49 protein-coding genes (1 of these 49 running past the window's edge) are annotated in these 57,671 nt (G+C 65.5%); 20 read left to right on the forward strand and 29 right to left on the reverse strand.

From position 1 onward, the window contains the following. Positions 1-216: 216 nt before the first annotated feature. From H3H36_RS14685 to H3H36_RS14710, 6 genes are all read right to left on the reverse strand, one after another. Positions 217-963 (reverse strand): peptidylprolyl isomerase, encoded by a 747-nt coding sequence (locus tag H3H36_RS14685; RefSeq protein WP_182218843.1) that lies wholly within the window; start codon positions 961-963, stop codon positions 217-219. A gap of 18 nt (positions 964-981) precedes the next feature. Then, positions 982-1,665: a respiratory nitrate reductase subunit gamma gene (narI, locus tag H3H36_RS14690; protein WP_182218844.1), complete on the reverse strand. Its 684-nt coding sequence runs from the start codon at positions 1,663-1,665 to the stop codon at positions 982-984. An 11-nt stretch (positions 1,666-1,676) separates the two neighbouring features. Continuing rightward, on the reverse strand, positions 1,677-2,336 hold the full coding sequence (gene narJ, locus H3H36_RS14695) for a nitrate reductase molybdenum cofactor assembly chaperone (protein ID WP_182218845.1): 660 nt from the start codon (positions 2,334-2,336) through the stop codon (positions 1,677-1,679). 34 nt (positions 2,337-2,370) lie between these two features. Beyond that, positions 2,371-3,927, reverse strand: a complete 1,557-nt coding sequence (gene narH / locus H3H36_RS14700) for a nitrate reductase subunit beta (protein WP_182218846.1) — start codon at positions 3,925-3,927, stop codon at positions 2,371-2,373. 29 nt (positions 3,928-3,956) lie between these two features. Beyond that, entirely contained in the window at positions 3,957-7,652 is a 3,696-nt protein-coding gene (locus H3H36_RS14705) for a nitrate reductase subunit alpha (protein ID WP_182218847.1), read from the reverse strand. A gap of 155 nt (positions 7,653-7,807) precedes the next feature. After that, positions 7,808-8,335 (reverse strand): nitrous oxide reductase accessory protein NosL, encoded by a 528-nt coding sequence (locus tag H3H36_RS14710; protein ID WP_182218848.1) that lies wholly within the window; start codon positions 8,333-8,335, stop codon positions 7,808-7,810. A 238-nt stretch (positions 8,336-8,573) separates the two neighbouring features. Here H3H36_RS14710 and H3H36_RS14715 point away from each other — a divergent pair, with 238 nt between their 5' ends. After that, positions 8,574-8,966, forward strand: coding sequence for a hypothetical protein (locus H3H36_RS14715; RefSeq protein ID WP_182218849.1), 393 nt, complete (start codon positions 8,574-8,576; stop codon positions 8,964-8,966). Between the two features lie 17 nt (positions 8,967-8,983). Here H3H36_RS14715 and H3H36_RS14720 read toward each other — a convergent pair whose 3' ends face one another. The 10 genes from H3H36_RS14720 to H3H36_RS14765 all read right to left on the reverse strand — a co-directional run bounded on the left by H3H36_RS14720 (position 8,984) and on the right by H3H36_RS14765 (position 20,234). Continuing rightward, positions 8,984-10,702: a putative bifunctional diguanylate cyclase/phosphodiesterase gene (locus tag H3H36_RS14720; RefSeq protein WP_182218850.1), complete on the reverse strand. Its 1,719-nt coding sequence runs from the start codon at positions 10,700-10,702 to the stop codon at positions 8,984-8,986. Between the two features lie 145 nt (positions 10,703-10,847). Beyond that, positions 10,848-11,996 (reverse strand): cupin domain-containing protein, encoded by a 1,149-nt coding sequence (locus H3H36_RS14725; protein WP_182218851.1) that lies wholly within the window; start codon positions 11,994-11,996, stop codon positions 10,848-10,850. Positions 11,997-12,102: 106 nt separating this feature from the next. After that, on the reverse strand, positions 12,103-12,345 hold the full coding sequence (locus H3H36_RS14730; RefSeq protein ID WP_182218852.1) for a DUF3079 domain-containing protein: 243 nt from the start codon (positions 12,343-12,345) through the stop codon (positions 12,103-12,105). Between the two features lie 20 nt (positions 12,346-12,365). Further along, positions 12,366-13,016 (reverse strand): carbonic anhydrase, encoded by a 651-nt coding sequence (locus H3H36_RS14735; RefSeq protein ID WP_182218853.1) that lies wholly within the window; start codon positions 13,014-13,016, stop codon positions 12,366-12,368. A 14-nt stretch (positions 13,017-13,030) separates the two neighbouring features. Further along, positions 13,031-14,701 (reverse strand): methyl-accepting chemotaxis protein, encoded by a 1,671-nt coding sequence (locus H3H36_RS14740; protein ID WP_182218854.1) that lies wholly within the window; start codon positions 14,699-14,701, stop codon positions 13,031-13,033. Positions 14,702-14,744: 43 nt separating this feature from the next. Continuing rightward, positions 14,745-15,425: a Crp/Fnr family transcriptional regulator gene (locus tag H3H36_RS14745; protein WP_182218994.1), complete on the reverse strand. Its 681-nt coding sequence runs from the start codon at positions 15,423-15,425 to the stop codon at positions 14,745-14,747. A 7-nt stretch (positions 15,426-15,432) separates the two neighbouring features. Continuing rightward, a complete protein-coding gene (hemN, locus tag H3H36_RS14750; RefSeq protein ID WP_182218855.1) occupies positions 15,433-16,860 on the reverse strand; it encodes an oxygen-independent coproporphyrinogen III oxidase in 1,428 nt (475 codons plus the stop codon). An 87-nt stretch (positions 16,861-16,947) separates the two neighbouring features. Next, complete coding sequence (locus tag H3H36_RS14755) at positions 16,948-18,333, reverse strand: NarK family nitrate/nitrite MFS transporter (protein ID WP_182218856.1); 1,386 nt, start codon at positions 18,331-18,333, stop codon at positions 16,948-16,950. A gap of 43 nt (positions 18,334-18,376) precedes the next feature. Beyond that, entirely contained in the window at positions 18,377-19,633 is a 1,257-nt protein-coding gene (locus H3H36_RS14760; RefSeq protein ID WP_311196637.1) for an MFS transporter, read from the reverse strand. A 106-nt stretch (positions 19,634-19,739) separates the two neighbouring features. Beyond that, complete coding sequence (locus H3H36_RS14765) at positions 19,740-20,234, reverse strand: RrF2 family transcriptional regulator (protein ID WP_182218857.1); 495 nt, start codon at positions 20,232-20,234, stop codon at positions 19,740-19,742. 220 nt (positions 20,235-20,454) lie between these two features. Here H3H36_RS14765 and H3H36_RS14770 point away from each other — a divergent pair, with 220 nt between their 5' ends. The 9 genes from H3H36_RS14770 (at position 20,455) to H3H36_RS14810 (ending at position 29,570) form a co-directional block, all read left to right on the forward strand. After that, positions 20,455-22,734 carry a nitric-oxide reductase large subunit gene (locus tag H3H36_RS14770; protein WP_182218858.1) on the forward strand — a complete coding sequence of 760 codons (2,280 nt, stop codon included), beginning with the start codon at positions 20,455-20,457 and terminating at the stop codon, positions 22,732-22,734. A 95-nt stretch (positions 22,735-22,829) separates the two neighbouring features. Beyond that, positions 22,830-23,093 (forward strand): DUF2249 domain-containing protein, encoded by a 264-nt coding sequence (locus H3H36_RS14775; protein ID WP_182218859.1) that lies wholly within the window; start codon positions 22,830-22,832, stop codon positions 23,091-23,093. A 9-nt stretch (positions 23,094-23,102) separates the two neighbouring features. After that, positions 23,103-23,480 carry a SirB2 family protein gene (locus H3H36_RS14780; RefSeq protein WP_182218860.1) on the forward strand — a complete coding sequence of 126 codons (378 nt, stop codon included), beginning with the start codon at positions 23,103-23,105 and terminating at the stop codon, positions 23,478-23,480. 164 nt (positions 23,481-23,644) lie between these two features. Further along, a complete protein-coding gene (gene nirK, locus H3H36_RS14785; protein ID WP_182218861.1) occupies positions 23,645-25,078 on the forward strand; it encodes a copper-containing nitrite reductase in 1,434 nt (477 codons plus the stop codon). A gap of 2 nt (positions 25,079-25,080) precedes the next feature. Then, positions 25,081-25,863, forward strand: coding sequence for a formylglycine-generating enzyme family protein (locus tag H3H36_RS14790; protein ID WP_182218862.1), 783 nt, complete (start codon positions 25,081-25,083; stop codon positions 25,861-25,863). 16 nt (positions 25,864-25,879) lie between these two features. Beyond that, positions 25,880-26,500, forward strand: a complete 621-nt coding sequence (locus tag H3H36_RS14795) for an SCO family protein (protein WP_182218863.1) — start codon at positions 25,880-25,882, stop codon at positions 26,498-26,500. Positions 26,501-26,647: 147 nt separating this feature from the next. Then, entirely contained in the window at positions 26,648-28,651 is a 2,004-nt protein-coding gene (locus H3H36_RS14800; RefSeq protein ID WP_182218864.1) for a ribonucleoside triphosphate reductase, read from the forward strand. Positions 28,652-28,675: 24 nt separating this feature from the next. Beyond that, positions 28,676-28,861 (forward strand): anaerobic ribonucleoside-triphosphate reductase, encoded by a 186-nt coding sequence (gene nrdD / locus H3H36_RS27925; RefSeq protein ID WP_182218996.1) that lies wholly within the window; start codon positions 28,676-28,678, stop codon positions 28,859-28,861. 1 nt (position 28,862) lies between these two features. Next, a complete protein-coding gene (locus H3H36_RS14810; RefSeq protein ID WP_182218865.1) occupies positions 28,863-29,570 on the forward strand; it encodes an anaerobic ribonucleoside-triphosphate reductase activating protein in 708 nt (235 codons plus the stop codon). 113 nt (positions 29,571-29,683) lie between these two features. Here the strand turns inward: H3H36_RS14810 and ipdC are convergent, their stop codons facing one another. The 6 genes from ipdC to H3H36_RS14840 form a co-directional block, all read right to left on the reverse strand. Then, a complete protein-coding gene (gene ipdC, locus H3H36_RS14815) occupies positions 29,684-31,321 on the reverse strand; it encodes an indolepyruvate/phenylpyruvate decarboxylase (RefSeq protein ID WP_182218866.1) in 1,638 nt (545 codons plus the stop codon). Further along, the gene (locus tag H3H36_RS14820; protein WP_182218867.1) at positions 31,318-31,737 is read right to left on the reverse strand and encodes a putative zinc-binding protein; all 420 of its coding nucleotides are present in this window, start codon (positions 31,735-31,737) and stop codon (positions 31,318-31,320) included. The genes ipdC and H3H36_RS14820 overlap by 4 nt, the downstream gene beginning before the upstream one ends. Before the next feature lie 26 nt (positions 31,738-31,763). Further along, complete coding sequence (ubiT, locus tag H3H36_RS14825; protein ID WP_229219923.1) at positions 31,764-32,264, reverse strand: ubiquinone anaerobic biosynthesis accessory factor UbiT; 501 nt, start codon at positions 32,262-32,264, stop codon at positions 31,764-31,766. Continuing rightward, the gene (ubiV, locus tag H3H36_RS14830) at positions 32,261-33,163 is read right to left on the reverse strand and encodes a ubiquinone anaerobic biosynthesis protein UbiV (protein ID WP_182218868.1); all 903 of its coding nucleotides are present in this window, start codon (positions 33,161-33,163) and stop codon (positions 32,261-32,263) included. Before ubiV ends, ubiT begins: the two co-directional genes overlap by 4 nt. A gap of 17 nt (positions 33,164-33,180) precedes the next feature. After that, on the reverse strand, positions 33,181-34,224 hold the full coding sequence (gene ubiU / locus H3H36_RS14835; protein ID WP_182218869.1) for a ubiquinone anaerobic biosynthesis protein UbiU: 1,044 nt from the start codon (positions 34,222-34,224) through the stop codon (positions 33,181-33,183). 75 nt (positions 34,225-34,299) lie between these two features. Next, entirely contained in the window at positions 34,300-35,463 is a 1,164-nt protein-coding gene (locus H3H36_RS14840; protein WP_182218870.1) for an NAD(P)H-dependent flavin oxidoreductase, read from the reverse strand. A 128-nt stretch (positions 35,464-35,591) separates the two neighbouring features. Here H3H36_RS14840 and H3H36_RS14845 point away from each other — a divergent pair, with 128 nt between their 5' ends. From H3H36_RS14845 to H3H36_RS14860, 4 genes are read left to right on the forward strand one after another with little or no spacing between them, the layout of a single operon-like run. Next, entirely contained in the window at positions 35,592-36,050 is a 459-nt protein-coding gene (locus tag H3H36_RS14845) for a hemerythrin domain-containing protein (RefSeq protein WP_182218871.1), read from the forward strand. Positions 36,051-36,052: 2 nt separating this feature from the next. Continuing rightward, positions 36,053-36,304: a DUF2249 domain-containing protein gene (locus H3H36_RS14850; protein ID WP_229219924.1), complete on the forward strand. Its 252-nt coding sequence runs from the start codon at positions 36,053-36,055 to the stop codon at positions 36,302-36,304. A gap of 21 nt (positions 36,305-36,325) precedes the next feature. After that, on the forward strand, positions 36,326-37,633 hold the full coding sequence (locus tag H3H36_RS14855) for a permease (protein WP_182218872.1): 1,308 nt from the start codon (positions 36,326-36,328) through the stop codon (positions 37,631-37,633). Between the two features lie 26 nt (positions 37,634-37,659). Continuing rightward, positions 37,660-38,568 carry a PaaX family transcriptional regulator gene (locus tag H3H36_RS14860; protein WP_182218873.1) on the forward strand — a complete coding sequence of 303 codons (909 nt, stop codon included), beginning with the start codon at positions 37,660-37,662 and terminating at the stop codon, positions 38,566-38,568. A gap of 78 nt (positions 38,569-38,646) precedes the next feature. On the opposite strand, the gene H3H36_RS14865 is transcribed toward H3H36_RS14860, so the two are convergent. Then, positions 38,647-39,033, reverse strand: a complete 387-nt coding sequence (locus H3H36_RS14865; protein ID WP_182218874.1) for a hypothetical protein — start codon at positions 39,031-39,033, stop codon at positions 38,647-38,649. Between the two features lie 300 nt (positions 39,034-39,333). On the opposite strand from H3H36_RS14865, the gene H3H36_RS14870 reads away from it, so the two are divergent. Further along, positions 39,334-40,596, forward strand: a complete 1,263-nt coding sequence (locus tag H3H36_RS14870; RefSeq protein WP_182218875.1) for a glycerate kinase type-2 family protein — start codon at positions 39,334-39,336, stop codon at positions 40,594-40,596. Positions 40,597-40,654: 58 nt separating this feature from the next. On the opposite strand, the gene H3H36_RS14875 is transcribed toward H3H36_RS14870, so the two are convergent. From H3H36_RS14875 to H3H36_RS14885, 3 genes are all read right to left on the reverse strand, one after another. Further along, positions 40,655-41,500, reverse strand: a complete 846-nt coding sequence (locus tag H3H36_RS14875) for a transposase (RefSeq protein ID WP_229219925.1) — start codon at positions 41,498-41,500, stop codon at positions 40,655-40,657. A gap of 104 nt (positions 41,501-41,604) precedes the next feature. After that, a complete protein-coding gene (locus tag H3H36_RS14880; protein WP_182218876.1) occupies positions 41,605-44,034 on the reverse strand; it encodes a heavy metal translocating P-type ATPase in 2,430 nt (809 codons plus the stop codon). Positions 44,035-44,111: 77 nt separating this feature from the next. Then, positions 44,112-44,837 carry a cytochrome b/b6 domain-containing protein gene (locus H3H36_RS14885; protein ID WP_182218877.1) on the reverse strand — a complete coding sequence of 242 codons (726 nt, stop codon included), beginning with the start codon at positions 44,835-44,837 and terminating at the stop codon, positions 44,112-44,114. Positions 44,838-44,993: 156 nt separating this feature from the next. Here H3H36_RS14885 and H3H36_RS14890 point away from each other — a divergent pair, with 156 nt between their 5' ends. Next, positions 44,994-47,600 carry a cation-translocating P-type ATPase gene (locus H3H36_RS14890; protein ID WP_182218878.1) on the forward strand — a complete coding sequence of 869 codons (2,607 nt, stop codon included), beginning with the start codon at positions 44,994-44,996 and terminating at the stop codon, positions 47,598-47,600. On the opposite strand, the gene H3H36_RS14895 is transcribed toward H3H36_RS14890, so the two are convergent. Further along, positions 47,576-49,582 carry a bifunctional 2',3'-cyclic-nucleotide 2'-phosphodiesterase/3'-nucleotidase gene (locus H3H36_RS14895; RefSeq protein ID WP_182218879.1) on the reverse strand — a complete coding sequence of 669 codons (2,007 nt, stop codon included), beginning with the start codon at positions 49,580-49,582 and terminating at the stop codon, positions 47,576-47,578. The genes H3H36_RS14890 and H3H36_RS14895 overlap by 25 nt on opposite strands. Before the next feature lie 150 nt (positions 49,583-49,732). Here H3H36_RS14895 and prfB point away from each other — a divergent pair. The 3 genes from prfB to lysS all read left to right on the forward strand — a co-directional run bounded on the left by prfB (position 49,733) and on the right by lysS (position 53,080). Continuing rightward, a protein-coding gene (prfB, locus tag H3H36_RS14900) for a peptide chain release factor 2 (protein ID WP_182218880.1) occupies positions 49,733-50,837 on the forward strand; the annotation gives its coding sequence in 2 pieces (ribosomal slippage) (positions 49,733-49,813 and positions 49,815-50,837; 1,104 coding nt in all). 3 nt (positions 50,838-50,840) lie between these two features. Continuing rightward, the gene (locus H3H36_RS14905) at positions 50,841-51,527 is read left to right on the forward strand and encodes an HAD family hydrolase (protein WP_182218881.1); all 687 of its coding nucleotides are present in this window, start codon (positions 50,841-50,843) and stop codon (positions 51,525-51,527) included. A 23-nt stretch (positions 51,528-51,550) separates the two neighbouring features. Continuing rightward, the gene (lysS, locus tag H3H36_RS14910) at positions 51,551-53,080 is read left to right on the forward strand and encodes a lysine--tRNA ligase (RefSeq protein WP_182218882.1); all 1,530 of its coding nucleotides are present in this window, start codon (positions 51,551-51,553) and stop codon (positions 53,078-53,080) included. 146 nt (positions 53,081-53,226) lie between these two features. Here lysS and ppnN read toward each other — a convergent pair whose 3' ends face one another. Then, positions 53,227-54,597, reverse strand: a complete 1,371-nt coding sequence (ppnN, locus tag H3H36_RS14915; protein WP_182218883.1) for a nucleotide 5'-monophosphate nucleosidase PpnN — start codon at positions 54,595-54,597, stop codon at positions 53,227-53,229. Positions 54,598-54,957: 360 nt separating this feature from the next. On the opposite strand from ppnN, the gene H3H36_RS14920 reads away from it, so the two are divergent. Then, positions 54,958-56,406 carry a peptide MFS transporter gene (locus tag H3H36_RS14920; RefSeq protein ID WP_446033178.1) on the forward strand — a complete coding sequence of 483 codons (1,449 nt, stop codon included), beginning with the start codon at positions 54,958-54,960 and terminating at the stop codon, positions 56,404-56,406. A gap of 66 nt (positions 56,407-56,472) precedes the next feature. Here the strand turns inward: H3H36_RS14920 and glpD are convergent, their stop codons facing one another. Further along, a protein-coding gene (gene glpD, locus H3H36_RS14925) for a glycerol-3-phosphate dehydrogenase (protein ID WP_182218885.1) crosses the window boundary here: on the reverse strand, positions 56,473-57,671 show its 3' portion. 340 nt of this gene lie beyond the right edge of the window; 1,199 of the gene's 1,539 nt are visible here — the last part of the coding sequence; its start codon lies beyond the right edge, outside the window — the gene reads right to left on this strand; the stop codon is at positions 56,473-56,475.

Below are 57,671 nucleotides of genomic sequence, written 5' to 3' on the forward strand. Positions count from 1 at the left end.
CATTTCAATGTCGAGCGGATGGCCAAAGCCACCGCTGACCCCGTGAGCCACACCCCCGTCATCGGCTAGATTACACCTCCAACGTCAGGGATGTCGCCCCCTTACAAATCCGATGATAGACCCCGCCTCTCGGACCTGACCCCGCCTCTCAAAAAAACGGCGTCCGCGCGAACGCGGACGCCGTAGCGTCTCCCCCACTCTCTTTATTTGGTCCGCTTATTGCACCAACGGCGAATCCGCGCCTTCCAGTTCCACGCCTTCGATGTCGGCCTGGCCCACCAGGATGTGCAAATACTGGTGCAGCGCGCGCTGCCAGGACTGGCGTTGCAGCTCGTCGGCGATCTGCGCCTGCACGGCGTCGAACGGCAGCGCTTCGCCTTCGATGCGGCGCATCGCTTGCACGATGTGCAGGCCAAAGCGCGTTTCCAGCAGGCGCCCGGCCAGTTCACCGGGCGCCATCCGGAACAGCAGCTGTTCGAATTCGGGCACGCACTGGCCCCGCGCCAGCTGGCCCAGGTTGCCGCCCACGGCGCCGGACGGGCAGTTCGAATACTGGCGCGCCAGCTCGTCGAAACGGTCCGGGTTCGCTTGCAGCTCGGCCAAAATCAGTTCGGCCGTGCTGCGCACCAGATCCAGTTGCACGGACGGGGTGACCTGGAACAGGATGTGGCGCGCTTCCACCAGCGCGCCGCTGGAGAAGCGTTCGATCTGGCTCTGGTAGTAGCGGCGGCACGCGGCCTCGTCCACTTCCGGCACCTTCACTTCACGCTCGAACAGCGCTTCCACACGGGCGTCGTCCGTCTCGCCCGTGATGCCCAGGCGGTCGGCCTCCTGCAGCAGCACCTGGCGCAACACCACTTCGTGCACGGCCTGTTTCAGGGGATTGGCCGCGTCCTCGTGGTGCGGCAGTTCCTGCTCGATGGCGAGGTCGCTGACCTCGATTCCGTTGACGGCGATACCCATGTTGAGACTCCTGATTAATTAACGGGTGCGAACCAGCTGGAAGGCGCGGCCCAGATAACCGACGGCGCCAAAGCCGCTCCACACGTGCACCAGACGGGTGAACGGGAAGATCACGAACAGCGACATGCCCATGAACAGGTGCAGCTTGAAGATCAGCGGCGCCGTTTCGATGAAGCCGGCCGCGTCGCCGCGGAAGGTCACCACGTGCTGGGCCCAGGTCATCAGCAGGACCATCATGTGGCCGTCCATGTGCGAGGCCGAGGCGCCGATCGAGATCAGGCCCAGGGTCAGCGTCACCAGGATCCACAGCAGCACGATCTTGTCCTTGAAGGTGGTGACGGCGCGCACGCGCTCATTCGAGAAGCGGCGGGCCAGCAACAGCAGCAGGCCGATCATGGCGCACGAACCCATGATGCCGCCAGCCGTCATCGCGATCAGCTGCTTGGTGCCGTGTTCGACGCCCAGCGCGTCCCACACGGCCACGGGGGTCAGCAGGCCGGCCGCATGACCGAAGAACAGGCCCAGCACGCCCACGTGGAACAGCGGGCTGCCCAGGCGCAGCGCGCCCGTGTGCAAGGTCTGGCTGGACTCGGACTTCCAGGTGTACTGTTCGCGGTCGAAGCGAATCAGGCTACCGAGCAGGAAGATGGCCAGCGCGATGTAGGGATAGATCCCGAACACGAATTGATGTAAATAGTTCACTGCAGTCTCCTTCAGGCACGCTGCGGCGCGGCAGCCGCAGCCTTGGGATAAAAGTTAATCGGTTGCGGGCCGCTGGCCAGCGACGTCTGGAGCAGCGGCTCGACGCCGTCGGCGCCGGGGCCGAAGGTTTCCAGCGCTTCGTCCATGTCGCGGATGGGCGGCTCGGCCAGTTCCTCGGCCGCCACCGGGCTGTCCGCTTCCAGCAGGTCGAACAGCACGGCGTACGGGCTGGCGTTGGCCTTGAGCTTGCGGCCGATGTAGGCCAGCACGTGGACCGCGTCGCCCAGCAGGCGCAGACCTTCGTCGCGCTCCTGCTGCGACAGGAATTCGAGGAACAGCGGCACATAATCCGGCAGGTCGTTGCCGACCATGTCCAGGCCATGCTTGCGGTACTCGGCCAGCAGGTCGACCATGGCCTGACCGCGGTCGCGCGACTCGCCGTGGATATGCTCGAACAGGTGCAGCGAGTGCGACGGATTGCGGTCGAACGTGGCCACGTACTGCTGTTGCAGATCGATCAGCGGAGTGCTGGCGATATGCTCGAACAGGCCGGCCAGGCTGGCCTCCCATTCGGGCCGTTCGGCCAGCGCCTGCCGCAGTTCCGGCAGGGCGTCGCACAATTCCTGCTCCGGGTAGAGCAGCAGCGCGGATAAGACTTGATAGCTTTTCATCTTCATTCCTTGGTGGGCTAAGCGGGCCGCGTCATCAGACGTCCAGCACTTCCTTCTTCTTGCGCGATTTTGGCATCGACATGAAGATGGCCGAACCCTGCTTCTTCTTGCCGAACAGGCTGTGGTCGGACACGCCGTCCGAGCAACCGTTGCCGAAGCTGAAGCCGCAGCTGCCCTTCTCGTTGAAGCTGTCCTCGGCCATTTCCTTGTGGCTGCTCGGGATCACGAAGCGGTCCTCGTAGTTGGCGATCGCCATGATGTGGTACATGTCCTCGACCATGTGCTTGTCCAGGCCGACCTGCTTGAGCGGTTCCAGGTTTTCCACCCCTTCCACGCTCTTGCCGCGCATGTAGGCACGCATGGCCAGCATGCGGTCCAGCGCCTTGAGCACCGGCACCTGGTCGCCCGCCGTCAGCAGGTTGGCCAGATACTGCACCGGGATGCGCAGGCTCTTGGTGTCGGGCAGGATGCCGTTCTTGCCCAGCACGCCCGATTCGGCCGCGGCCTGGATCGGCGACAGTGGCGGGATGTACCACACCATCGGCAGCGTGCGGTATTCCGGGTGCAGCGGGAACGCCACCTTCCATTCCACCGCCATCTTGTAGACGGGCGAACGCTTGGCCGATTCCAGCCACGAATCGGGGATGCCCTGGCGGCGCGCCTCGGCGATCACTTCCGGATCGTGCGGATTGAGGAACAGGCCCAGTTGCGACGGATACAGGTCGCGCTCGTCGGCCACCGATGCCGCCGACTCGATCTTGTCGGCGTCGTACAGCAGCACGCCCAGGTAGCGGATGCGGCCCACGCAGGTTTCCGAGCACACGGTCGGCTGGCCCGCTTCGATACGGGGGTAGCAGAAGGTGCACTTTTCGGCCTTGCCCGAAGACCAGTTGTAGTAGATCTTCTTGTACGGGCAGCCGGAGATGCACATACGCCAGCCGCGGCACTTGTCCTGGTCGATCAGCACGATGCCGTCGTCCTCGCGCTTGTACACGGAACCGGACGGGCACGACGCCACGCAGGTCGGGTTCAGGCAGTGTTCGCACAGGCGCGGCAAGTACATCATGAAGGTGTTCTCGAAGGTGCCGTACATCTCCTTCTGCATGTTGTCGAACAGCTTGTCCTGGCTGCGCTGGGCGAATTCGCCGCCCAGGTCGTCCTCCCAGTTCGGGCCCCATTCGATCTTGTCCATCTTCTTGCCGGTGATGACGGAGATCGGACGGGCGGTCGGAGGCGTTTCCGACAGCGGCGCGTTCTGCAGGTGCTCGTAGTCGTAGGTGAACGGCTCGTAATACTCGTCGATATTGGGCAGGTTCGGGTTGGCGAAGATGTTGGCCAGGATTTTCAGGCGGCTGCCCTGGCGCGGCTCGATCTTGCCGGCCGCCGTGCGGCGCCAGCCGCCGTTCCACTTGTCCTGGTTTTCCCACTGCTTCGGATAGCCGATGCCGGGTTTGGTTTCCACGTTGTTGAACCATGCGTATTCCACGCCGTCACGGCTGGTCCACACGTTCTTGCAGGTGACGGAACAAGTGTGGCAACCGATGCACTTGTCCAGGTTCAGCACCATGCCGATTTGCGCTCTGATTTTCATATGATTTTACCTCGCTATCGTTGACGGTTTCAGGCCTTGGAGGACAATGGGCCTTCCAGCCAATCGACTTTATCCATCTTGCGCACCAACACGAACTCATCGCGGTTGGAGCCGACCGTGCCGTAGTAGTTGAAGCCATACGACAGCTGGGCGTAGCCGCCGATCATGTGGGTCGGCTTGGTGACGGCCCGCGTGACCGAGTTGTGGATGCCACCGCGTTTGCCCGACGTTTCCGCGCCAGGGACGTTGATGATCTTCTCCTGGGCGTGGTACATCAGGGTCATGCCTTCCGGTACCCGCTGGCTGACGATGGCGCGCGCCGTCAACGTACCGTTCACGTTGAACACCTCGATCCAGTCGTTGTCCACGATGCCGGCCGCCTTGGCGTCGATCTCCGACAGCCACACGTGCGGGCCGCCGCGCGACAGCGTGAGCATGCGCAGGTTGTCCGAGTAGGTCGAGTGGATACCCCACTTCTGGTGCGGCGTGATCCAGTTGAGCGCGATCTCCTTGTTGCCGTTCGGTTTGGCGCCCAGCATGGCCGCCGTGGTCTTGGTGTTGATGGCCGGCTTGTACACGCACAGACCTTCGCCAAAATCACGCATCCACAGGTGATCCTGGTAGAACTGCTGGCGGCCCGTCAGCGTGCGCCATGGGATCAGTTCATGCACGTTGGTGTAGCAGGCGTTGTAGCTCACTTCTTCCGACTCCAGGCCCGACCAGGTGGGCGAGGAAATGATCTTGCGGGGCTGTGCCTGCACGTCGCGGAAGCGGATCGAATCATGCTCTCGCGGCAGGGCCAGGTGGGTGTGGTCGCGGCCCGTGATCTTGGACAGCGCATCCCATGCCTTGACCGCCACGTGGCCGTTGGTTTCCGGCGCCAGCGACAATATCATCTCGGCCGCGTCGATGGCCGTTTCCAGGCGTGGCTGGCCTTGCGAGATACCCTCTTCCAGCACGGTGCGGTTCACGCCGCGCAGCACGTCCACTTCGTGGCCGGTCTTCCAGCTGATACCCTTGCCGCCGTTGCCGATCTTCTCGAGCAGCGGGCCGATCGAGGTGAACTTCTTGTAGATCTGGGTGTAGTCGCGCTCGATCACGGTCATGCTCGGCATGGTCTTGCCTGGCACGGGTTCGCACTCGCCGGCGCGCCAGTCCTTCGGATCGAACGGCTGGCCCAGTTCCCCAGGCGTGTCGTGCAGCAGTGGGGTCAGCACCAGATCCTTCTGCGTGCCCAGCGCGGCGCCGCCGATTTCCGAGAACTTCTTGGCCAGGCCCTTGTAGATCTCCCAGTCCGACTTCGATTGCCACAGCGGTTGCACGGCTTCCGACAGCGGGTGGATGAAGGGGTGCATGTCGGACGTGTTCATGTCGTCCTTCTCATACCATGTGGCCGTCGGCAGCACGATGTCGCCGTACAGGCAGGTGGTGGACATGCGGAAGTCCAGCACCACCAGCAGATCGAGCTTGCCTTCCACGGCCGGGCGCACTTTCACGTCGCGTGGCTTGATGCACTGGTCTTCATCGCTCATCAGCGCATTCTGGGTGCCCAGCAGGTACTTGAGGAAGTACTCGTGGCCCTTGCCCGAGCTGCCCAGGATGTTGGAGCGCCACACGAACATATTGCGCGGGAAGTTGGCCGGATTGTCCGGGTCATCGCACGAGAAGTTCAGCTTGCCGTCCTTGATCTGCTGGACGGCGTAGGCGGCCGGGTCCTGGCCTGCTGCCGCGGCGGCGCGCGCCACTTCCAGCGGGTTGGTTTCCAGTTGCGGTGCGGACGGCAGCCAACCGAGGCGCTCGGCCTTGGCGTTGTAGTCCAGCAGCGTCATTGGCGCGACATCCGGGCCGGCCGTTGGCGAAGCGATTTCCTCGGTGTGCAGCTTCTCGTGGCGCCACTGGCTGGTGTGGGCGTAGAAGAACGAGGTGCCGTTCATCTGGCGCATCGGACGGTTCCAGTCCTGGGCGAACGCCAGCGGGGTCCAGCCGGTCTGCGGACGCAGCTTTTCCTGGCCCACGTAGTGTGCCCAGCCGCCGCCCGACTGGCCCACGCAACCGCACATCATCAGCATGTTGATGATGCCGCGATAGGTCATGTCCATGTGGTACCAGTGATTCAGGGCCGCGCCCACGATCACCATGCTCTTGCCGCGGGTCTGGTCCGCGTTCTGCGCGAACTGACGGGCCACGGTGATCACGTCGGCCGCTTTCACGCCGGTGTGCTTGACCTGCCATTGCGGGGTGTAAGGCACGTCGTCCTCGTAGCTGGTGGCCACGTTGCCGCCGCCCAGGCCTCGGTCGATACCGTAGTTGGCCATGGTCAGGTCGAACACGGTGGCGACCAGCGCGGTGCTGCCGTCGGCCAGCGTGAGGCGCTTGACGGGCACGTTGCGCATCAACAGGTCGCTGGCGTCCTTGCCGCCGAAGTAGGCGAAGCCCACGGGCACCACTTCATCGGCGCAGCCGATCAGCGACAGGCGCGGATCGACAGGCTTGCCGTTGCCGCCCTGTTTCATCTCCAGGTTCCACTTGCCCGACTCGCCCCAGCGGAAGCCGATCGAGCCGGCCGGCGCCACGATCTCGCCGCTGGCGTCGTCGATGACCAGGGTCTTCCAGTCGGGATTGTTGGTTTCGTCCAGGTTGTTGGCCAGGTGCGAGGCGCGCAGGAAGTACTCGGGCGCCAGGGTGCCGTTCTGCTCCTTGAGCAGCACCAGCATCGGGAAGTCGGTGTATTGCTTGGCGTAGTCCTTGAAGTACTGGGACTGGCCATCGGTGTGGTATTCCTTCAGGATCACGTGGCCCATGGCCATCGCCAGTGCCGCATCCGTGCCCTGTTTTGGCGCCAGCCAGATGTCGCCGAACTTGGCCATTTCGCCGAAGTCGGACGACACGGCCACCGTCTTGGTGCCCTTGTAGCGCACTTCGGTGTAGAAGTGGGCGTCCGGGGTACGGGTCATGGGCACGTTCGAGCCCCACACCATCAGGAAGGTGGAGTTGTACCAGTCGGCCGATTCGGGCACGTCGGTCTGTTCGCCCCACACTTGCGGGCTGCTTGGCGGCAGGTCGCAATACCAGTCGTAGAAGCTCAGGGCCACACCGCCGATCAGCGACAGGTAGCGGGTACCGGCCGCGTAGCTGACCATGGACATGGCGGGAATCGGCGAGAAGCCGACGATACGGTCAGGGCCGTACTTCTTGATGGTCAGGGCGTTGGCGGCCGCGATCATCTCGTTGCAGGTGTCCCAGTCGGCGCGCACGAAGCCACCCAGGCCGCGCACGGACTTGTACTGCTTGGCGCGTTCAGGGTTCTGGCTGATGTAGTCCCAGGCCGTGACCGGGTCCATGGTCTTGCGCGCTTCACGCCACATGTCCATCAGGCGGCCGCGCACCATCGGATACTTGACGCGCTGGGCCGAATACACGTACCAGGAATAGCTGGCGCCGCGCGGGCAGCCGCGCGGCTCGTGGTTGGGCAGATCGGGCCGCGTACGCGGGTAATCGGTCTGCTGGGTTTCCCACGTGATCAACCCGTTCTTCACGTACACCTTCCAGCTGCAGGAGCCGGTGCAGTTCACGCCGTGCGTGGAACGCACGATCTTGTCATGCTGCCAGCGTTGGCGGTAGGCGTTTTCCCAAGTGCGATCCTCGTGGACAACTGCCCCGTGGCCGTCGGAAAACGTTGATTTTGTTTTGCTGAAGAATTTCAGGCGATCCAGAAAATGACTCATGCTGCCTCCTCACTTGCACCCTGTGCGGTACCAGGAACTAAACACCTCCTCACGCAACATGCGTGAGGCCGTCGATACCATGCAGTCTACGCAGGGGGGTGTTTAGTGTGAATCGGCAAGAAGTCTTGCGGATGGGGCGAGAAGGACTAGGCCGTTTAGGTCTTTGTGACTAGGCCGGGCGTGGATTCCGTGACAGCGACGTTGCTGGCGGCCGTCAGCAACTGTTGATAGGACAGCAAGCGCCCACCGCCCGCGCGCACGTACTCCCGCGCGTGGTGCGCCGACGAGAAGGCGGCTAACTCGCCCCTGCCCTGCCCCTGCCCTTGCTGGCCGCGCAGCACGTAGGTGGCCTGGCGGGCCGCCACCCAGCCGCCGGTACTGGCGGCCGGGGCGCCCGCGTCCTGGACGAAACTGGCCCGCACGAAGCCGGGCTGCTCGACCGAGGCCAGCATGGCGAACATGGCCGACAGCGAGCAATAGAACACGGGCCGGCCCTGGTCGTACTGGATCTGGCCCGTGGGCGCCGTGGCGCAGGACGCGGCCTGTGCGGACGGCGGCGGCGCCGGCCGGGCGTCCGCATCGGCCGGCTGCAGCGACGGCGCCAGCAACAGCACCCGCAGCAATCCCGCCAGCGCCAGCGCCTGGGTGGCCACGCTCAGATAATGGCGCTTCCTCGACAACATGGTGTAACCTTCCCTTGCACACGGCGCCATCCGCGCCCAGGCCACCATTGTCCGGAACGGCACACGCAAATAATATGATGTGGCTCAAGGATTTCCGTGACAGCCCTCAGCCAAAAGGACTAGGCCCGCTAGCCACTCGCGCCGATGGCGACGACCGCCGTGCCGGGTTATACATACGGCTGGCGCGCGCGCACGCACCGCGTGTCGCATCGCGCCCGCACAATGAAAGGAAGCACCCGTGAATATCGCCAGTTTTACCGACCTGCTGTCAGCCGCCGCCCTGCAGGCGGAACCCCAGCGCCTGCTGTTTACCTTTACCCGCGCCGAATACGAGGCCGTCGACCCGGCCAACGCCGGCGCGCCGCGGCGCGGCACGCTCACGCCCGTGATGTGCGTCGACAAGCAGGTGGGGGAGCTCGACACCTTCGCCAACCTGGCGGCCGAGTCGCGCGCCATGGGCGCGCCTTGGGACGTGGTGTTGGTGACCAGCCTGTCGGGCAGCGCCGGCCAGTTGCCGGACGCGCGCCAGACGGAAGGCGCGCTCAAGGACATGGTGCAGGCCATCCAGCAGGGCCGCATGGAGCGCTTCCTCGCGTTCGACGCCGACGGCGAACTGCTGCGCTTTTCCTGACCGCCCCGCCGGCGCCGTCAGTGGGAGGCGCGCCGCAGGCCCGCTTCCAGTTCCGGCCCCGTCATGGGGGGCGCGAACAGGTAGCCCTGTCCGTAGTCGCAACCGGCCGCCACCAGCAGTTCGCGCTGGCGCGCCGTCTCCACACCTTCCGCCACCACCGTCATGCCCAGCTTGTGCGCCATCGCCACGATGGCTTCGCACAGGGCCAGGTCCGGCGCGTGGCTATCGATCCGGTGCACAAAGCTGCGGTCTATCTTCAGCACGTCGAGCTCGAAGCGGGTCAGGTAGGCCAGCGACGAATAGCCGGTGCCGAAATCATCGAGTGAAATCTGCATACCGGCCGCGCTGAAGCGGCGCAATGTCTCCGTCAATTCCGCGCTCACGTCCAGCAGCAAGCCTTCGGTGATCTCGATGCCGACGCTGCAAGTCGGCAAACCCAGCGCGGCCAGGTAGGCCAGCCAGCGCTTGCACAGCCCGACATCGTTACGGAACTGGAGCGGCGACACATTCACCGCGATCTGGAACGCGGAGCAACCGAGCGCCATCACCCGCCGCACCTGGTCGGCCGCGCACCGGAGCACCCAGTCACCGATCTCGACGATCATGCCATTGGCCTCGGCCAGCGGCACGAAGTGCGATGGCGGCACGGCGCCCCGCCCCGGATGCTGCCAGCGCAGCAGCGCCTCGGCCTTGCGCACGCGCCCCGTGGCCAGTTCGACGATGGGCTGGTAGTGCACCGCCAGCTGCCCTTCCCGCAACGCGTCGCGCAGGTCATTGCTCAAGCCTATGCGCTGCTGCATCGCGTCCAGCAAGGCGAGGCTGAAGCGGCTAAAGCGGTTGCGGCCCGCGCCCTTGGCCGCGTACATGGCCTGGTCGGCGTGGCGCAGCAGGTCGGCCATGGTGTCGCCATCGTGCGGGTACTGCGCGATGCCGATGCTGGCCGACACGTATGCCCGCTCCCCGCCCAACTGATAGGGCGCGGCCACGCTGGCCACCAGCCGCCCGGCCAGCGCATCCAGGCTGGCCAGCTGCGCCCCGTCCGCGATGATCACGGCGAATTCGTCGCCGCCCAGCCGGGCCGCCTGGCCGGGGCCGCCGAGGCAGGCGTCGATGCGGCGCACGGCCTCGACCAACAGTTCGTCGCCCCGGTCGTGGCCCAGCGTGTCGTTGACTTCCTTGAAGTGGTCCAGGTCCAGCAACAGCAACGCGAACGGCGCCGACGGCGCCTGGTCCAGCCGTTGTTGCAGGCGCTCCTTGAACAGGTAGCGGTTGGGGGCGCCCGTCAGGCTGTCGATATTGGCCTGGTGCCAGATCAGCAGTTCCGCGCGCTTGCGTTCCGTCACCTCCACCAGCGAGAACACCAGGTACTCCACCTCGCCCGCACCGTCCAGCACGGGCACCAGGGTCCAGTCCCAGTAGGTCACGCCCCGTTCGGGCTGGTCGGCGAACTCGAAGGCGCGCGTGAAGGTGACGTAGCCCTGCTTGCTGCGCAATACGTCCTCGAAAATCAGGCGCGCGTCGGACGGGAACAGCTCGAAATGGTTGCGGCCGGCGAAATCGTTGATGTCGCGCCGGCAGGCGTCGGCATAAGTCTGGTTGACCCGCACGAAGTTGAAATGGCGGTCGAGGATGACCAGGCTGGCGACACTGTGCTTGAAGTAGGTGTCGGCCAGCTTGAGCTGCTTGAGTACCTCGTCCTCCGGGGCGCTCGGAGCCCGAGTTTCCGATTCCGTCATGGCGACACCACCCCGCAAGCGACGCGACTATTGGTCGATAACCCAGCGTTCAGGCTAGCCAACTTGTTTCAAATCGTCAAGTTCTGCTGCAACTCCCTGTAGCAATCGCGACAAGAGGTTGCACGGAGGCATCACCGATCCCTGCTCATTCCGCCAAGTACCAGTAGCCGGCGTTGACCCAGCGCGTGAGCGCGGCCAGGATGGCCGGCTGGGACAACCACGGCGCCAGCGACGCCGCATCGAGCCGCTCATGGTCGCACAGGACGGGCACAAAGCCGGCGCCCTCGGGGCCGAAGTCCAGGCGCTCGCCATCCACGTAGCACACGCCCTGCCCCGCCGTCGCGTCCACGTAGAAGCAGCGCAGGCCGCCGGTGCGCAGCAGGGTGCCGTCGTTGGCGAGCGCTTCGGCCAGTTCCCGTTCGTCATAGGGCGATTCCAGCGCCTGCAGGTCGAGCTGGCACTTGTTGCGCGACAGGTAGCCGCCGGCCACGTCGGCCAGCAGCGCTTCGTCATCGAGCACGGCTTGCAGCTGGGCGCGGATACGGGCGAAGTCGGCGCCGTCGATGCGGCCCTGCTGCGTGTGCAGGGGACGGCCAGGGTCGGCCAGCAGTTCGTTGCCCAGTTCCTTGTCGATCAGGTGGTCGGCCAGCGCGCTGAACATGTCGCACGCGGACCTGGCGCGAAAGCCGACGGAAAAACTCATCGCGTGTTCCAGCGTCACGCCGTCGTGGGGGAAGCCGGGCGGGATGTAGAGGATGTCGCCCGCTTCCAGCACTTCATCGATGATGGGCTCGAACGGGTCCGTGTGCAGCAAGGCTTCGTGGGCCGCGAACTCGCGGTGGTTGCCGCGCGCGCCCACGCGCCAGCGGCGCTTGCCCGAGCCCTGGCAGATGAACACGTCGTAGCGGTCGATGTGGGGACCGACGCCGCCGTCCGTCGTCGAATAGCTGATCATCACGTCGTCCAGCCGCCATTTGGGGAGGAAAGAGAATGGTTCGACCAGCGCCTGCACTTCCGGCGACCAGTGGTTGGCCGCCTGCACGATCAAGCACCATGCGCGTTCACCGAGGTGCTCGTAGCTGTCGAACGGCCCGGTCTCGGCTTGCCAGCGGCCATCGCGGCGATACACGAGACGCGATTCGACCTGCTCCTCGCAGGCCAGGCCGGCCAGTTCATCGGGGCTGATCGGATCGTCGAACTGGCGGAAGCCTTGCCGGATCAGCAGCGGTTGCCGTTGCCAGTAGTGTTGCAGGAAGTGTTCGGGCGTGATGCCGGGCAGGTGTAAGGTGTGCATGCGTGGTCAATGTGGAGAGAATAAGCGAGGCCGCCGTTGTATCACCGGCGCACGCCAGTCGATAGCAACGGGATCAAGACCGCGCGAGGATGTTGCGGATAGTTTGCTACGTCCCGCTTTTTTCGGGCGGGGCGTCGGCCGAGGGATCGGCCACTTCCTGCTGCGTCGCGTCCGCTTCGGTCTTGGCGTTCAGGCCGAACTTCTCCCAGCCTTCGCCCCACAGTTCGATCGGGTGCTGGGTCCGTTCCGAGCCGTTGCCGCAGGCGAGCGAATCGACCGGGCAGTATTTGTCGCAGCCCCAGCAGATGCGCTCGGGGTGCTTGGGATTGATGGGGAATACCTTGGCCATGCCATACTCCTTCTGCTTCCTTATCCGCGCCGCTCCAGCGGGCAGACCAGCGGCAGAAATTGCTGCTGGCGTGGCGAATACGCCATCAGCGCGCCGCTTTCAATATCAAAATACCAGCCGTGCAGCTTGACCAGCCCCTGCTCGACCCGCTCCCTGAGCCAAGGGTAGGTCAGCAGATTGTCCAGCGAATGCAGGATGCTGGCCAGTTCACACGCCTTGTGCTGGTGTTCCTCGCTGCGGTGGGCCAGGTCGCGCTTGACCTGGTTGGCCACCGGCTCGGCGATCTTCATCCAGCGGCCCACGAAATCCGTGTCGGCCAGCTTCTGGCGTGGCCCCATCAGGGCCCGGATGCCGCCGCAGCGGGCATGGCCCAGCACGATCACGCGCGCCACTTCCAGGTTGCAGATGGCGAATTCGATGGCCGAACTGACGCCCGGCGGCGCGTCCGGCGTGCAGGGCGGCACCAGGTTGGCGATATTGCGCACCACGAACAGGTCACCCGGTTCGCTGCCCGTCAGCAGCATGGGATCGACGCGCGAATCGCAGCAGCCGATCAGCAGCGTGGCCGGCCGCTGGCCCGCCCGCAGGCTGTCGTACAAGGTTTGCGAATCGCTGAAATACTGTTGCTGGAACCGGCTGAAACCGCGCAGGAATTTTTCGATGGCTTCCATTGCTCCTCCCGCGCTCAGACCGGCCGGCCCTGCGGCTTGCGCAGGCTGCGGGCGGCGGGCTGCGCGGCCAGCCCCTTGCGGGCCGGACGTTCGAACGGCAGCACGTTGGCGCAGGGCTGCTGCTGCGCATGGTGCGTGTGCGGTGCATCGACCTTGAACACGGCCACCAGTTCGGACAGGCCGTCGGCCTGTTCCTGCAGGGCCTGGGCGGCGGCGGCCACCTCCTCCACCCGCACGGCATTGCTGCGCGTGCCCTCGTCCATCTGGCTGACGGCCTGGTTGATCTGCTCGATGCCGGCGCTCTGCTCGGCGCCGGCGCGGCTGATGTCGGCGATGATGGCCGTCACCTGGCCGATGCTGCTCAGGATCTCGTGCATGGTGGCGCCGGCCTGGTCGACCAGTTCCGCGCCTTCGGCCACCTGTTCCTGCGATTCCTGCACCAGTTGCTTGATCTGGCGCGCGGCGGCGGCCGACTGTTGCGCCAGCTGGTGCACTTCATTGGCCACCACGGCGAAGCCCTTGCCATGCTCGCCCGCGCGGGCCGCTTCCACCGCCGCGTTCAACGCCAGCAAATTGGTCTGGAAGGCGAGGCGGTCGATCAGGCCGATGATGTCGCCGATACGCGCGGCCGACGAATTGATGGCGCCCATGGTGCTTACCACCTTCGCCACCACGGCCTCGCCCGCGTTGGCCACTTGCGCGGCCGATTGCGCCAGCTGGTTGGCCTGCTGGGCGCTGGCGCCGTTCTCGCGTACGGCCACCGTCAGCTGTTCCATCGACACCGCCGTCTGCTGCAAGGCGCTGGCCTGCTGTTCGGTGCGTTCTGCCAGTTCCACGTTGCCGGCCGCGATGCTGTGGGCCGCGCCGTTGATGGCGGCCGTGCCGCCGCGCACGTCGCCGACAATCTTCGTCAAGCTGGTGTTCATGTCGGCCAGCGATTGCAGCAGCTGGCCCGTTTCATCGTTGGTCTCGACGGCGATGCGCTGGGTCAGGTCGCCGGCGGCCACGCTGCCGGCCACGCGCACGGCCTGCTCCAGCGGCCGCACGATGGCCCGCTGCAGCAGCACGCCAATCACGGCCGACAGCACCAGGCCAAAGGCGATGCCCGTCAGGCAGGCCAGGCGCACGCGCTGGTAGATCAACTGGCTATGCTCGAATTCCGCGTGCGCGCTGCTCAGGTGCAGCGCCATCAGGGCGTCGATGTGCTTGCGCACGGGGACGAACAGGCGGGCCATTTCGCCGCGCATCAAGGTGCGGGCGGCGCCGTGGTTGTCGCGCCGCAGCGCCTCGATGGCCGGCCTCAGGCCCTGGGCGACAAATTGCTGGCGCGCTTCGGCATAGTCGTGCGCCAGCGCCACTTCCTCGGGATGCAGGCCGTTCTGCACGTAGGTATCCCACATGCGCGCGATCTGCGCCATGCGCTGCTCGACCTGCGCCATCTCGGGCTGCACCACGTCCGGCGCTTCATTGAGGGCCTGGGCCACGGCCAGTTGATTGGCGTCGATCAGGCGCACGATCTGGTCCAGCTGCGACATGGGCAGCATGCGCTGCTCGTAGTTGTTGCGCAGCGTGTCGTTGGCGCCGGCCAGGCTGACCAGGCCAATCACGCCGCCCAGCACCAGCAGGACGGACAAAAACCCGATCACGAACACGAGTCGTAAGCGGATGGTGAGGTTGTTGAACATGATGACTCCAGGCGCGTGCGCCACATCGGCTGACAGGAACTTCCTAGCCGGCGCAGGCACGCAGTTTTTCTTCGTCGAGGATGGTGACCTTGCGGCCCTTGAATGCGATCAGCTGTTGCGAACTGAGATCGGCCATGATGCGCGAGAAGTGCTCGGGTGTGAGGTTCAGGCGCGACGCCAGCACGGCCTTGGCCACTGGCAGCGTCAGCTCGGCGCCGGTGTCGGCGCTACGGTCCTTGAGCAGGTAGGATACGACGCGCTGGGTGCCCGAACGCAGCGAGTACGACTCCATGTCGCACATCAGGCTGTGCATGCGCTGGCTCAGGCCGGCCAGCATCTTGCAGGCGAACGCGGGATCGTTCTCGATCTCGCGGAAGATGGCCTGCTTGGACACGTGCAGCAGCAGCGAGTCGGCCATGGCCTGCGAGGACACGATGTAGGGGCTGCCCATGAACATCAGCGCTTCGCCGAAGCTGTGGCCGGGGCCGACCAGCTCGATCACCTTCTCGGCGCCCTGGGCGGAGGTGAACGACAGCTTGATCTGGCCATACAGCACCACGTGGAAGCCCACGCACGGATCGCCGCGCTGGAAGATGATTTCGCCGCGCTCGGCCCGCACTTCCGTCGTGCCCAGCGCGATGCGGTCCAGTTCTTCCTGGCGCATCGAATTAAACAGCGGTACCCGTGACAGGAAGGTTTGTACTTTGATCTTGGTCTTGTCCATCATGTCCTCAAATCGTCCTTGAATAACGGATCGGGCTGGGGCCTTCCTCGCGCGGGGCGTGCAAATAGCTGTCGAAGGCCATGCACACGTTGCGGATCAACAGGCGGCCGCGCATCAGGACCTTGATGCCGTCGCCATCGACGGTCAGCAGGCCCTGTTCCTCCAGCGGCTTCAAACGGGCCAGGTCGGCGGCGAAATAATCAGCCGGGTCCTGCTTGCCGGGGATGGCCAGGTCGGCGTAGTTGAGTTCGAAGTCGCACATCAACTTGCCGATCACGCTGCGGCGCAGCAGGTCATCCTCGGTCAGGTCGATGCCGCGCGCGATCGGCAGTTGGCCCGCGTCCAGCCGCTCGTAGTAGGCCGACAGCACCTTCTCGTTCTGGCTGTAGCTGCCGCCCACGTCGCTGATGGCCGACACACCCAGCGCCACCATGTCGGCGTCCGCGTGGGTGGAATAGCCCTGGAAGTTGCGGTGCAGCTCACCTTCCACCTGGCTGCGGGCCAGGTCGTCCTCGGGCAGCGCGAAGTGGTCCATGCCGATGTAGACGTAGCCGGCCGCCGTCAGGCGGGCGATGCACAGGCCCAGCATCTCCAGCTTGGTTTCACCGTCAGGCAGCGTGTCCGCATCGATCAGGCGCTGGGCCTTGAACAGGTGCGGCATGTGGGCGTAGTTGTAGATGGCGATGCGGTCGGGCCGGGCCGCGATCACCTTGTCCAGCGTGGGGCCCATGCTGGCCACGGTCTGCTTGGGCAGGCCGTAGATCAGGTCCACGCTGATGGAGCGGAACCTGGCCGCGCGCGCCGCTTCCAGCACGGCGATGGTCTGCTCGTAGGGCTGGATGCGGTTGACGGCTTGCTGCACTTCGGGGTCGAAGTCCTGGATGCCCAGGCTGATGCGGTTGAAACCCTGGCGGCGCAGCGTGTGGATGCGTTGCGGGGTGACGGTGCGGGGGTCCACTTCGACCGAGAATTCGCCTTCCGCGTCGGAGACGAAGTCAAAATGCTGGCGCAAATAGGCCAGCAAGCCGTCCATCTGCTGGTCGGTCAGGTAGGTCGGGGTGCCGCCGCCAAAGTGCAGCTGGTCGACCTGGTTGATGCCGTCGAACAGCCTGGCCTGCATGGCGATCTCGCGCCGCAGGTAGTCCAGGTAGGTCACGGCCTTGCTGTGGTCCTGTGTGATGATCTTGTTGCAGGCACAGTAGTAGCACAGCGATTCGCAGAACGGGATGTGGATGTACAGCGACAGCCCGCTAGGTGTCCCCCGGGCCCGCACCCGTTTCACGGCCTCCTCGTACTGTTGCTGAGCATAGCCTTTGGCGAAACGGTCCGCCGTCGGATAGGACGTGTAGCGCGGTCCCATCTGGTTGAGCTTGCGCACGAGCGCAGCATCGAACTCCACCGACGGCGTGAGCGGGATGACTTTGGGGGTAGACATATTGTAACTCCAGGTTAGGCGTTGACCGCCAGGTAGACTGTTTGCAGAAAGACCGCGATCGTGTCGCGGTCTTTCCGAGCCGGTCTTTTAGCAAGGCATGGCGGCACCCTTGCGAGAATAGCACCACCAAGTAATGGCGATGCAGCTCAGATAAAAGCCGATGAAGCACCACAGGGCCGTGTCGGGGCTGCCCGTCATGGCGATCGAAGTACCGTAGCTCTTCGGAATGAAGAAGGCGCCGTAGGCGGCCATGGCCGAGGTGAAGCCCAGCACGGCGGCGCCTTCCTTGTTGGCGTCCACGATCGCTTGTTCCTGGGCGGCCTTGGGCTTGCCGGCGGCGGCGCGCTGGTGCTCGGTCAGGAAGATCACGGGGATCATGCGGAAGGTCGAGGCGTTACCGACGCCGGTGCCGGCGAACAGCGCCATGAACATCCAGAAGAAGCCCGTGAAGTTGCCGGCCACGCCGTCATGCGGGGCGAAGTGCAGCACGCCCAGCACGGCGGCGATCATGAAGATGAAGGTCCAGAAGGTGACGCGGGCGCCGCCCAGCTTGTCGGAGATGATGCCGCCCACCACGCGGGCCAGAGCGCCCACCAGGGGGCCGAGGAAGGCGTACTGCAGCGGGTTCACGTCGGGGAACTGGGTTTTCATCAGCAGCGGGAAGGCGGCCGAGTAACCGATGAAGGAACCGAAGGTGCCCGTGTACAGCCAGCACATGAGCCAGTTGTGCTTGCGCTTGAAGATCACGGCTTGCTCGGCGAACGAAGCCTTGGCCGAGGCCAGGTCATTCATGCCGAACCAGGCCAGCATGCTGCTGACGGCGATGAACGGCACCCAGATGAAGCCGGCGTTCTGCAGCCACAGGTTGCTGGTCTGGCCCAGTTTGCCGATGGTTTGCGCTTCGCCGCCGATGGTGCCGAAGATGCCCATGGTGATCACCAGCGGCACCACGAACTGCACGGCCGACACGCCCAGGTTGCCCAGGCCGGCGTTCATGCCCAGCGCATAGCCTTTCTGCGCTTTCGGGAAGAAGAAGCTGATGTTGGCCATGGACGAGGCGAAGTTGCCGCCGCCGAAGCCGCACAGCAGGGCCAGGATCAGCATGGTCGGATAGCCGGTGCTGGTGTCCTGCACGGCGAAGCCGATGCCGATGGCCGGGATCAGCAGCGAGGCGGTCGAGATCGTGGTCCACTTGCGGCCGCCGAAGATGGGTACCATGAACGAGTAGAAGATGCGCAGCGTGGCGCCCGACAGGCCGGGCAAGGCCGTCAGCCAGAACAGCTGGTTGGTGCTGTACTTGAAGCCGATGGCGGGCAGCTTGACGACCACCACGCTCCACACCATCCACACGGCGAAGGCCAGCGCCAGCGCGGGAATGGAGATCCACAGGTTGCGGTTGGCGGTACTTCGTCCCGTCGCTTGCCAGAAGGCCGGGGTTTCCGGCTCCCAGGTATTGATCATGTATTTGCTCATACTATTCTCCTGATTTCACTAATATTTTTGGGGTCCGATGGTTTCATGCGGCCGCTGCCCGGCGGGCGCCGCTCGCTGCCGGCGCCGCGGCGGCCGGGCGGAACGAGAAGTGCATCCACACCAGCGAGACGCAGACGGTGCCGTACAACAGCATGAAGGCGCTGGAACGTACACCCGTCAGGTCGACCAGGGCGCCGAACATGATCGGCAGGATGAAGCCACCCAGGCCGCCGGCCAGGCCCACCACGCCCGATACGGCGCCGATGTTGTCGCTGAAGTCGTCAGCGATGAACTTGAAGACGGAGGCCTTGCCCACCGCCATGGCCGTGCCGACGATGAACAGCAGGGCCGTGAACATCCAGGGTGCGACGGCCAGGTGCAGCACCATGTCGCCCTTGACGGTCTTGACCACCATGTCCGTGGGCGGGTACGACAGCAGGAAGAAGCACACCCAGCACACCCACATCACGGCCCAGGTGACCTTGTGGGCGCCGTAGCGGTCCGAGATCCAGCCGCCCACGGCACGCAGCACGCCACCGGGCAGCGAGAAGCAGGCAGCCAGCAAGGCGGCCAGCTTCAGGTCGAAGCCGTATTCGGCCACGTAGTATTTGGTCATCCACAGGGCCAGGCCCACATAGCCGCCGAACACGACGGAGTAGTACTGGCAGTAGCGCCATACGCGGCGGTCCTTGAGCACCTTGAGCTGCTGGGCGAACGTGACGCTGCCCGATACCAGGTGCGACGGATCGCTGTAGGTGAAGACCCAGAACGCCAGCGCCGTCACCAGCATGGCGCAGGCGTAGACGGTGGGCAGCATCTGCCAGCCGAACGCGGTGATGATGGCGGGGGCGACGAACTTGGTCAGGGCCGAGCCGGAGTTACCGGCGCCGAAAATGCCCATGGCCAGGCCGCGGCGCTCCTTCGGGAACCAGCGCGCCACATAGGGCGTGCCGACCGAGAACGAACCGCCGGCCAGGCCGACGAACAGGCCCAGCACGAGGAACTGCCAGAATTCCGTGGCGCGGCCGATCATATAGATGGGAATCACGGTGGCCAGCATCAGCGCGAAGAACACGATACGGCCGCCGAAACGGTCGCACCAGATGCCCAGCGGGACGCGCACCAGCGAGCCGCTCAGCACGGGCATGGCGGCCAGCAGGCCGAACTCCGTTTCGTTCAGGCCCAGCGTCTTCTTGATCGGAATACCCAGCACGGCGAACATCATCCAGATCGCGAAACAGATGGTGAAGGCCGTCGTACTGCTGACCAGCACCTGGATCGCCTTATTCTTGTTTTCCACTTTGCTTCTCCTGACACACTATGGGATGACGTCAGGTTACGCGTCCGCAACAAGAGACACTATTACCCGTAGGGCTAAAACCCGGACGGCAATCAGGCTAGTGCCATCAGCCGAAAGAACTAGTTGCCACATCCCGTCGTTGCAATAACTGCATGGGCGCCACGCCGCCCTGCCCCAGTCCCAGCCCACCTGCCCCGCCGGGCGTGCCCACCAGGTCGGCCAGCGTGGCCCGGTCCAGCACCCCCAGGTAGGCCGCCGTGGCCTGGCCCAGCAAGCCTTTCAGGCCGCAGCAGCTGGCATAGGGGCACACTTCGCGCGCTGCGTCGAAGCAGGCCGCCATATAAAAGTCGTTCTCCGTGTGGCGCACCACGGCGCCCACGCTGATGTCCTCGGGCGCCTTGGCCAGGCGCAGGCCGCCATTGCGGCCGCGCACGGTCTGCACCAGGCCCGTCAAGCCTAATTGATAGACCACCTTCATCAGGTGGTTCTTTGAAATGCCATGCTGGCTGGCGATATCCTGGATCGTCACCAGCCGGCCGGGCTGGCCCGCCAGATGAATCAGCGTGCGCAGCGTGTAGTCGGTATATGCGGTCAGCCTCATGGCTCCCCCGTTGTTTATATTGCAATTCTCTACGCGAAATCGCCTCGCGAGAAGGCGTTGTTGGATTATTGATGCATCCAAAATATTTGTTCATAACTTGGATCAAGAAAAACATACATTTGTTATGCTTCTTTAAAACACGGGCCTATGATGCGTATCAGACGAGTGCCAATTGAATGACTCGCCCTGATTTCAAACACCAACCATGAGGAACTTAGCCATGCACGCTACGCGCAAACTCTGGACCTGGCTGGCTGTCATCTGTGTTCTATCCTTCTCCGTACTCGGGTGGGTAGGCGCGGAGATTTACCTGACAGCCCCGCCTATCCCTAAACACATCGTCAGCACCGACGGCCAGCAGCTCTTTACGGGTGAGCAGGTCGAGCGCGGCCAGGAAGCATGGCTGTCCGCTGGCGGCCAGCAACTGGGCACCGTCTGGGGCCACGGCAGCTACGTGGCGCCGGACTGGTCGGCCGACTGGCTGCACCGCGAAGCGCTGGCCCTGCGCGAGATCTGGGCCCAGCGTGAATTCAAGGTGCCGTTCGAACAGCTGAACAAGGCCACCCAGGGCGCGCTCAACGCACGCCTGCAGGAGGAAATGCGCCATAACAGCTACGACAAGGCCACCGACACCATCACGCTGTCGCCTGACCGTGCCGAAGCCGTGCGGGTGGTCGCTGAGCACTACATGGGCCTGTTCGGCACCGATCCGAAACTGGAAGCGCTGCGTATCCAGTACGCGATGAACGCCAACTCGCTGCCCGATCACGACGACCTGCAGGCGCTGCCAGCGTTCATCTTCTGGTCCTCGTGGGCTGCCGGCACCGACCGTCCCGGCGCCACCTTGCTGAGCTACACGAGCAACTGGCCCAGCGAACCGCTGATCAACAACCGCCCCACGGCCACCGCCGGCATCTGGTCGGTCGCCTCCATCATCCTGATGATCGGCGCCATCGCCGCCATGATCATGTACCACTCGACCGCCAAGGAAGAGGAAGATCCCGTCCCGCCGAAGAATGACCCGCTGTTCAGCCTGAAAGCCACGCCTTCCATGCTGGCCACCAAGAAGTACTTCTTCGTCGTCATCGGCCTGATCCTGGCCCAAGTGGGCATGGGCGCCATCACGGCCCACTACGCGGTCGAAGGCCACAGCTTCTTCGGCTTCCCGCTGGCCGACATCCTGCCGTTCACCGTCAGCCGCACCATCCACACCCAGTTCGCCGTGCTGTGGATCGCCACCGCCTGGCTGGCCACGGGCCTGTACATCGCCCCCGCCATCTCGGGCCACGAGCCGAAGTACCAGAAACTGGGCGTGAACCTGCTGTTCTACGCGCTGCTGTTCATCGTCGTCGGTTCCACCGCCATGGGCTGGATCGGCTCCGTCGCCCACAAGGGCAGCGCCTTCCAGTTCTGGATCGGTAACCAGGGCCTGGAATTCACCAGCATGGGCCGCGTGTGGCAAATCCTGCTGTTCGTCGGCCTGCTGTTCTGGGTCACGCTGCTGGGCCGTGGTCTGTGGCCCGCGCTGAAAAAACCATCGGAAAGCCGCGGCCTGATCGCCATGGTGTTCCTGTCGGCCCTGTGCATCGGCGGCTTCTACGCCACCTCGCTGACCTGGGGTCGTGGTACCCACTACTCGATGATCGAATACTGGCGCTGGTGGCTGGTCCACCTGTGGGTGGAAGGCTTCTTCGAAGTGTTCGCCACGGCCGTCATCGCGCTGCTGTTCACCCGCCTGGGCCTGATCCGCGCCGCTACCGCCAACAGCGCCATCGTGCTGGAAACCATCGTGTTCCTGTTCGGCGGCATCCTGGGCACCCTGCACCACCTGTACTTCACCGGCACGCCGACCTTCGTGATCGCCATTGGCGCCATGTTCTCGGCCCTGGAAGTGGTGCCGCTGTCGATGATCGGTGTCGAGGCATACCGCAACTACCAGCGCTCCAAGGCCGCACCATGGGTGCAGAGCTACAAGTGGTCTATCCTGTGCTTCATCGCCGTGGGCTTCTGGAACACGGTGGGCGCCGGCCTGCTGGGCTTCTCGATCAACACCCCGATCGCGCTGTACTACATGCAAGGCCTGAACCTGACGGCCGCCCACGGCCACGCCGCCCTGTTCGGTGTGTACGGCATGCTCGGTATCGGCCTGATGCTGTTCTGCCTGCGTGGCCTGGTGGCACGCGCCGCCTGGGCCGACAGCCTGCTCAAGCCCATGTTCTGGCTGCTCAACATCGGCCTGGCCATGATGGTGTTCATCTCGCTGGTGCCCGCTGGTATCTACCAGGCCTGGGCCAGCGTCACCGAAGGCATGTGGTTCGCCCGCTCGCCTGAAGTGGTGCACTCGAAAGTGATGGAAACGCTGGTGTGGCTGCGCGTTCCTGGCGATATCGTGTTCGCCCTGGGCACGCTGTTCCTGGCCGTGTTCGCATGGCGCCTGATGACCGGCGGCAGCAAAGCCGCCGCGTCGCAAGGCGTAGTAACGGGCGCCGACCGCGCCTGATCGATGCAGTAAATCCGGGCCGCGCTCGCGGCCCATCCACCGGGGAGGCGCGCGCCGCCTCCCCCACTTTGATTAAATTGACCTGGAGTGTTAACATGTCCCACGATTGCTCGCAACCGACCGGCCCCGATGGCATCTACCCCTTCGACGCGCGCGGCGTTGCCAAACGATTCCGCCACGCCGCCATCTTCGGCGCGCTGGATTCCCTGAACCCCGGAGAAGTCATGCGTTTTTGTAACGACCACGATCCCCTGCCGCTGCTGAACCAGATCGCCCAGTTCTTCGGCCCGCGCGTGAAAGTGGCCTACGTGTCGCGCCAGCCGGGCCAGGTGATCATCGACTTCCTGGTCGCGGCCTGACCGCCGGCCATGGACTACTACGCCATCAAGCATTTCCACATGGGCTGCGCCGCCATGAGCGGCAGCCTGTTCCTGCTGCGCGGGTACTGGATGCTGGCCAACCCGGCCCGCTTGCAGCAGCGCTGGGTGCGCACCGCGCCCCACGTGATCGACACGGCGCTGCTGGCCAGCGCCCTGACCATGGTAGTCCTGTCCCACCAATATCCGTTCGTGCAAGGCTGGCTCACCGCCAAGGTGCTGGCCCTGCTGCTCTACATCGTACTGGGCACCATCGCCCTCAAGCGCGGCAAGACCCGCGCCGTGCGCGCCACCGCGTTCGTGGCCGCCGTCACCGCCTTCCTCTACATCGGCAGCGTGGCCTTCACCAAGCAGGTGTGGCCGTTCTGATCCGTTCAGCGCGCCCTCCGCGCGATTCGGTAACCTGGATCAAGGATTGCCCGACCTCCCGGGCAAATCGGTAACTTACATCAAGGAAAGTCTTCCACCCGGACCGTAGCATGGAACCGTCATCCACATCAGGGGTGGCACCATCAACCAACAAGGTGAAGAAGATGAAGAAGAAATACAAACTTGCCGCGACCTGGCTGGCCAGCGTCTCCGCCGCTCTCAGCATGGTTCCCGTCAACGCTGCCGCGCCTGCGGCTCCGGCTGCAGAAGCCGCCCTGCCCGTTGTAGTGCAGGAACTGGTGGCGCCACCGGCGCTGCCCCCGCGCATCACGCGCACCACGGCAGCGCGCGTGGTCGTCAACCTGACGGTGGAAGAAGTGGAGCGCGAGATCGCCCCCGGCACCCGCTACACCTTCTGGACCTTTGGCGGCACCGTGCCGGGCAAGATGATCCGCGTGCGCGAAGGCGACACGGTGGAACTGCACCTGAAGAACCTGCCGGGCAACAAGCTGCCCCACAATATCGACCTGCACGCCGTGACCGGCCCGGGCGGCGGCGCCGCGCAAACCCTGATCGCGCCGGGTAACGAAGCCACGTTCACCTTCAAGACCCTCAACCCGGGCCTGTATGTGTACCACTGCGCCACGGCGCCGGTCGATATGCACATCGGTAACGGCATGTACGGCATGATCCTGGTCGAACCGAAGGAAGGTTTGCCGCCCGTCGACAAAGAGTTCTACGTGATGCAGGGCGAGTTCTACACCAGCGGCGCCTATCGCGCGCCCGGCCTGCAAGCGTTCGACATGCAGAAAACCATCGACGAGAAGCCCACCTACGTGCTGTTCAACGGCGCCGACGGCGCGCTGACGGGCGCCAATGCGCTGAAAGCGAACGCCAACGAGAAAGTGCGCATGTACTTCGGCGTCGGCGGCCCGAACGTCACCTCCAGCTTCCACATCATCGGCACCATCTTCGACAAGGTGTACACGGAAGGCGGCAAGCACTACCAGGAGCACGTGCAGACCACCATGGTGCCGGCCGGCGGCTCGACCATCGTCGAATTCGTGCCGCGCGTGCCGGGCAACCTGACGCTGGTGGACCACTCACTGTCGCGCGCGTTCAACAAGGGCGCCATCGGCCTGCTGTCGATCTCCGGTCCTGAGCGGCCAGAGATTTACAGCAAGGGCATCAAGACGCCATTGCCAGGGGTGGTCGCCAAGGCCGCACCGGCCGCGCCCGCCGCGCCCGTCGTCACCGGCGCCGCCCACACGGCCCAGCAGGTACGCGGCAAGCAGGTGTTCGAGAGCACCTGCGCGGCCTGCCACCAGGCCGACGGCAAGGGCGTGGCTGGCGTGTTCCCGCCACTGGCCAATTCGGACTTCTTCCAGCAACGTCCGTATGAGATGGCGCACATCGTCATCAACGGCCGTAGCGGGGAGATCGTGGTCAACGGCGATCACTACAACGGCGTGATGCCGGCCCAGACCCTGGACGACGATGACGTGGCCGCCGTGATCAACTACGTCAACGTGGAGCTCAACAAGGGCAAGCCGGTGATCACCCCGGCGCAAGTGCGCGATATGCGCAAGGCCAAGTAATCATGGCCACCACGCCACGCCATCTGGCGGCCGCCTGCCTGGTGGCCTTCATGTGCGCGGCCGGCGCCAGCGGCGGCGAATACCGCCCGCTGCCCGGCGGCCAGCTGCGCAGCGTGCTGCCAGCCGATGGCGTGGCGTCCGACGCCACCGTGGCCCCGTTCCAGATGCGTACCCACCCCGTCACCAACGGCGAGTTCCGCGCATTCCTGCGCCAGCATCCGGAATGGGTCCGCGGCCAGGCGCCGGCCTTATTCGCTTCGCCCACCTATCTGCAAACGTGGGGCAGCGCGGACGATCCCGCGCCACTGGCGCCGGACGCGCCCGTAACGCGCGTGAGCTGGTACGCGGCCGCCGCATTTTGCGCCAGCGAGCAGGCCCGCCTGCCGCGCTGGTACGAATGGGAATTCGCGGCCGCCGCCGACGAGCGCCGGCCCGACGCCCGCGACGATCCGGCCTGGCTGGCCCGCATCCTCGACTGGTACGCCTCGCCCGGCACCCATCCGCCCCGCTCCGTGGCCGCCCACGCGCCCAACTTCTACGGCCTGTACGACATGCACGGCCTGATCTGGGAATGGGTGGATGACTACAGCGGCCTGTTCGTCAACGCTGACAGCCGCGCCAAGGGCGAACAAAGATCACTCGACTACTGCGGCGGCGCCGCCGTCTCGCTGGCGGACCGCCGCAACTATGCGGTGCTGATGCGCCTGGCCCTGCTGTCGGCCATGGAAAGCCAGCAGGATGGCGCCAACCTGGGATTTCGCTGCGCCCGCGACGCGACTCCCTGAATCCAAGGACTTCACCATGACAATCCGTTCAAACCTCTTACGCGGCGCGCTCGCCGGCGCGCTGCTGGCCGCCTGCGCCCTGCCCGCCACGGCGCCGCTGGCCGCGACGGCCGCGCCAGCTGCCCGTCCAAGCTACGCCGGCGCCTCGCTGTACCAGCTCGACACCACCCTCACCGACAGCCAGGGCCAGCGCGGCAGCCTGCGCGACATGGCCGGCCAGGTGGCCATCGTCACCATGTTCTACGGCGACTGCAACGCCGCCTGCCCGGTCGTGATCGAAACGCTCAAGCGCACGGTGGCCGCGCTGGGGCCGCAGGGCCGCAAGCTCAAGGTGCTGATGGTCAGTCTCGATCCCTTCCACGATTCGCCTGCCTCGCTGGCCCAGCTGGCCAACTTCCATCACCTCGACACCAGCCAGTTCAAACTGGCCGTGGCCAAGGATGAAGCGCAGACCCGCATGCTGGCGGCCGCCCTCAACATCAAGTTCCGCGTCATGGGCAGCGGCGAGATCAACCACACCACGCGCATCGTGCTGCTCGACGCGGGCGGCAACGTGCTGGGCGCCAGCAGCAAGCTCGATACCACGCCGGAACCGGAATTCGTCAAGCAGATCGCGGCCGCGCTGAAGTCCGGTTGAACGCCGCCCGACAACGCCGCTTCGTTTTTTTTAACTTGAATCAAGAATAAACAAAGATGTGCCGGGATTCGTTGACCACACCATATCTAGTGTTTAATCTGTAGTTCCAAACTACAGATAGTATCCGGAGGGATTGTGGGCGAAGCCATGCAACAAACATACATCATCAAGCGCGACGGTTCGCGGCAGCATTTCGACGCCGCCAAGATCGTCGCCGCCCTGCAAAGCGCCGGCCTGGCCACCGGCGAATTCGACGCCGACGGCGCCAGCCGCCTGGCCCAGGTGACCGTGCTGCGCCTGAGCGACATGACGGACCTGGCGCAACTGACCGTCGAGCGCGTGCAGGACACCGTGGAATCGGTGCTGTACGACGCCGGCCACCGCAAGACGCTGCGCGCCTACGTGGTCTACCGCGAGCAGCACCGCAGCCTGCGCCAGGACCGCAAGTCGCTGGTGGACGTGGAATCGTCGATCAACGAATATCTGAACCAGCAGGACTGGCGCGTGAACGCCAACGCCAACCAGGGCTATTCGCTCGGTGGCCTGATCCTGAACGTGTCGGGCAAGGTGATCGCCAACTACTGGCTCAATCACGTGTACCCGCCCGAAGTGGGCCAGGCCCACCGCGATGCCGACATCCACATCCACGACCTGGACATGCTGGCCGGCTACTGCGCCGGCTGGTCGCTGCGCACCCTGCTCAACGAGGGCTTGAACGGCGTGCCGGGCAAGGTGGAATCGAGCCCGCCCAAGCACATGTCGAGCGCCATCGGCCAGATCGTCAATTTCCTCGGCACGCTGCAGAACGAATGGGCCGGCGCCCAGGCGTTCAGCTCCTTCGACACCTACATGGCACCCTACATCCGCAAGGACAGCCTGTCGTACGACGAAGTGAAGCAGTACATCCAGGAGCTGATCTACAACCTCAACGTGCCGTCGCGCTGGGGTACCCAGACCCCGTTCACCAACCTTACGTTCGACTGGGTCTGCCCGGAAGACCTGCGCGAACAGGTGCCCGTGATCGCCGGCCAGGAGATGCCGTTCACCTACGGCGACCTGCAAACCGAGATGGACATGATCAACCGCGCCTACATCGAGATCATGATGACGGGCGACGCCAAGGGCCGCGCGTTCACCTTCCCCATCCCGACCTACAACATCACCGAGGATTTCGCCTGGGAGAGCCCAAACGCGGAACTGCTGTTCGAGATGACGGCGCGCTACGGCCTGCCCTACTTCCAGAATTTCATCAACTCGGAACTGAAGCCGAACATGATCCGTTCCATGTGCTGCCGTTTGCAGCTGGACCTGCGCGAGCTGCTCAAGCGCGGCAACGGCCTGTTCGGATCGGCCGAGCAAACGGGTTCGCTGGGCGTGGTGACGGTCAATTGCGCGCGCCTGGGCTACCTGCACCGCGGCGATGAAGCGGGCCTGCTGGCCGCGCTCGACCGGCTGCTCCAGCTGGGCAAACAGAGCCTGGAAATCAAGCGCAAGGTGATCCAGCGCCACATGGACAATGGCCTGTTCCCGTACACCAAACGCTACCTGGGCACGCTGCGCAACCACTTCTCCACGCTGGGCGTGAACGGCATCAACGAGATGATCCGCAACTTCAGCGACGACGCCGACGACATCACCACGCCCATGGGCCGCGACTTCGCGCTGCGCCTGCTGGACCACGTGCGCGCCCGCATGCTGGAGTTCCAGGACGAGACGGGCCATATGTACAACCTGGAAGCGACGCCCGCCGAAGGCACGACCTACCGCTTCGCTAAGGAAGACCGCAAGCGCTATCCCGAGATCCTGCAAGCGGGCACCAAGGATATGCCCTACTACACCAACTCCTCGCAGCTGCCGGTCGGCTACACGGACGATCCGTTCGAGGCACTGGAGCAGCAGGACGCCCTGCAACGCAAGTACACGGGCGGCACCGTGCTGCACCTGTACATGACGGAAGCGCTGTCCAGCCCTGCCGCCTGCCGCACGCTGGTGCGCCGCGCGCTGGGCCGCTTCGGCCTGCCGTACATCACGATCACGCCGACGTTCTCGATCTGTCCGAAACACGGCTACCTGAGCGGCAGCCACAAGTTCTGCCCGAAATGCGATGCTGACCTGATCGCACGCCAGCAACGCGACGTTGCAACCCTCTAAACGAAAGGAACCACCATGACCGATATGAGCCACACCCTGCAAGCCATGCCACGCACCGTTGTGCTGAACGACGCCGACCGCCAGCCGTGCGAAATCTGGACCCGCGTGATGGGCTACCACCGTCCCGTGTCGTCCTTCAATACGGGCAAGAAGGGTGAGTTCTACGAGCGCAAATACTTCCAGGAGCCGCAAAGCACTGCGGCCTGCTAGCATGGACGCCGGCCAGCTCAAGGTGGGCGGCTTCACGCCGTTCACTGCCACCGACTACCCCGGCCACCTGGCGGCGGTCGTGTTCGTGCAGGGATGCGCGTGGCGTTGCGGTTACTGCCACAACCCGCACCTGCAATCGCGTCCCAAGCGCAGCCCGCTGGCCTGGTCCAGCGTGCTGAAGGTGCTGCAGAAGCGGGCCGGCCTGATTGACGGCGTGGTCTTCAGCGGCGGCGAGCCGACCACCGACCCGGCATTGCCGGCGGCGGTGGACGAAGTGCGCGCGCTGGGATTCAAGGTGGGCCTGCACACGGCCTGCATCTACCCGGACCGGCTGCGCGAACTGCTGCCCAAGCTGGACTGGGTAGGATTCGACGTCAAGGCGCCATTCGACAAGTATGCGGCAGTGACGGGCGCACCGGGCAGCGGCGTGGATGCCGAAGCATGTGCACGCGCCATCCTGGAGAGCGGCATTCCATATGAATGCCGCACCACCGTGCATCCCACGCTACTTAAACCGGACGGCATCATCGCGCTGGCGTCCACCCTGGCCGACATGGGGGTGAAGAACTACGTGTTGCAGGAGTTCCGCTCGCAAGGTTGCGGAGATGGTGCGCTGAACGCGGGTGCGGTGGCTGGTTATCCCGGCCCGGCCATCGTCAGCGCCGTATCGGACATGTTCCCGCACTTTACAATGCGGCGCAGCCACTAAAGGGCCTAAAAAAGACGGGGTCAGGTCCGGCATCGCGCCATATTGGGGCGCGATGCCGGACCTGCCCCCCGGCCGTGTTGTGGCACGATGCCGGACCTGACCCCCGCCGCTTTTTATGCCGTTGGTGTGGTGCTTTGCAGGCGGCGCACACCGTCCACGAAGCGCGCCAGCGTGGCCGACAGCGCGCCGCGCGGCAGCATCGCTTCGATCAGCTGGAACTTGCCGCGCGTGGCCAAGGCCTTCTGCAAGGCCTGCTGCAGCTGCTCGCGCGTTTCGGCGCGATAGCCATCGCCGCCCAGGGCTGGCGCGGCGTCCGCAAAGTGCCAGTCACTCAGGTCGTTGTAGCGGGCCGTGGGCTGGAACGTGCGCAGCATCTCCCAGCCGCAGTTGTTGAACACGATGACGATGGGATCCCAGCCATAACGCTGGCAGTTGCCCAGCTCCCAGCCCGTCATCTGGAAGGCGCCGTCGCCGACGAGGATGATGGGCCGCTCGCCACTCGATGCCTGCAAGCCCAGGCCGGCCGGCACGCCGTAGCCCATGGTGGCGTAATAGCCGGGCGCCAGCAGCGCCGTGTTCTCGATATCGAGCGCCGTGAAGAAGCAGTCGCCGATGTCCGACACGATGGGCATGCGGCCATGGCTGGCCATCAGGTCGTTGACTGCGCGCGCGATGTCCATCGGTTCGATGGGCGCACCGTCGGCCTTCAATTCGTGCGGATAGCGGGCCGTCTTGTGCTCAGGCGCTTGCGGTGCCAGCGACTGCGCGCACTCCAGCAGGCCGTCCAGCAGCGCTTCCAGCGGAATGTCGGGGTAGACGTGGTAGCCCATCGTAACCTGCCCGTCCAACGCCAGTATGCCGCGCCGCATATCGATCTTGCGTTCGGAGACGCCGAAGTTGGTGTCCGAGACGAGCACGCCCAGCATCAGCAGCGCGTCCGATTCCTCCACCGCTTGCGTGATGGCCGGATCGCCCGCCACGCCCAGGTAGGTGCCCAGCAACGGCGCGTCCGTCTCGGCCAGCAGGCCTCGGCCCATGATGGTGGTGGCCACCGGCACGCGCAGCAGCTTGGCCAGCCGCGCCACCTTGTCCTCGACGCCGAAGCGGCGGATCTCGATCCCCACCAGCAGCACGGGATTGCGCGCCCGCGCCAGCCGCGCCAGCAGTTCCTGCACGCAGGCTTGCAGCGCGTCCGCGTCATGCGCGGGCGCGGGCAGGCGCGGCACGGGTTCGCACGGCACGGCCACCATGTCGCGCGGCAGTTCGATGTACACGGGACGCGACTGCGCCTGGCAGTTGCGCAGCACCCGGGCAATCTCCGCCGGTGCGGTCTCCGCATTGTTCAACACCACCTGGTCGCAGGTAATCTCGCGGAAGATGGCCAGCTGCGAGTCCAGCGTGCGGGTCTGGTGGTGCAGCAGGAAGCCGTTGCGGCGCTCGTGCGCGGCAGGCGCACCGGAGATGATCACCATCGGCACCTTCTCCGCATAGGACGAGGCGACCGCGTTGACCATATTGAGCGCACCGGCGCCATAGGTGACCACGGCCACACCGAGGCCGCCGCCCTGGAAGCGGGCCGCCGCGTCGGCCGCGAAGCCCACGCCCGGCTCGTGGCTCAACGTGTACAGCGGCAGCACTTGCGATTGCTCAACCTGCTGGAAGAACGGCAGCACGAAGTCGCCGGGCAGGCCAAACAATTCGCGGGCGCCGTGCGCCTTGAGCGCATGCAGCAGGGACAGGGACAGGTTCATGGTATGGTCTCCTCGGGTAGATTTGATGGGGGCGCCGGAGGGGCCGATCGGGCGCCCTCCAGCATGGCCTCGACCTGCGCGACGGCCTGGTCGGCCTGCGCAGGGTCGAAATCGGTATGGAACCGTTTCTTGATACCCATGTGCTGCAGCAGCACATGGTGGGTAGGGACGACGGCATGCCGCTCCAGGCAGTTGCGGGCGCACGCGAGCGCGCAGCCATCGATGGCGACGATGGTGCGGCCGGACTTGGCCAGCTTGACCAGCGACGGCACGTCACCGCCCACGCCCGCGATGCACGACATTTCGGCCACGCCGCGCCGGTCCAGTTGCAGCGCCACCTGGTTGGCCGTCTGCGCGGCGCTGGAACAGCCGGAACACGAGTAGACCAGCGGCAGATCCTTGTGTTTTCCAGCCATCGCGTGTTCCTCCGTTCAGTGTTGCATCAGCCGCGCTTGGCGGCGCCAGGTCTCAGTCCTTGCAGCCACCGTTGCAGCGCCTGGCGCGCCAGGTCCAGCATCGGCGCTTCGATCGCGTCCAGCGTGTTCTTGACCAGCAGGCCCAGTTCCGTGTCGCCTTCCATGGACAGGCGGCGGCAGAAGAACAGCGTGTCCGGATCTTCCTCGCGGCGTGCCAGGGCCAGGAAATCGCGCGCGCTGGCGGCGATCTCCAGGTCCACCTGCGGCGCACGGCGGCGGGCGGCGAAGCGCTCGCCCTGCCATTCGAAATCGAACGACACCGACGCGTCGCGCACGGTGATGCGCAGGCTGCGCCCTTGCAGGCTGGCGCGCACGTCGGCCGGCAGGTGCTGGCGCAAGGTCAGGTTCAGGCCCGTGACGAACAGCAGCGAGCCGGGGAACGGCGGCAGTCGGCCGAAGAAGGCGGCCACGGGAGCCGGCAGCGTCTGGCCGGCGCGTTTGATGGATGGATTCGCGGTTTGCATCATGCTGCCTTCCCTGCTTGTTGTTCGAGACCTGGTTTGCCGTACCAGTAACCGTTGCACGCTTCGGCCGGCATACAGTCGGCCAGGATGGCGTTGGCCGCCGGACCGGACATATCGCCCCGGCGCACGGCGTCGTAGCACTCGATCACGCGCCGCGTATGCTGCGATTGCGGGCTCAGTCGCACCACATCCACGCCCAGCCTGGCCATCTGGTCCAGCTCCTCGATCAGGTTATAGACCAGCGCGGACTGGGTCTGGGTGCCGTTCAGCACGAGGAATGGCGCGTCCTCGCGGGTCTGCATCAGCAAACCGTCCGGGTAGTCCAGGCAGCTGAAGCGGCAATCATCCTTGGGCAGATTGCGGTTGCGCGCCGTGAAGCAGCGGGCCGAGAACGCCAGCGGCATGCGGCCGTAGGAGAACACTTCCGTTTCCATGCCGGCCGGACGGCCCGCCTGCATCTGCTCCAGGCCTTCGCGCCCCATCTCCAGCGGCATGACCCAGCGGCGCGCGCCCAATTGGCCCATCAACTGCAGCGTGGGCGGGTTGTAGACGTTCACGTGCGGACCAGCCACGAACGGGATGCCGCCGGCCACCAGGTGCACGGCGCCCATGTCGTTCGCCTCCACGGCGAAGCGGCCATTGCCCGTCAGGCGGCGCAGCGTCGTCACGTCGGAGCCCGATTCGAGCAGGGCCAGTGTGGACAGCACCACTTCCTTGCCGGCCGCCTGCAGCTTTTCGGCGATCTCCAGCCAGTCGGCCAGCCGCAGTTCATGGCGGCGCGAGCACACGGCTTCGCCGAGGTAGACGATATCGACCGGCGAGGTCGCGATCTCCTCGTAGAACTTCATTACGGTGTCGCGGGGCCAGTAATACAGGATGGGGCCCAGGGCGAGTTTCAACATGCTTGCTCCCTAAGAGATTATTTCCACGAACGGTGATAGGCGCCCAGCGTGTGCTGCTGGCCTTCCGCCACCCGGTTCAGCTCCGTCATCCAGTCCGGCTTGACGGAATAGCGTGCCGCGTTGTTTTTGGCCTGGTCGATGGCGTCGCGCCACACGCGCGTGACCTGCGCCACGTAGGCGGGGCTGCGCTGGCGGCCTTCGATCTTCACGGCGCGCACGCCCATGTTGATCAGCTGCGGCAGCAGTTCCAGCGTATTCAGGCTGGTCGGTTCTTCAACGGCGTAGTAGGTTTCGCCTTCCACGTTGAAGCGGCCCTTGCACAGTGTGGGGTAGCTGGCGTTTTCTTCCTCGTCGTAGCGGTCGATCAGCACCCCGTTCAGGCGCGATTCCAGGCCCTTCGGCCCCTGCTGCCAGCGCACGGCCTTGGCCGGCGAGCACACGCCGTGGGTGTTGGGCGATTCGCCCGTGGCGTAGGACGACAGCGCGCAGCGCCCTTCCACCATCACGCACAAGCTGCCGAATCCGAACACTTCGATCTCCACCGTCGTATTGGCGGCCACGGATTCCACCTGGGCCAGCGACAGCACGCGCGGCAGCACGGCGCGCGCGACGCCGAAGTGCTTCTGGTAGAAGTTGATGGCTTCGTAGTTGGTAGCTGAGCCCTGCACGGACAGGTGCAGGCGCAGGTCCGGGAAGTGCTCGGCCGCGTACTGCATCAGGCCCGGATCGGCGAGGATCACGGCGTCCACGCCGGCGCCGGCCGCGCGGTCGATGGCGGTGCGCCACAAGCCGCTGGTGGAAGGCTGCGGATAAGTGTTCAGGGCCAGCAGCACCTTGCGCCCGCGGCTATGGGCATACTCGATACCCTGGGCGATGGCCACGTCGTCGAAATTGAGGCCGGCGAAGTTGCGGGCGTTGGTGGCGTCGCGGAAGCCCAGGTAGACGCAGTCGGCACCGTTGTCGATGGCGGCCTTGAGCGCCGGCAGGCTGCCGGCGGGGCAAACCAGTTCTATGCCGGCTTGGCTTTCGGCCGGGCTGGAAGATACGGATAAATTACTCATGTGTGCGAGATCAAGGCTAGGTTGAGCCGGCCGCAGCCGCGGCGGCCGGTGGAAATTGTGGTGCGTTGCGACCGCTCACGCGGCCAGTGGTGGCGGCTGCGTGCCGTTCAACATGTAGTCGATCAGCTCACGGACGGGCCGCATGGCGGCGCCGAACGGCAAGGACTCGCTGCCCCGGAAGAACAGGCCGCGCTTGCGGTCCCCTTCCAGCGCGAAGGCCAACTGGGTGTCGATGCAGAACTGGCCGGCCCTGGCATCGCCATCGCGCCAGCCGCACTGCTGCAGGCATTCGATGCCCACCGTGCAGGGCTTGGGACGGGCTTTCGATTGCAGCTTGGATTCCTTGTCCAGGTAGCGCATCAGCCAGGGCGTGCGCACGGCGCGCGCCGGCAGGCCGGCCGCGCTCATGAAGGTGACGGTATCATCCTCGCCCGCCTCCAGCAGCACGTCCTTGAACACCTGGTGGGCGTCGCCCTCGGTGCTGACGGCGAACGGCGTGCCCAGTTGCACGGCGCTGGCGCCCATGCCGATCAAGTCCTTGACCTGCTCGTGCGTATGCACGCCACCGGCCGCGATCAGGGGAATGCGCTCGCGTTCCAGGCCCAGTTCGCGCAGCAGCGCGTGCGCGCCTTCGAGCACGGTGGCGAAACCGAAGCGCGGGTCCTTGACGGCTTCCGTGTTGGGCGCGCCCAGGTGGCCGGCCGCGAAGCGGGGATTTTCGATGACGATGGCGTCCGGCAGGCGGTTACGGCGCATCCATTTCTTGATCAGCAGCGCGATGCCGCGCGCGTCCGACAGCACCGGGATCAAGGCCACGTTCGGGTGTTCGGCCGTCAGTTCCGGCAGGTCGAGCGGCAGGCCGGCGCCCACCACCAACGCGTCGGCGCCGCTGGCGCAGGACTGGCGTATCAGGTCGGCGTACTGACTCACGGCCCGCATCACGTTCACGGCAATCATGCCCTTGCCACCGGCGAGGTTGCGCGCTTTGGCGATTTCGCGATCCAGCGCCGTCAGGTTGACCGCTTCGATCAGGGCCTGGTCCTTGCTGCGGCCGGTCTGCTCCATCAGGTCGGGATGGTGGCGGCGCAGGTCCACGCTGGCGATGGTGCCCATCGCTCCCTCGCGCGCGACACTGCCGGCCAGGCGGTGCGCGGACACACCTACCCCCATGCCCCCCTGCACGATGGGGAGCAGCAGCTTGTCCCGGATCCGGAACTTGTCTAAAACAGTCAACAGCATAAAAGGCCTTCCTGATTGCAAGCCCGAACTGTAACGCTCATGCATCGTTGGAATCCTTGATGTGTATCAAAGATTTACGGCTTGCCAGAATGTGACAATGCAACTCAATACTTCGCCAAGGAACAAACATGAGCAGCATCGGCACATTTTTAGGACGCGACCACCAGCAATGCGACGACCAGTACGCGCTGGCCGAGGCACGCGTCGTGGGCAAGCAATGGGAACTGGCCAGCGGCGATTTCGCGGCCTTTCGCGGCATGCTGGAACACCATTTGGGCATGGAGGAACAGCTGATGTTCCCCGCGCTGGAACAGGCCATGGGCCACAGCGGCGGCCCCACGGCCGTCATGCGCGGCGAGCATGGCCACATGCGCGAACTGGTGCAGGGCATGGCCGACGCCATCGTGGCCCAGGATGGTGATGAATTCTTCAGCCATGCCGACACGCTGCGCATGCTGATGCGCCAGCATAATCTGAAAGAGGAAGGCATCCTCTACCCCATGGCCGACCGCTTCCTGGGCGAACAGCTGCCCCAGTTGCTGGACCAGATGCGCGCCTTCGAGGCGGCGGCCGAACAAGGAGCGTGACCATGAGCGACATCGACATGCAGTGGGAAGACCAGGACCTGGACGTGGGCGGCCTGGAACCGCCTGAACCGATGGTGTTGATCCTGGAAGCGCTGGACCGCATCCAGCCGGGCCAGCGCCTGCGCGTGCTGATCGACCGCGAACCCCATCCGCTGTACCGGGTACTGGAGCGTAACGGCTTCGCCCACAGCATCTCGGCCCGCCCCGACTACCGCTTTGAGCTGCTGATCTGGGAGCCGCAGCAGGCTGCCTGACACCCTGTTCGACCACACACCATGCAACGCGCCCTGTCGTTCGATCAAAATCCGCCTTTGGCGCTGCCCATGCGCTACTTCCTGAGCGCGCCCCTGTTCGCGGCGCTGGCCGCCGCGCTGCTGCTGTGGCAGGGCGACGCCGCGCTGGCCTCGCGCTGGACGCCGGCCACGCTGGCCATCACCCACCTGCTCACCCTCGGTTGCCTCAGCATGACGATGGTGGGCGCCCTGTTGCAAATGCTGCCCGTGGTGGCCGGCGTTGGCCTGCCGCACGCGCGTCCGGTCGCCGTCGTCGTCCACGTCGCGCTGTGCGCTGGCACGCTGCTGCTGGCCTGCGCATTCTGGCTGGAGGCGCCCGCGCTGTTCCAGCTGGCCCTGGCGGCGCTGCTGACGGCGTTGTGCCTGCTGCTGGTGGCCTGCACCATCGGGCTATGGCAGCAGCACGCCAGCGGCGCCACGGCCACCGTGGCCGCCATCCGCCTGTCGCTGGCGGCGCTCGCCATCACCATCGTGCTGGGCGGCTTGCTGGCCGGCGCGCTGGCGTTTCCCGAGCTGCTGTCGCTGCCGCTGCCCGTGCTGACCGACGTGCACGCCATGTGGGGCCTGTTCGGCTGGGTGGGATTGCTGGTGGTAGGTGTGGCGTTCCAGGTGGTGCCCATGTTCCAGGTGACGGAGCCGTATCCGCAATGGCTCACGCGCTCCTTCACCACCATCCTGTTCCTGCTGCTGCTGGCCAGCTCGATCGGCGCCAGCCTGCAACAACCGCAGGACCGCTGGTTCCATGCGGCCACCCAGTCGGCCATCGTGGCCGGCTACGGCCTGTTCGCCGCGATCACGCTGGCCCTGCTGGCGCGCCGCAAGCGGCCCAAGGCCGATCCCACCACGCTGTTCTGGCGCACCGCCATGGCCAGCCTGCTGGCCGCGCTGCTACTGTGGCTGTTGCCGGTGGCGGCCGGCGACGCCGCCCACCCGCTGGCGCTGGGCGTGCTGTTCATCGCCGGCTTCGCCCTCACCACCATCAACGGCATGCTGTACAAGATCGTGCCCTTCCTGACGTGGTATCACCTGCAGGAAGCGATCGGCCGCGGCGCGCCCAACGTCAACAAGATCATCCCCGAACGGCACGCGCGCCTGCAGTTCGCGTTGCACCTGGCGGCGCTGCTGCTGTTGCTGGCCGCCTGCTACTGGCCGCAGCAGCTGGCGCGGCCAGCCGGCGCGGCCATGTGCGCCTCCTGCCTGTTCTTATGGATTAACCTGCTGCAGGTCATGCGCATGTACCGCCGCCTGCAGCGCCAAGCACAAACCGGCAAGCAACTGGCGCCGGCCTGAAATTCCTGTCCCCGAACGAGAACACCATGACCTTAGAACACTGGATACGCGTAAGCACGCGGCAGATGGCGCCCCGCTCGACGGCGCTGCTCAAACTGATCTTCAGCGACCCTGACCTGGCTGGCGACGAGCCGGTATGGCTGCACGAACTGATACGGCTGATGGCGCCGTTCGGCCTGGATGAACGCGCCACCCGCACCAGCGTGTTCCGCCTGACGGAGCAAGGCTGCCTGCAATCGCGCCGCCATGGCCGCCGCGCCAGCTACGAAGTGGCGCCATCGGCCGCCGACGGCCTGCGCGCCGCCTGGCGCCGCCTGAACGCCGCGCCAGAGCGCCACTGGGATGGCGACTGGACCCTGCTGATCAACGCCGGCGGCCGCATCGGCGCGGCCACCTACGCCACCTTGCGCAAGGCGCTGGCCAACCACGGCTACTGCGCGCTGGCGCCCAACGTGCTGGCCCGCCCCACGGACCACGAGACGCGTGGCCAGGACGACTTGTCGGAATTGGGGGAAGACGCCCACATGGAGATTTTCAAGGTCAGTGGCCGGCAAGTGACGGGAGGCCGGCCACCGGCCGAATTCGGCCGCGAGGCGTGGGACTTGAGCGCCGCCCGCGCCGACTACGAACGCTTCATGCAGCAATGCGGACCTTTGCGCGACACCCTGCGCACCAGCCCCGCGCCAACGGCGGAACAGGCATTCGTGATCCGCGTGCTGGTAGGACTGGCCTGGCACCAGTGCCGCCACAACGACCCCATGCTGCCACTGGAATTCCTGCCGGAAGACTGGCCCGCCCGCCCCGCCTACGACCTGTACCGCGACCTGCGCCGTTACACCCAGGCAGGCGCGCAACGCCATGTGCACAGCGCCCCCGTCGTGATGCCGATCATGCTGACCAGGCCGATGCCGGAACTGTGCGCGCAAGCCGCGTGACACGCAGACTGGCAACGATCACCGCAGCGACGGGGGCGATTTCCAGAAATTGCCCCCGGACACCCGCTGGCATGCCAATTAGGGGTGGAATAATTGCCTTTGATGCACAGACCCAAGATTGGTCATGAACAAGCGGGCGAATTTCTGGCAGTTATTGTTCAGTAGATTGTATTTGCCGCCGCAGGAACTGATCGCGCTGTTGTAGGCCGCGACGATCTGCGCCTTGCTGGCGACCACCGGGTTCGCTTTATAACTGGCACTGATATGGTAGCCGTTCTGCTCAACAATTTTCCAGATCAGCGTGGCGACCCCATCCGAGTCAAACAGGCCGAAATTCATGCGTGGCCGGTCATCGTGCTCCCTCAATCGTATATGGCTGTGGTGCGGCCGTCCCTTCCAGACATGATAAATCCGGTAATTGGCCCCATCAGTCAATTGATCGAGCATCACCGCGATTTCGTCCACATTGCCACTCGAACTCGATGCTTGCGAACTCTCGCTCGGCGTCTGCGCACTTCTGCCACTCGACCCACCCGATCCACTTGAGCCCATTTCATGTTCTCCTGAGTAAAATTGAGTAACGTTCCAATTCAAGCTGGAACGACGACGGTCGCCGCTGGCCAGAAACGGCCATCGCAGTCAGAATAGCATCCTGATCAGTGGACAATGTCACGCATTTCCACGCCGGCCGGTTTCGCCCAACGCGGCGCGATCGGCCGGTTTCGCCACATCATCCGCCCACGCGCGGCCCAGCCCAGGAGCGCCATGAACCACCCTCGCCAACTTTTACGCCGCATGTTCGACGCGGCCGTCGCCGCCGCCCAGCCATCGCTTTGCCTGCCGCCGCACCTGCCGCCGGCGCCCAAGGGCCGCACGCTGGTGATCGGCGCGGGCAAGGCCTCGGCCGAAATGGCGCGCGCGCTGGAACAGCACTGGCCCGGCCCGTTGCAGGGATTGGTCGTGACGCGCTACGGCTACAGCGTGCCATGCCAGCGCATCGAGATTGTCGAAGCGGCCCATCCCGTCCCCGACGAAGCGGGGCTGCAAGCGGCGCGCCGCATCCGCGCCATGGTCGAGGGTCTGACGGCGGACGACCTGGTGATCTGCCTGATCTCCGGCGGCGGTTCGGCGCTGCTGGTGCTGCCCGACGACGCGCTCACCCTGGCCGACAAGCAAGCCATCAACACGGCGCTGCTGAAGAGCGGCGCCACCATCAGCGAGATGAACTGCGTGCGGCGCCACCTGTCGGCCATCAAGGGCGGGCGGCTGGCGGCGGCCTGCCATCCCGCGCGCGTGCTCACGCTGCTCATTTCGGACGTACCGGGCGACGATCCGGCCGATATCGCCAGCGGCCCCACCTGCGCCGACCGCAGCACCTGCGCCGACGCGCTGGCCATCCTGCGCCGCTACGGCATCGACGTGGCGCCGCATATCGTCGCGCTGCTCGAAGGCGGGGCCGCGGAAACCGTCAAGCCAGGCGATCCGCGTCTGGCCGGCAGCGCGATCCGCATGATCGCCACGCCGCAAATGGCGCTGGAAGCGGCAGCCGCCGTGGCCCGCGCCGCAGGCGTCACGCCCTACATCCTGGGTGACAGTATCGAAGGTGAAGCGCGCGACGTGGGCATCGTCATGGCCGGCATGGCGCGGCAAGTGGTGGCGCGGGGGCAGCCTTTCGCGGCGCCCTGCGTGCTGCTGTCGGGCGGCGAAACCACCGTCACCGTGCGCGGCAACGGCCGTGGCGGACGCAATGTCGAGTTCCTGCTGTCGCTGGCGATCGCCCTCAACGGCCTGAGCGCCGTGCACGCCATCGCCTGCGATACGGACGGGGTGGATGGCCAGGAGGAAATCGCCGGCGCCCTGCTCGGCCCGGACACGCTGGAACGGGCCTGGGCGCTGGGCATCAAGCCGCGCGACGCGCTGGCCAACAACGACGGCCACGGTTTCTTCCAGGCGCTGGGCGACTCGGTGATATGTGGCCCCACGCTGACCAACGTGAACGACTTCCGCGCCATCCTGATCGACGCCTGACACCGGTGTCAGGTCTGTCATTCGGACATCGGTGGAGCTTCTTTGAGCAATCTCAAGACTACGCTTCAGCTTTGAATGCCGCGACCGCGCGGCTCACCGTCTTAACCGAGACCCGGGCATGCCGGGCAATTTCTGGCATGGTAAAGTCGAGGGACAGATATGCGCGCGCCATTGCCTCCTTGGGATCGCGGTAAGTCGCAAAGTACTCTGGTAGCGAGCGTGCCACCGCCCGCCTTTGGCCGCGCTTGATTTCCTTGGGGTTGCCGGTAGGCTCGACACCTATGATACTTGCGCGGAACTGGTCGTCGCCAAGCAGCATTTCGTTGCTGACCTTTGCCAAGGGACTGATACCACCGATGCCGGCGGCAACGAACGCTTGGTACGATAGTCTGGCGTCTCGAACGTTACTACCGAATCGCCTCAGCACGGAATCGGAGCGCAGCCAGATCGGTGCATCAACCAGCCCAATTGTTGACTGATAGCTACTCCACGGCCAGTCAACAGGCAGTTCGACCATCCGGGCACGCACAGGATTGAGTTCTATGTAGCGCGACAGTTCCAGCAGGTACGTATCGCGCTGGCAAAGGATCGCTTTGTACCGCCCTTGGAACACATGTCCTACCAGGTCGTGGGCGCGGTTGAAATAACGCGAATAGTTTCCATTCAAGTGGCGCATGCCACGGGCAAGTTCGCCATGGACCGTTTCGAGCAAGAGATGATAGTGATTACTCATCTGGCAATACGCCCGCACCACGAAGTTAAAGCGCGCGCAGGTTTGGCCAAGAAGTGCGAGCCATGTCAGCCGATCGTTGTCGGAGCGAAAGATGTAGTCCTGCCGATCACCGCGCGCTGTGACGTGGTAAAGCGCATGCTCGAATTCGATTCGCAGTGGCCTGTTCATCATGGCACCGTACTCCGCCTGACAGGCAGCACAATTGCGATTGCGCATGCGAACATGTAGAAGTCGATATAGCCGACTTGCTATTGATCTGGCACAAGGACTATGCGCTAGTGTCCGAATGACAGACCTGACACCGAATGGGGGCGCCAGCGCTTGAGCCGCAAGGCATTGCTCACCACGCACACGCTGGAAAACGCCATCGCGGCGCCCGCGAGCATGGGGTTGAGCAGCCCGAAGGCGGCCAGCGGCACGCCCACCAGGTTGAAGATGAAGGCCCAGAACAGGTTCTGCCGAATATTGCTGTAGGTGCGGCGCGATATGTCGATGGCGTCCACCAGCAGCCGCGGGTCACCCCGCATCAGCGTCACGCCCGCCGTCTGCATGGCCACGTCCGTGCCGCTGCCCATGGCCACGCCCACGTCGGCCGAGGCCAGCGCGGGCGCGTCGTTGATGCCGTCGCCCACCATCGCCACCCGCTTGCCGGCCTTGCGCAATCCGGCGATCACCGCGCCTTTGGCCTGCGGCAGCACCTGCGCATGCACTTCGTCGATGCCCAGTTCGCGGCCGATGTGCTCGGCGGCGCCCTGGTTGTCGCCGGTGAGCATGACGGTGCGCACACCCAGCGCATGCAATCGTTCGACGGCCTCCCGGCTTTCCGGCTTGACGGCGTCGCCGAAGGCCAGCATGCCGATCAGGGCGGGCGACGGTCCAAGCCGCGCCAGCCACGACACGGTGGCGCCGCCCTGCTCCTGCGCGCGCGCCTGTTCGCGCAAGGGTTCGACACTCACGCCATGCTGGACCAGCATGCGCTCGTTGCCAAGGGCCAGCGACTGGCCATCCACCACGGCCGTCACGCCATATCCCGGCACGGCCTTCATGTCCTGTGCACTGAGCGGCGCAACGTTATCCGCCAGCGCCGCGTCGCGCATGGCGCGCGCCAGCGGGTGCTCGCTGCCTTGCTGCACGGCCGCCGCCAGCGCCAGCAGCCGCTGGTGGTCGCCATCGGCCGCCACGTGGGCCGCCAGGCGCGGATGCCCCACCGTGAGCGTGCCGGTCTTGTCGAAGGCCACCACCTGTACCCCGTGCAGCAGTTCCAGCGCCTCCGCGTCCTTGATCAGGATGCCGTGGCGGGCCGCCACGCCAGTGCCGGCCATGATGGCGGTCGGCGTGGCCAGTCCCAGCGCGCACGGACAGGCGATCACCAGCACCGCCACGGCGTTGATGATGGCCGTGCTCCAGCCGGCGCCGGCCAGCCACCAGCCCGCGCAAGTGACGGCCGCGATGGCGACGATGGCCGGCACGAAGACGGCGCTGACCTGGTCCACCAGGCGCTGGATCGGCGCCTTGGCGGCCTGCGCGTCCTCCACGGCGCGGATGATACGCGCCAGCGTCGACTCCGTACCGACGGCGCTGGTGCGGGCCACGAACAAGCCTTCGCCATTGACGGCGCCACCGATCACCTTCTCGCCCGGCCCTTTGCTGACGGGCAGGCTCTCGCCAGTCAGCATGGATTCATCGACATGGGTGCCGCCTTCGAGGATCACGCCATCCATCGGGATGCGCTCGCCGGGGCGCACCTGCACCTCGTCGCCCACCTTGAGCGCGGCGGCGGGTATCTCGCGCCACGCGGTCCCGCTGCGCACGCGCGCCGTTTCCGGGCGCAGCGACTGCAGTGCGCGAATGGCCTCCGTGGTCTGGCGCTTGGCGCGCGTCTCCAGCCATTTGCCCAGCCGGACCAGGGTGATGACGACGGCCGCCGCCTCGAAATACAAATTCATCATGCCGCCGGGCTGCGTCAACCACAGGTACAGGCTCAGTCCATAGGCTGACGATGTACCCAGCGCCACCAGCAGATCCATATTGCCGGTGCGCGCCAGCAGCGCCTTCCACGCAGCGCGGTAGAAGCGCGCGCCGATCCAGAACTGGACCGGCGTGGCCAGCGCCCATTGAAGCCAGGCCGGCAGCATCAGGTGGAAGCCGAACAGGCCGGCCACCATGGGCGCCAGCAATGGCAGCGTGAGGGCAGCCGAGATGGCGATCTGCGCGGGTTCCGATAGCCGGCGGGGCGCGGCGGCCGGCGTGGCCTGTGCAGCCGGCCCGGTGGGGATGTCGGCAGGGCCGGCCTCATAGCCAGCCTTGGCGACGGCCGCCGCCAGGCGCGCCATATCGGTCTCGTCGCCGGCCACCGTCACGCTGGCCCGCTCGGTGGCCAGGTTGACGCTGGCGGACAGCACGCCCGGCACGGCGGCAAGCGCCTTTTCCACCCGCCCGGCGCACGAGGCGCAGGTCATGCCACCGATGGCGAGCGTGTAGTCGTGGGTGGGCACATCGTAGCCGGCCTTGCGCACCGCGCCGGCCAGGGTGGCGGCCGACAGACCTGCGTCGCCCGTCACCCGCGCCGTTTCAGTAGCCAGGTTGACAGAGACGCTGCGCACGCCAGCGGTGGCGGCCAGCGCCTTTTCCACCCGCCCGGCACACGATGCGCACGTCATGCCCGAGATGGGCAGGTCCAATTCCTTGATGCTGACTGCAGTCATTCCTTACTCCGGTAGCGGTACACATTCCACAGTGTGTACCTTACCACCGTTGTAAGGTCAAGCGCACGCTGTCCGCATCAGTCTTCGTCGTGGTCATGGTGCCGGACCTGGCCGGCCGCATGTTCACCCTTGCCGCTCAGCGCTGCGATGCCGGCCGGCGCGTGAGACCACTGCAGCGCGCCGAAGCCCAGCACGGCCGCCAGCAACAGCACGGCCAGCGGACGCCACGCGCTGCGGATCGCCTCGGCCGCCGTGCCGCGCTTGCGGCCGGTGACCATGGCCGCCGCCAGGTTCTCGCCGTGCAGGCGGCTGCTCACCACCACCGCCGCCACGTGCAGCACCACCAGCGCCACCATCACATTGGCCAGCAGTTCGTGGGTTTCTTCCAGCGCGTCGCCGCCCAGATCCTGGAACAACGTCCAGCCGGAAGCACCGATGGCCAGGGTCAGGCCCAGCATGGCCACGATGGCCAGCGCGCCGGCCGGGTTATGGCCCACGTAATGGGCGGGCTTGCCCTGCGCGAGGCCACGCAGGTACGCGACCACCTTGCCCGGTCCGCGCACAAAATCCGTGAACCGCGCATGGCGCGTGCCGATCACGCCCCACAGCAGCCGGAACACCACCAGCCCCACCATGCTGTAGCCCAGCGTGACGTGCAGCAGCCGCAGGCCATCCTGCTCGGCCGTCAGATACGCGCCGGCGAAGCACAGCACCATCAGCCAGTGGAATACGCGCACCGGCGCATCCCACACCAGCACCTTGCCATCGGCCGGCGCCGCGGCAGTGCCATTCAATTCGCTCATCTTGCTCTCCTTGGTCAATTGAGGTCCGGCCATGCCCGACCTCTCATGGCAGCGATGATGGCGCGCACACATTAAGTAATTCTTACGTGGCAAAAATGGCTGCGCGGCGTGCTAGACTGAATGCGTCCCCACCCGGCCATGCGGCCAGCCAGGAACATGCCAGAAGACCTCATGCAGGACGATTTGAGCAGTGCCGAAGCGTTGCGGCGTCTGGAACAGGACGGCCCGAACGCCTTGCCCGTATCGCGCCCACGCAACGCGCTCAACCTGCTGCGCGGCGTGGTGTTCGAGCCCATGTTCCTGCTGTTGGTGGCCTGCGGCGCCATCTACCTGCTGCTGGGCGACCAGAACGAAGCACTCATGCTGCTGGGCTTCGTGTTCGTGGTGATGGCCATTTCCTTCGTCCAGCAGCGGCGCACGGAGCGCTCGCTGGAAGCGTTGCGTGTGCTGTCCAGCCCCGTCGCCATGGTGATGCGCGACGGACAGGTCGGCAAGGTGCCGGCCGACACCCTCGTGTGCGGCGATATTGTCCTCATCGCCGAGGGCGACCGTATTCCGGCCGACCTGTTGCTGCTGGCCGCCACCAACCTGACGGTCGACGAGTCCATGCTGACCGGAGAGTCGGTTCCCGTCACCAAATACGCCGCCGCACCCGACGCGCCATCGGAGATGGCTGCCCCCGATACGCCGCAAGCTGTCTGCCAGGCGTATTCCGGCACCCTCGTCACGCAAGGCACGGCCCGTGGCCGCGTGATCGCGACCGGGCCGCGCAGCGCCCTGGGACGCATCGGCCAGTCGCTGGCGGCCATCGGCGCGCAACCGACGCCGGTGCAGGCGGAAACGGCGCGCGTAGTCAAGCAGGTGGCCGCCGCCGGCCTGGCGCTGGCCGTGTGCCTGGCGCTGTTCTACTGGCTGCGGCTGGACGACTGGCTGCATGGTTTGCTGGCTGGCCTGACCCTGGCCATGGCCATCCTGCCGGAAGAACTGCCCGTGGTGCTGACCATCTTCCTGGGCCTGGGCGCCTGGCGGCTGGCGCGCGAAAAGGTACTGGCGCGCAGCATCCCCGCCATCGAACTGCTGGGCGCGACCACCGTGCTGTGCGTGGACAAGACGGGCACGCTGACCATGAACCGCATGCAGTTGCGCGCCCTGTGGTGCGACGACGCGCGCTACGACACGGTGGCCAACGCCGGCATGTTCCTGCAGGAGGAGCTGCACGGCGTACTCGAATACGCCGTGCTGGCCAGCCACCGGCGCGCCTTCGATCCCATGGAGACGGCCATCGCGTCGGCCGGCAAACAGCTGCTGGCCAACACCGAACACCTGCATGATGACTGGACGCTGGTGGACGACTATCCGCTCTCGCCCGAAATGCTGGCCATGTCCCGCGTGTGGCAGTCGCAGGACCACAGTGCGCTGCTGATCGCCGCCAAGGGTGCGCCCGAGGCGATCATGGATTTATGCCACCTGCCGCCCGAGCGCTGCGCCGCCATCGCGCTGCAGGTGGCAGCCATGGCCAGCGACGGCTTGCGCGTGCTGGGCGTGGCGCGCGCCGAGTTCTCCGCACCCGTTGCCCTCCCCGCCGCCGCACCCGGCCTGCCGGACAAGCAGCACGACTTCGACTTCGAGTTCCTGGGCCTGGTGGCGCTGGAAGACCCCGTGCGCACGGACGTGCCCGAAGCGATTGCCCAGTGCCGCCGCGCCGGCATGAAGGTGGTGATGATCACCGGCGACCATCCCTCCACGGCGCGCGCCATCGCCCGCCAGGCCGGGCTGACGGCCGACGCCGAACCCATCACCGGCGCCGAGCTGGAAACGATGGACGACGCGGCGCTGGCCGCCCGGCTGGCCGACACCCACATTTTCTGCCGCGTGCAGCCAGCGCAAAAGCTGCGCCTGGTGCAGGCCTTCCGCGCGCGCGGCGAGGTGGTGGCCATGACCGGCGACGGCGTGAACGACGCGCCGGCCCTGAAGGCGGCCGACATCGGCGTGGCCATGGGCGTGCGCGGCACGGACGTGGCGCGCGAGGCGGCGGCGCTGGTGCTGCTGAACGACGATTTCGCCTCGCTGGTGACAGCGGTGCGCCACGGGCGGCGCGTGTTCGCCAACCTGCGCAAGGCCATCGCCTTCATCGTGGCCGTGCACGTGCCCATTGTCGGCCTGTCGTTCTTCCCCGTGCTGTTTGGCTGGCCGGCGCTGCTGATGCCGGTCCATATCCTGTTCCTGCAGCTGATCATCGACCCGGCCTGCTCGGTCGTGTTCGAGGCCGAGGCGATCGAGCCACACGCCATGACAGCGCCGCCGCGCGCGGCCGATGCGCGACTGTTCGAGCGCGAAGTATTGGTCCGGGGACTGGTCCAGGGCAGCGGCCTGCTGGCCATCCTGCTGGCATTGTCGCTGGCGCTGCGCGCGGCCGGCACGGACGGGGCCCAGGAACGGGCGCTCACCTTTATTGCCCTGGTCTGCTCCAATCTGGGGCTGATCTTCGCCAACCGCACCTGGACCGGCATGAGCTGGACCCGCGCCGGCGCCGTCAACCACGCCTACCGCTGGAGCAGCGCCGCCACGCTGGCGCTGCTGGCACTGGTGCTGGGCATACCAAGCGTGCGCGCCCTGTTCGGATTCGCCTTGCCTCCGGCGCCGCTGGTGGCGGTGGCGATGGCCACGGCCTTGGTCAGCACACTGTGGTTCGAGGTATGCAAGAAGATACTGAACCGGCGGCCAGTGGCCGCCAACTGTCAGCGGGACAAGTCAATGCCGTAGAGGGCGAAGCCCTTGCCGCCGCCATCGTCGGCCTGCAACTGACGCACGCCGGTCAAGCCCGCGTCGTGCGCCAGTGGTTCCAGGCCGGGCGGCGCATGGAACACCACGGGGCCGGCCAGCACCACCGGCGCGAACCGCCAGCTGCGGGCGGCGCCATGCGCGCTACGGGTCAGGTGCTGCGTGGCGCGGATGTAGGCGATCAGCACGTCGCGGCTGGCATCCGGCGCGGCCAGCACGGTCCTGCTGCCGTCCAGGCCGGGGAAAGCGCCGCCCCCGTTGGCGCGGAAACTGTTGGTGGCGACGATGAACGCCTGTTCGGCCGCCACCGGCGCGCCACGATAACGCAAGTCCAAAATGCGCTGGCCCACGGGACGCGTGACGTCGATCGCATAGCGCACATCGGGATCGGTGAGCATGTCGAAATTGAAGCCGGCAAACGCCGTATCGACCAGTTCCTGCGGCGCGCTCGCGGACGGGTCGATGCGATGGAAGCGGCCCGCCGCCTTTTCCAGCCACGCCCGCAGCTCCGCTCCCGTCACCTTGACCGCATACAAGGCGTTCGGGTACAGGTACAGGTCGGCCGCGTTATTGAGCGCGACCGGACCGGCCTTGACGTCCGTGTAATCGCCCGGCCCCGCCGCGCCAGTCTTGAACGGCGATGCCATGGACAGCACGGGCAGCGCCGCGTACTGCGGCAGGTTGGTTTGCACGTAACGGCGCACATAATCGGTCTGCGCCAGGTTCACCGGTTCGATCGCGCCGGGATCGCCCACATCGGCAAAATAGCTGGCCATGCGGAAGTCGCTGTGGCCCAGCGGCGCCTGCACGTAGGCGATGGTGGCCGCGTGTTCGTCCGCCACCAGCGCCGCGATGGACGGATCGGGTGCGACAAAGCTGCGGTCAGCATGCTGGATGGCGCGCGCTTCCACCGTGGTGCGCTCCTTGTCCACCAGCCAGCGCTGGCCGTCGTAGCGCAGCCGCAGACCGATCACGCCCAGGTACTTGCCCCACAGGCTGGCCATCACGGTCGGCACGCCGAACACCGTGCCGCGCACCTTGTCCACGCCCGGCAAGTTGAAGGCCGGGACGGTGCTGGCCGCGTCGGGGAAGGTCTGGTGCGCGTGGCCGATCAGCATGGCGTCCACGCCGGGCACCTGGGCCAGGTACAGGCCGGCGTTCTCCATGGCCGGGGTGTAGGGCGCGCCGTCGATGCCGCCGTGGGCGATGGCCACCACCAGGTCGGCCCCTTCGGCCCGCATCCTGGGGATGAACTTTTGCGCCGTCTCGCGCACGCCTTCCGTGTAGACCTTGCCCTCGAGCGCGCGCTTGTCCCAGTCCAGGATGGCCGGCGGGGTGAAACCGATGATGCCGATGCGGATCGTGGTACGCAGCGGCTGGCCGTCCGGTCCCGTGGCGCTGACCTCCTTGTCGAGGATGCGGTACGGGGTGAACAGCGGCTGGTGCGTGCGGCTGCTGTACACGTTGGCCAGCACCAGCGGGAAATGGGGCCCGGCGCAGCGGGGCGCGGCCGGGTCCACGCCGTCCACCTGGAACGCGCTGCCCGTGACACGGCTCAGGTAGGCCAGGCCGTAATTGAACTCGTGGTTGCCGATCCCGCCGCCTTCCACGCCCAGCGCGTCGAGCGCGCGGTAGATGGCCAGCGCCCGGTCGCACGGCGGCGGCGCCACCAGCGCCTGGTAGTCGGCCAGCGCCGTGCCCTGGATCGCGTCGCCATTATCGAGCAAGAGCGTATTCGGGAATTCCGCGCGGGCCTGGCGGATCAGCGTGGCCGTGCGTTCCAGGCCGATGGCCGGTTCCGGCTTGAGCTTGTAGTAATCATAACTGAGCACGGTCGCGTGCAGGTCCGTCGTCTCCAGCACGGCCAGGGTGGCGGCACTGCCGGCCGGTGGCGCAGCCTGCGCGACGGGCGCGGAAAACAGCAGCGGCAAGGCCAGGGCGGACAGGGGTAAAACAGCATGCATGGGCGGCTCGGTCGTATGATTTTCGCAATATCGGCCGCATGATACGCTCGCCCGGGGCGCCGGTCCAGCGGCCGTGCCACGTGAATGGCCCGGAATACCCCTGCGTCGGGTATAATCCAAGGTTTGATTTCAGCCTAGAGAAGATCCAATATGGAAGCCGAACGCATCAACGCCCTCTCCGCCCTGCTCGCCGATCTCACGACGCGCGAAGCCGAACTTCGGAGGTATCTTTGACTTCGATAAGAAGTCGGAGAAACTAGAGCAAGTCAACGAGGAACTGGAAGACCCCACCGTCTGGAACGACCCCAAGAAAGCCCAGGACCTCGGTAAAGAGAAAAAATCGCTGGAAGCCGTGGTGTTCGCCCTCACCAAGGCCCACGCCGACCTGGCCGACATGAACGACCTGTTCGCCATGGCCAAGGAAGAAAACGACGACGACACACTGGAAGCGGTGATCGGCGACACGGAGGAAATCCGCAAGGTCATCGAAGGCATGGAATTCCGCCGGATGTTCAACAATCCGATGGACCCCAACAACTGCTTCATCGACATCCAGGCCGGCGCCGGCGGCACGGAAGCCCAGGACTGGGCCTCGATGCTGCTGCGCCAGTACCTGCGCTATTGCGAGCGCAAGGGCTTCAAGGTCGAGATCATGGAACAATCGGACGGCGAGGTGGCCGGCATCAAGACCGCCACGCTGAAGGTGGAAGGCGAATACGCCTACGGCCACCTGCGCACGGAAACGGGCGTGCACCGCCTGGTGCGCAAGTCGCCGTTCGACTCGGCCAACGGCCGCCACACCTCGTTCACGTCGCTGTTCGTGTACCCGGAAGTGGATGATTCGATCGACATCGAAGTAAACCCGGCCGACCTGCGCGTCGATACCTATCGCGCGTCCGGCGCCGGTGGTCAGCACATCAACAAGACCGACTCCGCCGTCCGTCTGACCCACATGCCGACCGGGATCGTGGTGCAGTGCCAGAACGACCGCTCGCAGCACCGCAACCGCGCCGAAGCGATGGAAATGCTTAAGGCAAAACTGTACGAACAGGAGCTGCGCAAGCGCATGAGCGAGCAGCAGAAGCTGGAAGACTCCAAGACCGACGTGGGCTGGGGCCACCAGATCCGCTCCTACGTGCTGGACCAGTCCCGCATCAAGGACTTGCGCACCAACTTCGAGACCGGCAATACCAAGGGTGTGCTGGACGGCGACCTGGACGAGTTCATCTCGGCCTCCCTCAAGCAAGGCGTCTAAGGCATGAGCATTCCGCAGCGCGCATTCATCTTCGACATGGATGGCACGATCGTCGACAACATGGCCTTCCACACCAAGTCGTGGGTGGCCTTCTTCGAGCGCCGTGGCCACCGGATCGACCCCGACGCATTCTTCCGCGCCACGGCCGGCCGCCAGGGCCACGAGATCATGCGCCACTACCTGGGCGAGCACCTGACCAAGGAAGAAAGCGCGCTGCTGGATCTTGAAAAAGAATCGCTGTACCGCGAGCTGTACGCGCCGCACCTGGCCACCGTGCGCGGTTTCGACCAGTTCGTCGCCAACGCCCAAAGCGGCGGCGTGGCGCTGGCCGTGGCCACGGCCGCGCCCAACGACAACATCGCCTTCACGCTCGACGGGCTGGACCTGCGCGGCCATTTCCGCGCCGTCGTGGGCGCGGCCGACGTGGCGCGCGGCAAGCCGAATCCGGACGTGTTCCTGCTGGCGGCCGAGCGCAGCGGCGCCCTGCCCGCCAACAGCATCGTGTTCGAGGACGCGCCGCTGGGCGTGGAAGCGGCGCGCCGCGCCGGCATGCGCGCCGTGGCGCTGACCACCACGCTGCCCGCCGATGCCTTCGCCGAATTCGACAACGTGATCTGCATCGCGCGCGACTTCAGCGAGCTCGATATCGAACAACTGTTCGCCGCCACGCCGGCGGCCACCGCAATCTAAAAACATTCATCAACGAGAACAATATGACCACCGATCTTCAAGAACAAGCAGCCGCCCCGGACGACAACAAGATCATCGCCGAACGCCGCGCCAAGCTGGCCGCGCTGCGCGAACAGGGCGTCGCCTTCCCCAACGACTTCAAGCCGCAGCACAAGGCGGCCGACCTGCACGAGCAGTATGGCCAGAAGTCGCGCGAGGAACTGGAAGAAAACCCCGTCACCGTGGTGCTGGCCGGCCGCATGATGCTCAAGCGCGAGGCGGGCAAGAAGGCCGCCTTCGCCACGCTGCAGGACGCGTCGGGCCCGCGCGCCGACGGCCGCATCCAGATCTACGCCACGCTGGACCTGACGGGCGAAGCGGCCATGGCCGCCCTGCACCACTACGACCTGGGCGACATCCTGGGCGTGACCGGTACCCTGTTCAAGACCAAGACCGATGAACTGACCATCAAGGTCTCCGAGCTGCGCCTGATCACCAAGTCGCTGCGTCCGCTGCCCGACAAGTTCCACGGCCTGGCCGACCAGGAAACCAAGTACCGCCAGCGCTACGTGGACCTGATCATGAACGAGGAAACGCGCCGCACCTTCAAGGCCCGCACGGCAGCCATCTCGTCGATCCGCCGCTTCATGGACAAGAACGGCTTCATGGAAGTGGAAACGCCGATGCTGCACACCATTCCCGGCGGCGCGGCGGCCAAGCCTTTCGTCACCCACCACAACGCGCTGGACATGGAGATGTACCTGCGTATCGCGCCCGAGCTGTACCTCAAGCGCCTGGTGGTGGGCGGTTTCGACCGTGTGTTCGAGATCAACCGCAACTTCCGCAACGAAGGCGTGTCGATCCGTCACAACCCTGAATTCACGATGATGGAGTTCTACGCGGCCTACACCGACTACAAGTGGCTGATGGACTTCACGGAAGCCGTGATCCGCCAGGCCGCCATCGACGCCCACGGCACTGCCACCCTGACCTACGGCGGCCGCGAGCTGGACCTGGCCAAGCCGTTCCACCGCCTGACCATCGTGGGCGCCATCAACAAGTACGCGCCGCACTACACCAACGAGCAACTGCACGACGCCGAATTCATCACGGCCGAACTGGCCAAGTTCGGCGTCAAGCCGCACGCCCACTCGGGCCTGGGCGCGCTGCAACTGGCGCTGTTCGAGGAAACGGCGGAAGCGCAGCTGTGGGAGCCGACCTACATCATCGACTACCCGGTCGAAGTGTCGCCGCTGGCGCGCGCCTCGGACACGGTGCCCGGCATCACCGAGCGCTTCGAGCTGTTCATGGTGGGCCGCGAGATCGCCAACGGCTTCTCGGAACTGAACGACGCGGAAGACCAGTCGGCCCGCTTCCTGGCCCAGGTGGCGGCCAAGGACGCCGGCGACGAGGAAGCCATGTTCTACGACGCCGACTACATCCGCGCGCTGGAATACGGCATGCCGCCGGCCGGCGGTTGCGGCATCGGCATCGACCGCCTGATGATGATCATCACCGACTCGCCCAACATCCGCGACGTGCTGCTGTTCCCGCACCTGCGCCGCGAAGAATAAGCGCAGCGTAGCGCCATATAAAAAGCCGCCCGGTTGCAAAACCGCGCGGCTTTTTCTTTGCTCCAGCCCCTCTGGAAACTGGGGACGCAGCAAAAATTGGAATCGGGCAATAACACCATTACAATTTTGCCACGTCCCCGATTGTCTTACTGGATGACGCGGTAGCAGGGGGTGTAGTGCTTGCCGGCCAGCTTCATGCGGTGCTGGGCCACGAACGAGGCCAAGAGCGCGTCCATCGGCCCCATGATGGAGGCGTCGCCGTGGATTTCGAAGTGGCCGTATTTTTCGATCGCACGGATGCCCTCGTCCTTCACGTTACCGGCCACCACGCCGGAGAAGGCGCGCCGCAGGTTGGCCGCCAGCAGGTGCACTTCCTGGTTCTTGTGCAGGCTCAGGTTGCGCATGTTCTCGTGGGTGGGCGCGAACGGCTTCTGGAACTCGTGGTCGATCTTCAGCAGCCAGTTGTAATAGTAGGCGTCGCTGCGCGACTTGCGGAATTCACGCACCTGCTTGATCCCGGCCTGCATCTCGCGCGCCACCAGTTCGGGATCGTCGATGATGATCTTGTAGCGCTGCTGCGCCTCCGGACCCAGCGTATCGTGGATGAACTGGTTGATCTGCACGAAGTATTCGCGCGACGTTTCCGGCCCCGTGAACACGAGCGGGAACGGGATGTCCGCGTTATCCGGGTGCAGCAGGATGCCCAGGATGTACAGGATTTCCTCGGCCGTGCCGGCGCCGCCGGGGAACACGACGATGCCGTGGCCCGCGCGCACGAAAGCTTCCAGGCGCTTCTCGATGTCCGGCATGATCACCAGCGCGTTGACGATGGGGTTGGGCGATTCGGCGGCGATGATGCCCGGCTCGGAGATGCCGAGGTAGCGCCCCGTATCCAAACGCTGCTTGGCGTGGCCGATGGTGGCGCCCTTCATCGGGCCTTTCATGGCGCCCGGCCCGCAGCCGGTGCAGATATCGAGCCCGCGCAGACCCATCTGATAACCCACCTCTTTCGAGTAGTTGTACTCGGCGCGGTTGATCGAGTGCCCGCCCCAGCACACCACCAGGTTGGGATTGATCTGCGGCTTGAGGATGCCGGCGTTGCGCAGGATGTGGAACACGGCGTCCGTGATGCCTTCCGTGCTCCCCAGGTCGAATTCAGGGTTATCCGTCACCTCGTTGCTGACGAAGATAATATCGCGCAGCACCGCGAACAGGTGTTCGTGGATGCCCTTGACCATTTTGCCGTCAACGAAGGCGATGGCCGGCGCGCCCTTGATTTCGAGCTTGATGCCGCGCTCGCGCTGAATGATGCTGATGTCGAACGACTTGTAGCGTTCCAGCAGTTCCTTTCCATCGTCGATCGTGCTGCCGCAATTGAGCACGGCCAGCGCGCAATTGCGGAAGACTTTATAGAGGCCGCCCTGGCTGGTGTCGAGCAGCTTGTTCACTTCGGCCTTCGACAAGACTTCCAGCTGTCCTTCGGGCGCGATCAGGGTATCGACAACGTCATGTTCCATGATACAAAAATCCTTATTCAGATTCGCTGCAACGTGATGGCTTGCAGTGCCAATATACGACAACTGAGCCCGTTTGGGGCCGGAGATTGCATTACCCGCCCTATGCAAACGCGCGTGGCCATTATTAGCACAAGCGCTAAAAATTTGCAGGCGGAGAGTCAAAATATGCCCCAGGACTGATTTGTAGATTAAAATGCCGCACCCGGAAGACCGGCGTGGATTGTTGCGCCCCCAAGCTTATCCAGCCAGGGCGCGGCTTCCCACCCATTTTTATCGACCATAATAAACTTTAGGAGAAACCGCATGAGCGGTGCTACCCAAGCTAACCAGGAAGTCGCTGTCCCCGAGTTCAAACAGATCATGGGACACCCAGCTCCGCTTTGGATGTTGTTCATGACCGAGTTCTGGGAGCGTTTCGCCTTCTACGGCATCCGCTGGGCCCTGGTACTCTACATCGTCGCCCAGTTCTACCACGGCGACGCGGCCGGCGAGCAGTTCGCCAACCTGACCTACGGTTCCTACCTCGCCCTCGTGTATGCGGGCGCCCTGTTTGGCGGCTACGTGGCCGACCGCGTGCTGGGATACCAGCGCTCCATCATCGTCGGCGCCATCTTCATGGCCGCCGGCCTGTTCATGATCGCGCTGCCTGATCCGAACATCTTCAAACTGGGCCTGGCCACCATCATCGTTGGCAATGGCATGTTCAAGCCGAACATCTCGACCATGGTAGGCAAGCTGTATGCGCTGGCCGACACGCGCCGCGATTCGGGCTTCACCATTTTCTACATGGGCATCAACTCGGGCGCCCTGATCGCGCCCGTGCTGACTGAATTCCTGGCCACCAAGATCTTCGGCACCGGCGGCATGCCTGCCTACAAGGTGGTGTTCATCTCCGCCGGCGTGGGCATGCTCATCAGCCTGTTCTGGTTCAGCATCGGCCGCCGCGGCCTGAAAGGCATCGGTGCGCCCGAAGCGCAGATGCAGGACCCCAAGCGCATGCTGTGGGTGGCGCTGGGCGCGCTGTGCGTGATCCCCATCGTCTACATGCTGCTGGCCGTGGGCGCCAACAACCTGCAAGGCGTGCTGTCGGTGCTGTTCATCCTGCTGTCGGTGATGCTGATGATCGAAGGCATCCGTAACGGCAAGGTGGCGCGCGACAAGGTGATCGCCATGCTGGTGATCTTCTTCTTCAACATCATGTTCTGGATGTTCTTCGAACAGGCGGGCAGCTCGTTCACCTTCCTGGCCGATAAGATCGTCGACCGCATCATGTTCGGCTGGGAGTTCCCGAACGCTTACTTCCAGACCGTGAATTCGATCGCCATCATCACGCTGGCGCCGGTGATCGCCTTCATCTGGGTGGCCATGGGCCGCAAGAACGTCAACCCGTCCATCGCGCGCAAGTTCGGCCTGGGCCTGATCTTCAACGGCCTGGCCTTCGGCCTGCTGATGTTCGCCCTGTCGTCGCTGGTCGACGTCCACAACAAGATCCCGTTCTGGACCCTGTTCATGGTGTACGTGATCCAGTCCGTCGGTGAACTGTGCCTGTCGCCGATCGGCCTGTCGATGGTGACCAAGCTGGCCCCCACCCGCCTGGTGGGCCTGGGCATGGGCGGCTGGTTCCTCTCCACCGGCATCGGCAACAACCTGTCGGGCATCTTCGCCAGCTTCGTGAGCGGCGAAAAGGGCATGTCGGTGACATCGGCGCTGCAAGGCTACACGATGGGCTTCTACTCGCTGATGGCCGGCGGTATCCTGCTGTTCCTGGTCGCACCGCTGATCAGCAAATTGATGCACGGCGTGAAATAAGCCTGTCCCTGGCTTGTGTGACAACGGCGGCCCGCGGGCCGCCGTTGTCGTTTGGGCGATGCCGGCTCAGGGCTTGTGCAGCGGATGCGCATCCAGCCAGTCCCGCAGTCTGCCCGTCGCCCCCGGCAGCAGGTGCAGGCCCAGCTTGGTGCGCCGCCACAGGATGTCCTGCGCGCTGCGCGCCCACTCGTAGCGGCGCAGGTAATCCACTTCGGCCTCGTACAAGCCGGCGGCGATTTCCTCGCCCATGGCGCCCGGCGCTTCGCGCCCCGCCAGCAGCGTGTGCATGCGGGTGCCGTAGGCGCGCGCGTAGCGTGCCACCAGCGCCGTCGGCAGCCAGCCGTAGCGCAGCTGCTGCTCCCGCAGCCAGCCGCCAAATTCGAGCACGGCGCGATTCTGGGGCGCGGCCCCGAACAAGTCCCCGCCGGGCAGGCAGGCGTCCGCCGTCCAGGAACCGTGCCGGTTCTCCAGCGCGCGCGCCACCAGGTCCACCGCTTCCTCGGACAGCTTGCGAAAGGTGGTGATCTTGCCGCCAAAAACACTGAGCAGCGGCGCGCCATCGCTGTCCACCTCCAGCCGGTAGTCACGCGTGACGGCCTTGGCGTCGGCCGCCTCGTCCTCCACCAGCGGGCGCACGCCTGCATAGCTCCACACCACGTCGGCCGGCATCACGGGCGCGGCGAAGTAGTAGCTGGCCAGTTCGCACAGGTAGCTGGTTTCGTCGGGCGTGATGGCGACCTGGCCGGGGTCGCCCTGGTAATCAAGGTCCGTGGTGCCGATCAGCGTGTAGTCCTGTTCGTAGGGGATGGCGAACACGATGCGCCCGTCCGGGTGCTGGAAGATGTAGGCGTAATCGTGCGCGAACAGGCGCGGCACGACGATGTGGCTGCCCTTGATCAGCCGCAGCGGGCGCGGGCGCGCCTGCGGCACGGCCGATTGCAGGAATGCCGCCGTCCATGGCCCGGCCGCGTTAACCAGGTAGCGGGCGTTGACCTGGATGCGGCCACAGTCTGGCTTATCCAGCAACGCCTGCCAGCGCTCGCCCTCACGCCGGGCGGACAGGCAGGTGGTGCGGGTAAGGATGGTGGCGCCCCGCTCGGCCGCGTCGATCGCGTTCAGCACCACCAGCCGGGCATCATCCACCCAGCCGTCGGAATAGACGAAGCCGCGCGTGAATTCCGGCTTGAGCGGCTGGCCGGCCGAGTGGCGACGCAGCGCGATGCCGGACGACGCGGGCAGCAGTTCGCGCCGCGCCAGGCTGTCGT

Source organism: Rugamonas fusca (genome assembly GCF_014042365.1).
GTDB classification, from domain to species: domain Bacteria; phylum Pseudomonadota; class Gammaproteobacteria; order Burkholderiales; family Burkholderiaceae_D; genus Rugamonas; species Rugamonas fusca.

Excerpts from the sequence above, each read along its gene's own strand:
- H3H36_RS14685 (WP_182218843.1), bottom strand. The coding sequence starts at position 963 with ATGGGTATCGCCGTCAACGGAATCGAGGTCAGCGACCTCGCCATCGAG.
- narJ (WP_182218845.1), bottom strand. The coding sequence starts at position 2,336 with ATGAAAAGCTATCAAGTCTTATCCGCGCTGCTGCTCTACCCGGAGCAG.
- narH (WP_182218846.1), bottom strand. The coding sequence starts at position 3,927 with ATGAAAATCAGAGCGCAAATCGGCATGGTGCTGAACCTGGACAAGTGC.
- H3H36_RS14705 (WP_182218847.1), bottom strand. The coding sequence starts at position 7,652 with ATGAGTCATTTTCTGGATCGCCTGAAATTCTTCAGCAAAACAAAATCA.
- H3H36_RS14710 (WP_182218848.1), bottom strand. The coding sequence starts at position 8,335 with ATGTTGTCGAGGAAGCGCCATTATCTGAGCGTGGCCACCCAGGCGCTG.
- H3H36_RS14720 (WP_182218850.1), bottom strand. The coding sequence starts at position 10,702 with ATGACGGAATCGGAAACTCGGGCTCCGAGCGCCCCGGAGGACGAGGTA.
- H3H36_RS14725 (WP_182218851.1), bottom strand. The coding sequence starts at position 11,996 with ATGCACACCTTACACCTGCCCGGCATCACGCCCGAACACTTCCTGCAA.
- H3H36_RS14730 (WP_182218852.1), bottom strand. The coding sequence starts at position 12,345 with ATGGCCAAGGTATTCCCCATCAATCCCAAGCACCCCGAGCGCATCTGC.
- H3H36_RS14735 (WP_182218853.1), bottom strand. The coding sequence starts at position 13,016 with ATGGAAGCCATCGAAAAATTCCTGCGCGGTTTCAGCCGGTTCCAGCAA.
- H3H36_RS14740 (WP_182218854.1), bottom strand. The coding sequence starts at position 14,701 with ATGTTCAACAACCTCACCATCCGCTTACGACTCGTGTTCGTGATCGGG.
- H3H36_RS14745 (WP_182218994.1), bottom strand. The coding sequence starts at position 15,425 with ATGGACAAGACCAAGATCAAAGTACAAACCTTCCTGTCACGGGTACCG.
- hemN (WP_182218855.1), bottom strand. The coding sequence starts at position 16,860 with ATGTCTACCCCCAAAGTCATCCCGCTCACGCCGTCGGTGGAGTTCGAT.
- H3H36_RS14755 (WP_182218856.1), bottom strand. The coding sequence starts at position 18,333 with ATGAGCAAATACATGATCAATACCTGGGAGCCGGAAACCCCGGCCTTC.
- H3H36_RS14765 (WP_182218857.1), bottom strand. The coding sequence starts at position 20,234 with ATGAGGCTGACCGCATATACCGACTACACGCTGCGCACGCTGATTCAT.
- H3H36_RS14770 (WP_182218858.1), top strand. The coding sequence starts at position 20,455 with ATGCACGCTACGCGCAAACTCTGGACCTGGCTGGCTGTCATCTGTGTT.
- H3H36_RS14775 (WP_182218859.1), top strand. The coding sequence starts at position 22,830 with ATGTCCCACGATTGCTCGCAACCGACCGGCCCCGATGGCATCTACCCC.
- H3H36_RS14780 (WP_182218860.1), top strand. The coding sequence starts at position 23,103 with ATGGACTACTACGCCATCAAGCATTTCCACATGGGCTGCGCCGCCATG.
- nirK (WP_182218861.1), top strand. The coding sequence starts at position 23,645 with ATGAAGAAGAAATACAAACTTGCCGCGACCTGGCTGGCCAGCGTCTCC.
- H3H36_RS14790 (WP_182218862.1), top strand. The coding sequence starts at position 25,081 with ATGGCCACCACGCCACGCCATCTGGCGGCCGCCTGCCTGGTGGCCTTC.
- H3H36_RS14795 (WP_182218863.1), top strand. The coding sequence starts at position 25,880 with ATGACAATCCGTTCAAACCTCTTACGCGGCGCGCTCGCCGGCGCGCTG.
- H3H36_RS14800 (WP_182218864.1), top strand. The coding sequence starts at position 26,648 with ATGCAACAAACATACATCATCAAGCGCGACGGTTCGCGGCAGCATTTC.
- nrdD (WP_182218996.1), top strand. The coding sequence starts at position 28,676 with ATGAGCCACACCCTGCAAGCCATGCCACGCACCGTTGTGCTGAACGAC.
- H3H36_RS14810 (WP_182218865.1), top strand. The coding sequence starts at position 28,863 with ATGGACGCCGGCCAGCTCAAGGTGGGCGGCTTCACGCCGTTCACTGCC.
- ipdC (WP_182218866.1), bottom strand. The coding sequence starts at position 31,321 with ATGAACCTGTCCCTGTCCCTGCTGCATGCGCTCAAGGCGCACGGCGCC.
- H3H36_RS14820 (WP_182218867.1), bottom strand. The coding sequence starts at position 31,737 with ATGGCTGGAAAACACAAGGATCTGCCGCTGGTCTACTCGTGTTCCGGC.
- ubiT (WP_229219923.1), bottom strand. The coding sequence starts at position 32,264 with ATGATGCAAACCGCGAATCCATCCATCAAACGCGCCGGCCAGACGCTG.
- ubiV (WP_182218868.1), bottom strand. The coding sequence starts at position 33,163 with ATGTTGAAACTCGCCCTGGGCCCCATCCTGTATTACTGGCCCCGCGAC.
- ubiU (WP_182218869.1), bottom strand. The coding sequence starts at position 34,224 with ATGAGTAATTTATCCGTATCTTCCAGCCCGGCCGAAAGCCAAGCCGGC.
- H3H36_RS14840 (WP_182218870.1), bottom strand. The coding sequence starts at position 35,463 with ATGCTGTTGACTGTTTTAGACAAGTTCCGGATCCGGGACAAGCTGCTG.
- H3H36_RS14845 (WP_182218871.1), top strand. The coding sequence starts at position 35,592 with ATGAGCAGCATCGGCACATTTTTAGGACGCGACCACCAGCAATGCGAC.
- H3H36_RS14850 (WP_229219924.1), top strand. The coding sequence starts at position 36,053 with ATGAGCGACATCGACATGCAGTGGGAAGACCAGGACCTGGACGTGGGC.
- H3H36_RS14855 (WP_182218872.1), top strand. The coding sequence starts at position 36,326 with ATGCAACGCGCCCTGTCGTTCGATCAAAATCCGCCTTTGGCGCTGCCC.
- H3H36_RS14860 (WP_182218873.1), top strand. The coding sequence starts at position 37,660 with ATGACCTTAGAACACTGGATACGCGTAAGCACGCGGCAGATGGCGCCC.
- H3H36_RS14870 (WP_182218875.1), top strand. The coding sequence starts at position 39,334 with ATGAACCACCCTCGCCAACTTTTACGCCGCATGTTCGACGCGGCCGTC.
- H3H36_RS14875 (WP_229219925.1), bottom strand. The coding sequence starts at position 41,500 with ATGATGAACAGGCCACTGCGAATCGAATTCGAGCATGCGCTTTACCAC.
- H3H36_RS14880 (WP_182218876.1), bottom strand. The coding sequence starts at position 44,034 with ATGACTGCAGTCAGCATCAAGGAATTGGACCTGCCCATCTCGGGCATG.
- H3H36_RS14885 (WP_182218877.1), bottom strand. The coding sequence starts at position 44,837 with ATGAGCGAATTGAATGGCACTGCCGCGGCGCCGGCCGATGGCAAGGTG.
- H3H36_RS14890 (WP_182218878.1), top strand. The coding sequence starts at position 44,994 with ATGCCAGAAGACCTCATGCAGGACGATTTGAGCAGTGCCGAAGCGTTG.
- H3H36_RS14895 (WP_182218879.1), bottom strand. The coding sequence starts at position 49,582 with ATGCATGCTGTTTTACCCCTGTCCGCCCTGGCCTTGCCGCTGCTGTTT.
- H3H36_RS14905 (WP_182218881.1), top strand. The coding sequence starts at position 50,841 with ATGAGCATTCCGCAGCGCGCATTCATCTTCGACATGGATGGCACGATC.
- lysS (WP_182218882.1), top strand. The coding sequence starts at position 51,551 with ATGACCACCGATCTTCAAGAACAAGCAGCCGCCCCGGACGACAACAAG.
- ppnN (WP_182218883.1), bottom strand. The coding sequence starts at position 54,597 with ATGGAACATGACGTTGTCGATACCCTGATCGCGCCCGAAGGACAGCTG.
- H3H36_RS14920 (WP_446033178.1), top strand. The coding sequence starts at position 54,958 with ATGGGACACCCAGCTCCGCTTTGGATGTTGTTCATGACCGAGTTCTGG.